Origin of the sequence: Nocardioides sp. GCM10027114 (assembly GCF_042659625.1) — a bacterium.
Classification (GTDB): Bacteria; Actinomycetota; Actinomycetes; order Propionibacteriales; family Nocardioidaceae; genus Nocardioides.
Genome location: NZ_JBHSSS010000029.1, coordinates 55,484 through 111,854, shown reverse-complemented (window position 1 = coordinate 111,854; position 56,371 = coordinate 55,484). Strand labels below are relative to the sequence as shown.

The following is a 56,371-nucleotide window of genomic DNA, read 5'->3' as shown; positions in this document are numbered from 1 at the left end:
GCCACCGCGCAGGAACTCACGGACCATCAGCCCGGTCACCTGGCGCGGATAGGCGGACACGACCCGGTCGGCACTGACGCCGTGGTCACCGGCGAAGACGACGACCGCCACCTCGGCCGGCGGGCGCGGCGAGGCCGTCCCCTGCACCCCGGCCAGCCAGACCATCGCGTCCTCGAGCCGGCCCAGGGCACCGAGTGGCTTGGCCAGCCCGTCCACCCTGGCCCGCGCGGCCTCCGCCGCGTCGCCGTCGATCCTCGCTGCGCTCGTCATGCCCGTTCCCCTTCAAGTCGGAGGACCCGCCCGGCAACCACCAGGCGTACGTCGTCGCTCAGGTCGGCGACCTGCTGGTTGAGCCGACCCAGGGCGTCGCGGAACAACACACCGGAGCGGGTGCCCGGCACCACGCCGAACCCCACCTCGTTGCTGACCGCGACCACGGGGACCGTCGTCGACTGCCACGCGTCCAGCAGACGGCTCACCTCGGTCTCGACGCCGCCCTGCCAGTGCGTGTCTCCGTCCACCGACTGCCACGCACCTGCGGTGTCCATGACCGCGGCGAGCCACGTGGCGAGGCAGTCCACGAGCACCGGGCAGCGGGCAGACGCCAGCGCGGCGGCCACGCCGGTCGTCTCGAGGGTGGTCCAGCCGTCGGGGCGGTCGCTCTGGTGCCGGGCAACCCGGTTGGCCCAGTCGGAGTCGGCGTCGTCGGGGACCGGTCCCGGCGCGACGTACAGCACCTCGGGCTCGCCGGCCAGGAGTCGCTGCGCGTGGCGGGACTTGCCGGACCGGGCCCCGCCCAGCACCAGGGTGCGCGCCGCCGGTGCGCCGCTCATCGCTCCCCCCGCAGCGGCAGCACCGCCGGGCCGGCGGCCCGCTGGAGGACCTCGACGCGTGCGCCGTACACCTCCGCCAGCGCCACCGGTCGCAGCACCTCGTGCGGACTCGCGTCGGCGACGACCCGGCCCTGGTGCAGCAGCACCACCCGCTGGCCGTACTGGCCGGCCAGCGTGAGGTCGTGCATGGCGGCGACGACCGTCAGCTCGTCCTGAAGCCGCATCTGGTTGACCAGGTCGAGCACGCTCTGCTGGTGGCCGATGTCCAGCGCGCTGGTGGGCTCGTCCAGCAGCAGCACCCGCGGCTCCTGGGCGAGGGCGCGACCCAGCACGACCCGTTGCAGCTCGCCGCCGGACAGTCCGAGCGCCGGCCGGTCGGCGAGGTCGCCGAGCTCGAGCCGCTCGAGCGTCCGCTCGACGGCGACACGGTCGGCCGCGCGCTCGGTGCCGAAGCGGCCCCGGTGCGGCGTGCGGCCGAGCGCGACCAGCTCCCGCACCGTGGTGCCCTCGGGCACCACGGGTCGTTGCGGCATCAGGGCGACCACCCGGGCCACCTGGCGGCGCGGGGCGACGCCCGGGTCGATGCCCCCGACGCTCAGCTCCCCGGTTGCAGGGATCAGGCCCGCGACGGCGTGCAGGAGCGACGTCTTGCCCGCGCCGTTCGGTCCGACCACCGCGACCCAGTCACCCGACCCGACCACGAGGTCGACGTCGCGCACCACCCGGTTGGCACCGCGCACCACCGACACTCCGCGGCACTCCAGCGCGGGCGAGCCACCGGCGCCGGGCAGGCTGGAGGTGGTCAGCGGGGTGCTCACAGCGCCCCCCGGTGTCGTCGCAGCACGACCAGGAAGAACGGCGCCCCCACCATGGCGGTGACCACGCCGATCGGTACCTCGGCCGGCGCCAGCGCGGTGCGGGCGACCACGTCTGCGAGGACCAGGAACGCCGCACCCAGCAGCAGCGCGAGCGGCAGCAGGGTGTGGTGCGCGGCGCCGAAGAGCAGCCTCACGGCATGCGGCACCACGATGCCCACGAAGCCGATCAGCCCGCTCACGCTGACCACCGCGGCGGTGCCCAGCGTGGCGGTGACCACCAGCAGCAGCCGGACGCGGGCCGGGTCGACGCCGAGGCTCGCCGCCTCGACGTCGCCCACCGCCATCACGTCGAGCACCCGACGGTGGAGCAGGATCACGGTGCAGGTGAGCACGACGTACGGCAGTGCGATCACGACGTCGGACCAGCCGTCGGTGCTGAGCCGGCCGAGCATCCACGAGTAGACCGAGAGCAGCGAGTCGTCGTACTGCTGCTGGACGAAGTTCTGGATCGCGTTGAAGAAGGACCCCACCGCGACACCGGCCAGCACGATCACCACGGCGCCCCGTCCGCCACCCACCGTGCTGCCGAGCATGTACGTCGCCGCGACGCCGAGCAGCCCCCCGGCGAACGCCAGCAGCGGGATGCCGACCGGTCCGACGCCGCCCCCGGCGACGATCCCGATGGTCGCGCCAAGCGCGGCGCCGCTGGAGACACCCAGCAGGTACGGGTCGGCGAGCGGGTTGCGGAAGACGCCTTGGTACGCCGTCCCGGCCGCGGCGAGCATGGCGCCGACCAGCACGCCGAGCACCACCCGCGGCAGCCGGATCTCCCAGAAGATGGCCTGCTGGGTCAGCGTCATCCCGGAGTCGACCTCCACACCGGGCACGGCGTCGAGCAGCTCGAGGAGCACGCCGGACGCGCTGAGGCCCGCCGGGCCCACGAGGCATGCGACCAGGGCAGCCGCCAGGCAGGCGAGCACGCCGAGGCCGATCTTGGCGCGCCGCAGGCGCGGCCGGGCGGCGGAGCGGCCCGCGGCGCGCTCGCGCCCGGTCGCGCGCTGCGCGCCTCCGGCGAGGTCGACGGTCATGGTCGGTCAGCCCGCCGAGCCGGCCAGTGCGGTCTCACGCTCGTCCAGGATCCGGCTGACCTGCTGCACGAAGTCGAGCATCCGCGGCCCCCACCGGCTGGCCACGTCCTCGTCCACGACGTGGACCTGCCCGTCTGCCACGGCGGACATCTGGGCCCAGCCGGGTCTCTCGCCGACGTCCGTGACGCTGACGTCGCAGCACTGGCCGTCGGCCAGGAACACCAGGTCGGGGTCGGCCTGGACGACGTACTCCTGGGAGAGCTGCGGGTACTCGTCCCGCGACCTGGACTCGTCGGCGATGTTCTCCAGCCCGAACAGCCCGTAGATCTCACCGATGAAGGTGCCGCTCGCCGCCGTGTACAGGTCCGGGGTGAGCTCGTGGAAGTAGGTGACCCCCTCGGCGTCCGGAGCGTCCGCCAGCGCCTGCTCGATCCCGTCCTTCATCTCCGAGACGGCTGCGGCCGCCTCGTCGCTGTTGCCGGTGGCCACGCCGACCCGTTCCATCTGCTCGTAGACGCCCTCGAGGTCGTCGACGGCAGGCAGAAGGAGGGTGGGCACTCGCGCCTTCTCCAGGTTGGCCACGAGGTCGCCGGTGTCGTCGGCCGCGACCACCAGGTCCGGCTCGTACTCCAGGATCGCCTCCACGTTCGGCTCGTAGCCGGACAGCTTCGTCCTGGGGGCGTCCTCCGGGTAGTCCGACTGGTCGTCGACGGCGACCACCTGGTCGCCGGCGTCCACAGCCCACAGCATCTCGGTGGCCGTCGGGCTCAGCGAGACGATGGAGACGGGCTCGGCGTCGAGGGTGATGTCGGTGCCCGCACCCTGGGGGCCGGACTCGACCGTGACCGGGAACTGGTCACCAGCCGGGGAGGCGGTGCCTGTCGCCTCGTCCACGGTGTCGACCCCGCCGCAGCCTGCGAGCACCAGGCCGATCAGCAGGCCCAGCAGCAGGACGCGGGGCGGGGACACGCGCCGCTGGGGGCGCGGGGAGATCTTCGTGTGCACAGCATCCTCCGGACTGCGGAGGACGAGAGTCGTCGGGCCGCACGCGCCACCAAGGGCCGTTGCCGCACGAACTACCTTCGTCCGAGGCCAGTTGCGTGGGACCACGGGTCAGGTGACCTGGCTCGTCCGGCCGCAGGCGGCCGGCTTCACAGTTGCGGGGACAGCGCCGGGATCGACCGGACTTCACTGAGCACCGTGGCACTCCCGTGGGACGGGAGCAGGGGCACTCTACCCCTGCTGCGACGACTGCCCTGCTGCCCCCGATAGGGTCGCTGCGGTGAGGGGCCAGCTGATGGTGCTCGGCACCACCTCGGACGCGGGCAAGACCGTCATCACGACTGGCCTCTGCCGCGCGCTGGCGCGGCGCGGCGTGAGGGTGGCGCCGTTCAAGGCGCAGAACATGTCCAACAACTCGATGGTGACCGCGGATGGCGCCGAGATCGGGCGCGCGCAGTGGATCCAGGCGCTCGCCGCGCGCGCTAGGCCCGAGGCAGCGATGAACCCGGTGCTGCTCAAGCCGGGCAGCGACCTCCGCAGCCACGTCGTGGTGATGGGTGCGCCGGCGCGGAACCTCGAGGCGGGCGAGTTCGCCGGCGGTCGTGCAGACCTCGCGCGGGCGGCGTACGACGCCTTCGACGACCTCGCCGCCCGATACGACGTCGTCGTCTGCGAGGGGGCCGGCAGCCCGGCCGAGATCAACCTGCGGGCCCACGACTTCGTCAACATGGGCCTCGCCCGGCACGCCGGGATGCCGGCGTTGCTGGTCGGGGACATCGACCGTGGCGGCGTGCTGGCGGCGATGCACGGCACCCTCGCGCTGCTCGACGAGGCAGACCAGGCGCTGGTCGCCGGCCTGGTGGTGAACCGGTTCCGCGGGGACCTGGGCCTGTTGCGTCCCGGGCTGGACACCATCACCTCGCTCACCGGCCGCCCGGTGCTCGGAGTGGTGCCGTGGCTGGCGGGGATGTGGCTGGACTCCGAGGACTCGCTGGCGGTGCCGGAGCGTGCGTCAGCCAACGAGCGCCCGGCAGCACGACTACAGGTCGCGGTGGTGCGACTGCCCCGCATCAGCAACTTCACCGACCTCGACGCGTTGTGCATCGAACCGGGTCTCGACGTCACGTTCGTGGCGGACGCACGCTCGCTCGCGTCCGCGGACGTCGTGGTGATCCCCGGAACGCGAGCGACGATCGCCGACCTGACGTGGATGCGGGCGCGAGGGCTGGACCTCGCCGTGCTCGACCACGCGGCCCGCGGCGGCGTCGTCCTCGGCATCTGTGGCGGCTTCCAGATTCTGGGCCGTGAGGTCGCCGACCCCGAGGGAGTGGAGGGCCCAGCAGGTACGCGCGTGCCAGGACTGGGGCTGCTCGACGCCACGACGACCTTCAGCCACGACAAGGTGCTGGCGACGACGGCCGGCCGTTCCCTCGGGGCGGCAGTGTCCGGCTACGAGGTCCACCACGGTCGCGTGAAGGTCGACTCGGGGGACGAGTTCCCCGGCGGGACGCGACAGGGCGGCGTGTTCGGCACCATGTGGCACGGGTGCCTGGAGGCGGACGCCTTCCGCGCCGCCTGGCTCGACGTGGCCGCCGAGCTGGTGGGGCACGGCGGACCCGTGGCCGGCGAGGTGTCGTTCGCCGCCGCCAGGGAGTGCAGGCTCGACGCCATCGCCGACGCACTCGAGGAACACCTCGATCTCGATGCGGTGTGGCGGCTGGTGGAGCACGGCCCGCCACCACTCCCGCGGGTCCGCGGCGGCGTGGTGCCCTGAACCCCGTCGGCCGTCCGTCGAGCCCGGCCAGGGTCGCTCGATCGGGGCCACGCCGTTCTACCGCCGCAGCGGCTCGGGCAGCACGGGGACGACGAGCGCACGCCGGCAGGCCCGGCGCAGGGTGGCGAGCACCGCGGGACCGAGCACGGCGATGGCCACCGCGTTGGTGATCGCGCGGCCGGTGTCCCACGACCCGGTGGACGTCAGCAGGGTGTAGACGAGGAAGCGCTGCAGGTTCTCCGCGAGCGGCCCACCCGGCACGTACGCCAGCGCCCCGTCGTACCCACTGACCTGCACGCCGGCGACGAACGGCCAGCCCCACATGTTCATCAGCAGGCCGTAGGCGTACGCCGCCACCACGCCGTAGACGACGAGCATCGCGATCTCGGCGCGCCCCGTCACGCGGCGCGGCAGCAGGCCGGCGCCCATGCCGACCCAGGCGGCCACCAGCATCTGGAAGGGCAGCCACGGTCCCACCCCGGCGGTCATCAGCGCCGAGGCGAACAGCGACGTGCAGCCGAGGACGAAGCCGAACCCGGCACCGAACACGCGCCCCGCGAGGATCAGCAGGAAGAAGACCAGCTCGATGCCGCCGGTGCCGGCGGACACGCCGCGCAGGATCGCGTTGACCGCGCTGAGCACGCCGAGCACGGCCAGCACCCGCGGGTCGAGCCCGCCCTCGCTGACCTCGGCCAGCACCACCGCGAGGATCACCGGCAGCAGCGCCAGGAAGACGAACGGCGGGTCGACCCTGGTGCCGGCGGCGGGGTCTACCTGGACGAACAGCGGCCACGTCAGCATGAGCAGGCCGGCGGCCGAGGCCAGGCCGAGCACCAGCGCGGACCGGCTGCCCAGGGAGATGGCGCGGGCGGTGCTCACCCGACCCCCAGCCGCTCGGCCACCTCGTCGACCCGCAGCCACGGCGGCCCGAGCACCTTGGTGACCTGCGGGGCGAACGCCGGCGACTGGGCGACGACCGTCCGGGTCTCGCCGGCCGACACGACCTCGCCCTCCGCCAGCACGGTTACGTCGTCGGCGACCTGCGCGACGAACTCCACGTCGTGGGTGGCGACCAGGACCGCACGCCCCTCGCCAGCGAGGTCGCGCAGCACCTGGGCCAGCGCGCGCTTCGCCGTGTAGTCGAGGCCGCGGGTCGGCTCGTCGAGGAGGACGACGCGGGGCTCGGTGGTGAGCACGATCGCGAGGGCCAGCGCGAGGCGCTGCCCCTCGGACAGGTCGCGGGGGTGCCGCGCCGGGTCGAGGCCGGGGACGAGCCGGTCGAGGATCTCCCGGCAGCGGCCGGTGCCGCCGTCGGCGGCCTCGCACTCCTCGGCCACGGTCTCGAGGTAGAGCAGGTCGCCGGCGGTCTGCGGCACCAGGCCGACGACCTCGCGACGGCGCGCCGGCTCCAGCGACGCGGGGTCGTCACCGGTGTCGAGCCCACCGCCGCGTCCGCAGCCGTGCCCGACCAGGACCGAGCCGGAGTCGCGGCGACCGCTCCCCTGGACCGCCCACAGCAGCGAGGACTTGCCCGAGCCGTTGCGGCCCATCAGCGCGGTGACGCGGCCCTCCCGGAGCGTGACGTCGACGTCACGGAGCGCCACCCGACGGCCGTGCACCACTCGCAGCTTGCGGCCGGTCAGCACGTGGGGCGTGTCGAGCACCGCAGCCACGGGCGCGGGGTCGCCGAGCTCGGGCAGCAGGGTCCGCGCCCGGCGCCGGGCGTCACGGACCGTGAGCGGGAGCGGCTGCCACGCGGCCAGCCGGCCGAGCTCGACGATGGGCGGCACGACGGGCGAGTCGGCGAGGAGGTCGGCGGGCTCGCCGACGCGGACCCGGCCGTCGCCGGGCATCAGGCACATCCGGTCCGCGAACGGGACGACGCGCTCGAGCCGGTGCTCGGCCATCAGCACCGAGACGCCGAGGTCGTGGACCAGCCGGGTGAGCGTGGCGAGGACGTCCTCGGCCGCCGTCGGGTCCAGCGCGGAGGTGGGCTCGTCGAGCACGAGCAGCCGCGGGTGCATGGTGAGCACCGACCCGATCGCCACCCGCTGCTGCTGCCCGCCGGACAGGGTGCGCAGGTCGCGGCTGCGCAGGTCGGCGATGCCGAGCAGGTCGAGCGTCTCCTCCACGCGGCGCCGCATGGTGTCCGGGGCGAGCCCGAGCTGCTCCATGCCGTAGGCCAGCTCCTCCTCGACGGTGTCGGTGACGAAGCCTGCGGCCGGGTCCTGGCCGACGTACCCGACGACGTGGGCGCGCTCGCGCGGGGGCGTGTGGACGATGCTGCGGCCGTCGAGCAGCACGTCGCCGGTGAGCTGCCCGCCGCTGAAGCGGGGCACCAGGCCGGTCACCACGCCCAGCAGCGTGGACTTGCCGACGCCGGTGGGTCCGGAGACCACGACGAGCTCGCCCTCGGCGACCGTGAGGTCGACGTCGCGCAGCACCGGGCGGGTGCCGTAGCCGAAGGTCAGTCCACGCAGCTCGATCATGCGGGGACCTCCTGGAGCGTGGACTGGGGGGTGGAGTCTGCCAGCGGCGGCGCGGGGGCGCACAACCCGCCCAGCAGGCCGAGGGCGGCCGGCGCGAGGGCCAGCAGGGTCATCGGCGGCACGGCGTCGAGGGTCGGGTGGACGACGTCGAGGCGGCGGTCGGCGAGCGACCAGGCGGCGACGCCGGCGAGCAGGCCGGAGGCCGCGACGAGGACCTCCTCGACGCGCCACCGGTCGGCGCGGTAGCGGGTACGCCGGACCCGGCGACCGGCGCTGGCGATGCCGACAACGGCGGCCAGGACGCCGAGGAGCAGCATCGGCGCGGCGAGGTAGCGCGGCGCGGTGGTGTCGAGCACCGCGTAGATCCCCACGCAGAGACCGCCGACCCCGGACAGCATGAGGGCGCCGGTACGACGCCGCTCCGCCGGCGTGGCGGCACCCGACCGGCCGTAGCCCCGGGTGTCCATCCCCGCCGCGAGGGCCAGCGACCGCTCCAGCGCGTCCTCGAGCACCGGGACGAGGGTGCGCCGGAACCGCCCGGTGCGGCTGGTCGCGCCGGCTCGGAGCCCCTGCGCGGCTCGCACCCGGCGGACGCTGTCGGCGAACTGCGGGAGCACGGTGACGGCCACCACCAGGGCGGTGCCCACCTCGTAGAGGGCGGGCGGCACCGAGCGCAGCAGCCGCTTCGGGTTGGCCAGGGAGTTGGCGGCGCCGACGCAGATCACGATGGTGGCCAGCCGGAGCCCGTCGTACAGGCCGGCCAGCAGCGCCTGAAGCGTGAGCGGCCCCAGCAGCCGGACCCCGTCCACCCAGCCGGGCAGCGGGATCTCGGGGAGGTCGAGGAGCACGGTGCCGCCCTCGACGCCGAAGACGATCCGGAACGCGACCCGGATGGCGACGATCACGACGCCGACCCAGACGTAGATGCGGAACGATCGCGACCACGGCTGGTCACCGCGGCGCGCCGCCACCACCACCGCGACCGCTCCCAGCACGAGGAGCAGCACCAGCGGGTTGGTGGTGAACGACGCCGCCGCGGCGAGCGCGATCGCCCACACCCACCAGGCCACGGGGTGCAGGTCTCGGCGCAGCCGTGGGCGGACCATCAGGCCGCCTGCCTCCGACGCAGGAGGGCGACGACGCCGGCCACGCCGAAGAGCCCGGCGATGCCGACCGGGGCCACCCAGGTGGGCAGGCCGCCGTCAGCCGAGGGCGGGTCGCCGACCGCGACGGCGTCGTCGTCGGCCGGGGTCAGCTCGGCCGAGGGCGAGGGGTCCTCGTCCTTCGTCCTGGACTCGGCCTTCCGGTCCTTGCGGTCGCCCTTGCCGCGGTCGGTCTTGCCGTCGGACCTGCCGTCGGACCTGCCGTCGGACCTGCCGTCGCCACCGGCCCGCTGCTTCGGGCCCTCGCTCGGCGCAGCGCTCGCCGAGGGCGACGGCGACGCCGAGCTGGGAGCGCCACCGGCCGAGCCCGTCGTGCCGCCGGTGGAGCCGCCGGAGCCTGATCCGCCGGCGGAGCCGCCGCCGGAACCACCGGAGCCGCCGGAGCCGCCGCTGCCGCCGGAGGCGTTGTGCTGCGGCGGGGCGACGCTCGGCTGGTCCTGCGTGCCGCCGTCCTGCCAGACGAGGCCGAGGGAGCCGCCGTCGGGGACCTCGAGACTGTCGATGCCCTCGCTGGAGTAGACCCAGCCGCCCTTGCCGTCGGACCAGAAGATCCCCCAGTAGGCGTCCGCCGGGGGCATGGTGCGGCACTCCGCGTCGGCGGGCAGGCCGTCGACCTTGCAGACGACGCCCGGGTACTGCTGGGTGCGGGTCAGGTCGTGGTGGACCTCGGCGATGGCTGACGCGACGTCGCCGCCGCCCTCGGCCACGCAGTCGGTCTCGGTGCCGCCGCCCGCGCCGTTGAAGTCGACGACCACGGACACGCCCGCACCGGTGGCGCAGGTCGCCGCCGACGCCGGCGGCATCGGGACGAGCACCAGGCTCGCCGCCGCGAGGACCCCCGCGGCGACGAGACGGCTGGCTGCCTGCCGGCCGGCGCTGCGTGCTGCGCGAAGCACGGTCAGCGGTTCCGGCACTGCTCGACGGTCAGGAAGGACAGCGCCGGCGCGGCCTGGGTGGTGGCACGCCGCCACTGGTCCTCGGCCTCGACGGTGATGCCGTCCTGCTTGGCCGTGCGGTAGCCGGCGCGGTCGTAGGCGATGGCGCCCGTCTCGCCCGCGAGCGGCGTGCCCGCCTGGCCACGGCCGACGGTCAGCTTGTCGACCCAGCCGGCCGCCTTGACTGCCGGCCTGCAGGAGCCGCGCTCACCCAGCGCCCAGGCGGCGAGGCCGGTGCTGTTCGTGTTGCTGCCCTCCTCGCTTCCGCCGAAGCTCCCGTTGGTCTTCTGCTGCTGCTTGAGCCACGAGACGGCGTCGTTGACCGCGTTCCGGACGACCTTGCCCTTGCGGCCCGATTCCAGCAGGTTGATGACCGACAGCGCGGTGACGTCGGTGCTCGGTGCCGACGACGCCGCGTCGCCGCCGTCGCACGACTGGTCGGGGGCCGCCTTGGGCGCGAAGGCGAGACGGAAGTAGCCCGCGTCGCACTGCTGCTGGAGCAGGAAGCGGAGGGCGTCGCCGGCGCGGTCGGAGCCGGCGCGGGCCAGACCACGCGCGGCGAAGGCCTGCCCGATGGTGTTGGCGTAGTCGGTGCCGGTGGTCTCGTCCTCGATGCGGCCGACCTGCCCGGGCACGTTGCTGACCAGGCCCTCGAGGCGCTGGACGAGGTCCTTGCCGCCGAGCCGGGTCGGGTCGCCGCCGGTCGCCTGGGCGAGGACGACCGCCTTGGCCACGGAGCCGGCGTACACGTCGGAGGAGCCCCAGTCGGCGCCGGTCGTCCAGCTGTCGACGTGGGGCGCGATGGCGCGACGGATCTTACGTTCGGCCTTGCGCTGACCGCCGATCGCGTCGAGCGCGAGGGCGAGGTCGGCGGTGAGGCCGTAGTCGTCGAAGTCGTACTGGTTGTTGTGCACCAGGCCGCCGGTGAGCTGCTGCTTGAGCCAGCGGCCGCTGCGGTCGTCGGCCGCGGCGGCGGCCGGCCCGGCGAGGGTGGTGGCGAGCATCAGTCCGGCGGCGACAGCCGCGACCGGACGGAGGACGTGACGCATGAAGATCCTTCCCGCTGCACAGCGGGAGGCGACCCGGACCGGGTGTCCACCCGCTGCTTTCCTCGACAGCGATGTGTTCAGGACGCGTCGTCGCGGGTGTTCCGGCTCGCGGCCCCGAAGGACCGCCTACGGTTGCGGGTCAGCGCCGGACTTGGACCGGCTTCCCCCTGCGACGGGCGTGATTGATGTGTGCGAGCGGCACACTACCCCGGTTTCGCGCTCCCCCGCGCCGCGGTCCGTACGAGGTGGCCGGACGTCACCGCGCACGTACTGGCCGATGCCGCCTATCTGCGGCGGTGGAACCGCACGTCGCCGGATGCGTGGAACTCCGTCGTGTACGCCGGGTCGTGGGCGCGGTGGTGGTGCCACGAGCACAGGCTGACCCCGTCGTCGAGGTCGGTCCGGCCGCCCAGGGCCCACTCGTGCTTGTGATGCGCCTCGGACCAGGTCGCGGGGATGGTGCAGCCGGCCGCGCGGCAGGTCTTGTCGCGCACCGCCATCGCGAGGCGTTGGGCGTCGGTGAACAGCCGCTTCGCCCGTCCTTGGTGGAGGATCTCGCCCTTGCCGCCGAGCACCATCGGGACCAGGTCCGCGGTGCAGGCCAGCCGCATCGCCTCCGACGCGGACACGAGATCGCCAGTCCCGAGCCCGGCGGCACCGAGCCGGGCGCGGAGCTGGTCGAGATCGATCGTCACCACCACCGTGGTGGCGCGGCCGCCGTGCCGCGGCAGCCTCGCGGGGTCGAGGTGCTCGAGCAGCGCACCGAACGCCTCCCCGAGCAGCCGGTCGCGCGGGACCTTCTCGTCGCCACTTGCTTGGCGTGGGCTGGAGTACGCGTCCAGGTAGGTCCGGAGCCGCCCCGCCACCGCATCACTCACCCGGGCATGGATCTCGGTCGTGCCGTCGCCCTGTCGCCGGAACGTCAGGCTGGTGCGGCGCCGGGCGTGCGCCTCGGCCCGCTCCAGCGCGTCCCGCTCCGCCGCCTCCGCCACCTCGGGGGCGACGACCTCGAGCACCTTCGCGCCGAGCACCCGCAGCTGTTTCGGCGCGAAGTGGGCGGCCTGACCGACGAGGTACTCCTCCGCCCGCGCCACGACCTCCGGGTCGAGGTCGGCGGGCAGGTCGTCGAGCGCGGCCACCAGCACCCGCGCCTGGGCCGGATTCACCGACCCCTGCGCGAGCCCCTGCCCGACCCGGGACCACCTGCCGGTGATCGCCTCGGCCAGCCGGGCCGCCCCCAGCGCGCGGCCGGCGTCGGTGCGGGTCGCGTTGGCCAGCCACGCCGCCGCCGACCGCGCACCCGAGTCCAGCGCCACCTCGTCGGCGTTCGCGAGCACCCGCAGCTTCAGCTCCTCCACCCGCGCCGCCAGCGCGGACAGCTCCGTCAGCGCCGCGGCCTGGTCCTCGGTCCGCATGTAGGCCGGGTCCACCTCGGCGACCCGGTCGAGCTCCTTGTCGATCGCCTCCGTGCACGCCAGCACCAGGTGCGTGGGATGCAGCGGCCGGATCGACATACCCAGACACTAGGCGCCACCACCGACACGTCTTCGAACGCCAGTTCGACCTGTGGAGACGTCATCGGCCGCCCTCGGTTGTGGACGGAAGCCGGGCCGCAACCCACGCCGGTCGAGCGCGTCGAGACCATCGCCGCACCGACCTCGCCGGGTCTCGACGGGCTCGACCACGGTCGGTCACCGCCCTGGGCCCTCAGCCGGGCCAAGAACGACAGTGCGGCGGATCCGGCGTACGAGGCACGCCGGATCCACCGCACAGGTGTCAGGTGGTCAGGACGTCAGGAGAGCTTCTCCAGGATCAGCTCGCGCACCCGGCCGGCGTCGGCCTGGCCGCGCATCTCCTTCATGACCGCGCCGATGAGGGCGCCGGCCGCGGCGAGCTTGCCGTCGCGGATCTTGTCGGCGACGTCGGGGTTGTCGGCGATGGCCTTGTCGACCGCGGCGCCGAGGGCGCCGTCGTCGGAGACGATGGCGAGGCCGCGGGCGGCCACGATCTCGTCGGGCGTGCCCTCGCCGGCGAGCAGGCCGTCGAAGACCTGGCGGGCCAGCTTGTCGTTGAGCTTGCCCTCGTCGACGAGCGCCTGGACCCGCGCCACGTCCGCCGGCTTCACGGCGAGGTCGGTGAGCTCGACGCCGGCCTCGTTGGCGCGACGCGCCATCTCGCCCAGCCACCACTTGCGGGCGGCCTGCGGGGTGGTGTCGGCGGCGATGGTCTCCTCGACCAGCACCAGGGCGCCCGCGCCGACGGTGTCGCGCATCTCGAGGTCGGAGAAGCCCCACTCCTGCTGGAGCCGGGCGCGCTTCTGGTGGGGCGGCTCGGGGAGGCTGCCGCGCAGCTCCTCGACCCACTCCCGCGACGGGGCGACCGGCACCAGGTCGGGCTCCGGGAAGTACCGGTAGTCCTCGGCGTCGGACTTCTCACGACCGGCTGTGGTGATGCCGGTGTCCTCGTGCCAGTGGCGGGTCTCCTGGACGATCGAGCCGCCGCCGTCGAGGATCGCGGCGTGGCGCTGCATCTCGTGGCGCACGGCGCGCTCGACCGAGCGCAGCGAGTTGACGTTCTTGGTCTCGGTGCGGGTGCCGAGGACGTCGGAGCCCTTCGGCGCCAGCGAGAGGTTCACGTCGCAGCGCAGCGAGCCCTGTTCCATGCGGACGTCGGAGACGCCGAGGCCGAGCAGCAGGTCGCGGAGCTGGGCGACGTACGCCTTGGCGACCAGCGGCGCCTTCTCGCCCGTCCCGAGGATCGGCTTGGTGACGATCTCGATCAGCGGGATGCCGGCGCGGTTGTAGTCGACCAGCGAGTGGCTCGCGCCGTGGATGCGACCGGTGGAGCCGCCGACGTGCAGCGACTTGCCGGTGTCCTCCTCCATGTGGGCGCGCTCGATGCCGATGCGGAACGTCTCGCCGTCGACCTCCACCTCGGTCCAGCCGTCGAACGCGATCGGCTCGTCGTACTGGGAGGTCTGGAAGTTCTTCGGCATGTCCGGATAGAAGTAGTTCTTCCGGGCGAACCGGCACCACTCGGCAATGTGGCAGTTCAGCGCCAGGCCGATGCGGATCGCCGACTCGACGGCCGTGCCGTTGACCACCGGCATCGCGCCCGGCAGGCCGAGGCAGGTGGGGCACACCTGGGTGTTCGGCTCCGCGCCGAACTCGGTCGGGCAGCCGCAGAACATCTTCGAGGCCGTGTTGAGCTCGACGTGGACCTCCAGGCCCATCGCCGGGTCGAACTTCTCGAGCGCCTCCTCGAAGGAGAGCAGCGTGGCGGTCATCAGCGGGCTCCGCTCGTGGTCGAGGCGAGGTCGGGGGCGCGGTCGAGGAGCGTGCCCCAGCGATCGGCCAGCAGGGTCTCCAGCGCGGCGCCGACCCGGTAGACCCGGTCGTCGGCCATGACCGGCGCGAGCACCTGGATGCCGGTGGGCAGGTCGTCCTCGTCGGCGAGGCCGCTCGGCACCGAGATGCCGGGCACCCCCGAGAGGTTGGCGGGGATGGTGGCGAGGTCGTTGAGGTACATCGCCAGCGGGTCGTCGAGCTTCTCGCCCAGCTTGAACGCCGTCGTCGGCGCCGTCGGCGAGACCAGCACGTCGGCCTGCTCGAACGCGGCCTCGAAGTCGCGCGTGATGAGCGTGCGGACCTTCTGCGCCTGGCCGTAGTAGGCGTCGTAGTAGCCGCTGGACAGCGCGTAGGTGCCGAGGATGATGCGGCGCTTGACCTCGTCGCCGAAGCCGGCGTCGCGGGTCGCCTTCATGACCTCCTCGGCCGACGGGCTGTCGATGCCCTCGGGCCAGACGCGCAGGCCGTAGCGCATGGCGTCGAACTTGGCGAGGTTGCTGGACGCCTCGGCCGGCAGGATCAGGTAGTAGGTCGCGAGGGCGTGCACGAAGTTCGGGCAGGACACCTCGACGACCTCGGCGCCGGCCTTGACCATCAGGTCGACCGACTCCTGGAAGCGTGCGAGCACGCCGCTCTGGTAGCCCTCGCCGCCGAGCTCCTTGACGACGCCGACGCGCACGCCGGTCAGGTCGCCGGTGGCGCCCTGGCGCGCGGCCCCGACCAGGTCGGGCAGCGGCCGGTCGATGCTGGTGGAGTCGAGCGGGTCGTGGCCGCCGATGACCTCGTGGAGCAGGGCGGCGTCGAGCACGGTCCGGGTGACCGGGCCGGCCTGGTCGAGCGAGTTGGCCAACGCGACGAGGCCGTAGCGGGAGACCCCGCCGTACGTCGGCTTCACGCCGACCGTGCCGGTCACGGCACCGGGCTGGCGGATCGAGCCGCCGGTGTCGGTGCCGATGGCGAGCGGCGCCTCGAACGCGGCCAGCGCCGCGGCCGACCCGCCGCCGGAGCCGCCGGGGATCCGGTCGAGGTCCCACGGGTTGTGGGTGGGGCCGTAGGCGGAGTGCTCGGTGGACGAGCCCATCGCGAACTCGTCCATGTTCGTCTTGCCGAGGATCGGCAGGCCGGCGTCCTTGAGCCGGCGGACGACGGTGGCGTCGTACGGCGGAACCCAGCCCTCGAGGATCTTCGAGCCGCACGTGGTGGGCAGCCCCTCGGTCGTCAGCACGTCCTTGACGGCGACCGGGACGCCGTCGAGCGGCGAGGTCGGGTCGCCGTCGCGGCGGCGGGCGTCGGCCGCCTCGGCCTGGGCCAGCGCACCGTCGGCGTCGACGTGGAGGAAGGCGTGCACGGCGCCGTCGACGGCTGCGATGCGGTCGAGGTGGGCGCGGGTGATCTCGACCGAGCTGGTCTCGCCGGCGGCGAGCGCGTCGGCGAGCTCCGCGGCGGTCTTGCGAGTCAGGTCCATGGCTCCACTCACTGCTCTTCTCCCAGGATCCTCGGCACGCTGAAACGCTGCTGCTCGGCCTCGGGCGCGCCGGCAAGCGCCTGCTCGGCGGTCAGGCCCGGCGTCACGACGTCCTCCCGGAAGACGTTGGTGAGCGGGAGCGGGTGGGAGGTGGGCTGCACGTCCACGCCGGCGACCTCGCTGATCGAGGCGACCGACTCGAGGATCACGCTCAGCTGCGGGGCGAGGTGGTCGAGCTCGGCGTCGGACAGGTCGATCCGGGCGAGGTCGGCGAGGTGCGCCACCTCCGCCCGGGTGATCTCGACGCGCGCTGCGCCGGGCGATCCAGGGGTTTCGGGCATGGCGATCATCCTAGGTGGGGCACGCGCCCCCACTGCTGCCGGGGAGCGCCCGCCCGGCCCTCACCCCTTCGGGCGAGGCGGCTGCCCCGGGGCCCGGACGGCGGGCCGGTGACCCCCTATAGTCGCGACAGACACGTGAACGCTCCCAGGTCAGCCAGGGCCGGGACACGCGTCCGCGCTGGGGGTCAGTGTGTCTACGTCGGTCCGTGAGAGCCATGCGAGGCTGCTCGCTGACCCTCGCCTGTCCGAACCCCGGGCGCGACTCGCCCAGGCCGTGAGCCGCGCCGAGTTCCTGCTGCGCGCCTCGCGCACCGCTTCCGCGGTGCAGAACCCCGAGCGAACCCTCGAGTCGCTGGTCTCGCTGCTCCAGGAGGAGATGGTCGACGTCGCGCAGGCCGTCGTGCGGACCGGTCCCTGGCAGCTCACCGCCGCGGCCGTGAACGGGCACGAGCCCGTGACGACGTCGACGCGCTGGGTCGACGACCCGGTCGAGGCGTTCGAGCGGACGATGCAGCGCGAGACCGTCGAGGACGTCGTGCTGCCGTCCTCCGGCGCCCGTCGCCGCGAGGCGCTGGCGGCCTTCTTCCCCGAGGACGCGGTCAAGGACGCGGTCGACGCCGTGCGCGGAGAGCAGCTCGTCGTGATCCCGCTGGTCGCCCGCGGCCGCTCGCTCGGCATCCTCGTGCTCGGCCGCCGCCACGGCTTCGGCTTCTCCGGCTCCCACTCGTTCCTCGAGGACCTCGCCGAGCGCATCGCCGTCGGCCTCGACGCCACGCTCGTAGTCGCCGAGAGCCGGTACGTCGCCTCCGTGCTGCGCCGCTCGCTCGCCCCGGTCGAGACCCCCTCGCTGCCCGGCCTCGAGGTCGCGACCTACTACCGCGTCGCCCACCAGTCCGAGGACGTCGGGGGTGACTTCTTCGACGTGTTCGGCACCGGCGAGGACGCCACGGCGCTGTGCGGCGACGTCACGGGCAAGGGCGTCGAGGCAGCGGTCGCGGCCAAGCGGATCCGCAACGCCGTCCGCACCTCGTCGATGGTCGAGCGCGCCCCGGGCTGGGTGCTCGGACTCGTCAACCGCGTCCTGGTCAACGAGTCGGAGGAGCTCTCCGAGCGGCTCGCCACCGCGGTGTGCGCCCGACTGCGCCGTCAGGGCGATCGGGTCCACGTCGAGATCGCCAACGCCGGGCACCCCCCGGCCCTGGTCGTCCGGGCCGACGGCTCGGTCGAGGCGTTCGAGAACTCGGGACTGGCCCTGGCACTCCTCGACGGCAGCGAGTACGCCGAGTCCCAGGTCGCGCTGGAGCCGCGCGACACCCTCCTCCTCTACACCGACGGCGTGACCGAGGCCCGGGGGGCGGAAGAGCTCTTCGGCGACGCCCGGCTGCGGCGCGTCCTGCACGACGTGGCCGGCCTCGCCCCGAAGGCGATGGTCGAGGCCATCGCCGTGGCGGTCCACGACCACCTGGGCGACCGTCGGCACGACGACATCGCGGTCGTCGCGGTCCAGAACCGTCCGGACGTCCCGTGACCGCCGACGCCGGGACGATCGACGAGCGCACCCGGTCGGCGTACTGGCAGGCGGTGAGCGTGGGCGACGACTACGCGGCCCGGCGCGTGGCCGAGGAGGCCCTCGCGGCCGGCGCCCACCCCGGGTCGCTGCTCGACCTCGTCGTCCAGGGACAGGTCTGCGTCGGCGGTCTCTGGGCCCGCAACGAGTGGACCGTCGCTCGCGAGCACGCCGCCACCGCAGCCGGCGAGGCGGTCGTGCGACTGCTGGCGACCCACGTCCCGGAGCCGGTCGGCGGACCGCTGGTCGTGGTCGCCTGCGTCGAGCGGGAGTGGCACGCCATGCCCGCCCTGGTGGTGGCGCAGCGCCTGCGACTGGCAGGGCTCCGCGTCGACCACCTCGGCGCCAGCGTCTCGCGCGACCAGCTGGTCAGCCACATCGTCGACCACGGCCCGCGCGCCGCGCTGCTCAGTGCCTCCCTCAGCTCGTCGCTGCCCCGCGTGCGTCGTCACGTCGAGGCGGTGCGCGGCACGGGAACCCCCGTCGTGCTCGGCGGCCGGGCCTTCGACGCGGCCGGCGTCCGCGCCCGTCGGCTCGGCGCCACCGCTCACGCGGCGGACCCGGCCCGGATCCCGGACCTGCTGGCCTCCCTGCCGCGGCACGTGACGGCGGCACCGCCGCTGCGTCATCCCTCGGCCGTCGAGGCCCGGTCGGTGATCTCGGTCGCGGACGACGTGGCACGCGACGTGGTCGCCACACTCCGCGGGGGTTGGGGCACTGCGCCCGGAAGCCTGGACGACACGCCCGACGACTGGCGTGCCGTGCTGACGACGTTCGTCCCCCATGTCGTCGACAGCCTCGTCGGGGCGCTGCTCACCGAGGACCCGTCCGTGCTGGAGGAGACGCGCGGCTGGCTGGAGGACGTGCTCGCGCAACGGGGTAGCCCCGCCCACACCGTGGCCGGCCTGTGGGCGGCGCTGCACGCGCGACTGCGGGACCACCCCGAGGCGCTCGCCCTGCTCGGTCGCTGAGCTCCCGCGGCACGCGGGACCGGATCAGGGATTCAGCTCGAGGAGGTCGAGCACGCCCTGGGTGACGTCCCCGATGCCGGAGCCGCCACCGTCGCCCGAGCCGCCCTCGTCGCCCGAGCCGTCCTGACCACCCGAGCCATCCTGGCCACCCGAGCCACCGGCACCACCCTGGCCGCCCGACCCGCTGCCGGACGGCGCGGGGGGCTGCTCCTGGGTCCCGGAAGGCTCGTCGTCGGCCGGGGCATCGCCGTCCGTGGGCGCCGACGCGCTGCCGGGGGCCTGCCCGCCTGCCGGGTCGGAGCCGGTCGAGGTGCCCGGTCCGTCGGTCGCCCCGCTCGAAGGGCGGCCGAGCGAGTCGTCACCCCGGGTCGACGCATCGCGTGGGGAGGTGGCGCGCTCCGTGGCGGGGGCCTCAGCACCGCGCGACGTGGGGAAGGAGGTGAGCAGGAACGACACCGCCCGGTCCTGGCCCATCGGCACGGGGACCTGGTCGCCCGCGACCGGCGAGCCGGCGTCGGTGTCCGGGGGCACGGTCCCCAGGGGCGAGGACGCCTCGGGGTCACCAGCGGGTGGGCGGGGGTCGCCGACGGCGAGACCGAGCGCCAGCAGCGCGCCGGCGCCGAGGACGACAGGACCCCGGGGCACGACGACTGCGCGACGGGGCCGACGACTCACATGCTTTCCGGACACCCAGCGGAGTGTGGACCGGCGGGGACCTGCTCAAACCTGCGCCGGTTGCGACGTGCGTCACACCCGGGCCACCTCGGGCCGCCTTGGAGCTCGCGGTGCGCCCGCCTCAGGAGCCGGAGCCGCCGCTGCCCGGGCCGTTGCCCCGGCCGTTGCCCTTGTCGTGGCCGTTGGCTTCACCGGGTGCCTGCTGCCACGGCGACTCCTCCGTGCCGTCCGTCGGGCTCGTGGACGGCTCGTCCGACGGGCTCTCGCCGGCCGGCTCCGGCTCGTCGCTCGGGGTGGGCTCGGACGACGGCCCGGTCGTGGTCCCCGTGTCGGACCCAGTCTCAGGCCCAGTCTCAGGCCCAGTGTCAGATCCCGTGTCGGAGCCCGAGTCGTCCGTGGGCCCGGCGGACCGGCCGCGGGTGGAGTCGTCGGTGCTCGAATCCTCGTCGGTCGGGTCGGCGTCCGACGACGAGCCGCCCTCGATCGCGGCCTCGCCGGTGAGGGTGGGCACCCCGGCGAAGGCTGCGAGCGGGGAGGACTCCGCCCGGTCGGCCGCGTCGTCCGACTCGTCGGGGGCGGAGTCGGGGGCGACCGCCGACGGGCTCGACGGCGCGGACCCGCCGAGCTGCGCCTCGAGGGCGCGCGGGGTGCCCGCGACGAGGACAAGGGCCACCAGCGCCCATGCGCTGAGGCCGAGGAGAACTGGGAGCCAGGGCGTGCCTCCCCCGCGACGCCACGCCCGGATCTTCACGTGCTTTCCGGACATCCCGGGCAGTCTAGACAGGCTCCCCGGGGCGGTCACATCGACGACGCAACGGCGCTCACCCGCGCGCCACACCCGTCCCGGCCTTCACGGGACTGCTCTCAGACCCCATCCGGGCCGTGCTCCAGCAGCCGCTTGAACCCGTCCTCGTCGAGCATCGGCACGCCGAGCTGCTCGGCCTTGTCCGCCTTGGAGCCGGCGTTCTCGCCGACCACGACGAAGTCGGTCTTCTTCGACACCGACCCGGCAGCCTTCCCGCCGCGGGCGAGGATGGCCTCCTTGGCGGAGTCGCGGCTGAAGTCGACCAGCGAGCCGGTCACCACCACGGTGAGGCCCTCGAGCGTGCGGGCCACCGACTCGTCCCGCTCGTCGGCCATGGAGACGCCGGCGGCCGCCCACTTGTCGACGATCGCGCGGTGCCAGTCGACCTCGAACCACTCGATCACCGACTCGGCGATCGTGGGGCCGACCCCCTCGGCGGCGGCGAGCTGCTCCTCGGTCGCGGCGCGGATCGCCTCCATGGAGCCGAACTCCTGGGCCAGCGCGCGTGCCGCCGTGGGTCCGACGTGGCGGATGGAGAGCGCGACGAGCACCCGCCAGAGCGGCACGTCCTTGCGGTCGTGGAGGTGGCCGAGCAGGCGCTGACCGTTGGCGGAGAGGACCCGCCCCTCCCCCTCGGTCTTCTTCGCGGCCCGGGTGAAGAGCTCGGTGCGCCGCAGCGCCTCCTCGTCGAGGGAGAACACGTCGCCCTCGTCCTCGATGACACCGGCCTCGAGCAGCGCGACGGCCGCCTCGTAGCCGAGTCCCTCGATGTCGAAGGCCCCGCGGCCGGCGACGTGGAAGACCCGCTCCCGGACCTGGGCGGGGCACTTCTGGTGGTTGGGGCAGCGCAGGTCCTTGTCGCCCTCCTTCTGCTGCACCAGCGTCGTGCCGCAGGCCGGGCACTCGGTGGGCATCACCCACTCGGCCAGCCCCTCGGGGCGCAGTGGGAGCACGGGCCCGACGATCTCGGGGATCACGTCGCCGGCCTTGCGCAGGATGACGGTGTCGCCGGGGCGGACGTCCTTGCGGCGGACCTCGTGGGCGTTGTGGAGGGTGGCCATCTCGACCGTGGAGCCGGCAACCCGGGTCGGCTCCATCCGGCCGAACGGCGTGACGCGACCGGTGCGGCCGGTGTTGACCTCGATCGCGAGCAGCCTGGCGTTGACCTCCTCCGGCGGGTACTTGAAGGCGATGGCCCAGCGGGGCGCGCGGCTGGTCGAGCCCAGCCGGCGCTGCAGCGAGACGTCGTCGACCTTGACGACCACGCCGTCGATCTCGTGCTCGACGTCGTGGCGGTGCTCGCCGTAGTACTCGATGAACTCGCGGACCTCCACCAACGAGGGCAGCACCCGGACCCGGTCGGAGACCGGCAGGCCCCAGGCGGCCAGCGCGTCGTAGGACTCCGACTGTGCCCGAGGCTCGAAGCCCTCGCGCGCGCCGATGCCGTGGCAGACCAGGCCGAGAGGGCGGGTCGCGGTCACCCGCGGGTCCTTCTGGCGCAGCGAGCCCGCCGCGGCGTTGCGCGGGTTGGCGAACACCGGCTTGCCGGCCTCGGTCATCGCCTCGTTGAGCCGTTCGAAGCCCTCCACGGGCAGGAACACCTCGCCGCGGACCTCCACCAGCCGGGGCACGGGGAACTGCTCGCTCGCCGCCAGCCGGTGGGGCACCGACTCGATGGTCCGGACGTTGGGGGTGACGTCCTCGCCGGTGCGGCCGTCGCCGCGGGTCAGCGCGCGGACGAGCCGGCCGTCCTCGTAGAGCAGGTTGATTGCGAGCCCGTCGACCTTGAGCTCGCACAGCAGCGCCGGGTCGTCGACACCGTCGCGCGACAGGCGGGCGTGCCAGGCGTCGAGCTCGTCGTAGGAGAAGGCGTTGTCGAGGCTCTCCATGCGCTCGAGGTGGTCGACCGCCGTGAACTCCGTGGACACCGCTCCCCCGACCTTCTGGGTCGGCGAGTCGGGCGTGCGCAGCTCGGGGAACTGCTCCTCGAGCTCCTCGAGCCGCCGCATCCGCTGGTCGAAGTCGGCGTCGGAGAGCGTCGGCGCGTCGAGGACGTAGTAGCGCCAACGCGCCTCCTCGACGTCCTCGGCGAGCTGCTGGTGCTCCTCGCGAGCGTCGGCCGGCGCCACGTCGGGACTCGAAGTCATGGCGGTATCTTGCCGGGTGGCGCCGACCGTCCGGCCCGCACCTGCTCCCCCGGCCATCCGGCACGGGCGTCGGCTCCGAACCAGTCCCGTGGAGACCTCCGTGACCGAAGCCCCCCTGCCCTCGCTGCGACGCAACGACCCGGCCGGCAGCCCCCGCGCGCTGGTGCTGGTCCTGCATGGCGGCAAGGCCCGCTCCCGGGCGGTCGTCGACGGCCGCAGCGCCTCCTGGCAGCGCGCGCGAGCGGTGCAGGACGCGATCACGCCCGCGGCCCACGACGCCGGCGCCGCCACCTGGCTGGTGCGCTTCCGGCACCGCGGCTGGAACAACGGCACCGACCCCGTCACCGACGCCCGGTGGGCACTCGACCAGGCGCGGCGCGAGCTGGGCGACGTCCCCGTCGTGCTGCTGGGTCACTCGATGGGGGCCCGCACCGCCGTCCACGTCGCCGACCACGACGGCGTCCTCGGCGTCGTCGGTCTGGCGCCGTGGTTCCCGCCCGGCGAGCCGGTGGCGGCGCTGGCGGGCCGCCACCTGCTCGCCGTCCACGGCCGCCGGGACCGGATCACGTCGTACCGGGCCACGGCGGAGTACGTCGACCGTGCCTCGCGCATCGCCTCCTCCGCCCGCCTGCACGACATGGGTGCGGTCGGGCACTACATGCTGCGGCGGGTCGGCGACTGGAACCGGGTGGCGGCGGAGGGAGTGCTGGACCTGCTCGGCCGCTGAGCGACGACCCCGGTCCAGACCGACGAGGAAACCCGGTGGAGCCGGGAACAACCCCTGCCCTACCGTGGTTGGCGATGGAACGAAACTGTTTCGTTTCATCCAACGCCACCCCGGAGCAGGAGCCGTCATGCCCCCCAGTGCCTCGAGCGAGACCCACACCCGGCCGCGGGTCGAGGGGGATCGCGAGCTCGAGATCCTCGGGGCGACCCTGGAGGTGCTCTCCGACGTCGGCTACGACCGGCTGACGATGGACGCCGTCGCGACCAGGGCACGCGCCTCCAAGGCGACCCTCTACCGGCGGTGGAGCACCAAGGCCTCCCTCGTGATCGACGCCCTCCTCGCCCAGAAGGGCACGCCTCAGGCGCCCGACACCGGCTCCCTGCGCGGCGACCTCCTCGAGGTCTTCTGCGGGGCGGGCGGGATGCTCGACCCGCGCGCCGTGGTGGTCTTCTCCGCGGTCCTCACGGCGATGCACCGCGACGAGGAGCTGGCCGGCGAGTTCCGCAGCCGCGTCATCGAGCCCAAGCTCGCCGTCTCCCGCGCGGTGTACCAGCGCGCGATCGAGCGTGGCGAGGTCCGGCCGGACCTCGACCCCTCCCTCTTCGGCCCGGCCCTCGCCGGGATCCTGCTCCACCGTGCCTTCCTGATGGGCGAGGAGCCCACCCCCGAGCGGGTGGCCCGCGTCGTCGACCAGATCATCCTGCCTGCCGCCACGGCCGGCAGCCACCGCCCCTGACGTCCCGTCCCGAACCCGAAGGACCCGCACCCATGACCGAAACGACCCGAGCCGAGGCGAGGACGCCCGGCCAGCACGTCCACCTCGGGTGGGCCCTCGTGCTGATCTCCGTCGCGCAGCTGATGGTGGTGCTCGACGCCACGATCGCCAACATCGCGTTGCCCTTCATCGGCGCCGACCTCGGCATCGAGCAGTCCGGCCTCTCCTGGATCGTCACCGGCTACGCGCTGGCCTTCGGCGGCCTGCTGCTGCTGGGCGGCCGGCTCGGCGACCTGTACGGCCGCCGACGGATCTTCATGACCGGCCTCGTGGTCTTCGCGGTGGCCTCGCTGCTCGGCGGACTGGCCACCAGCGAGCCCGTCCTCCTGGCGGCCCGGGGGCTGCAGGGCCTCGGGGCGGCCATGGCTTCCCCGGCCGCCCTGGCGCTCATCACGACGACCTTCCCCGCCGGTCCGCAGCGCAACCGCGCGTTCGCGGTGTACGCCGCGATGTCCGGCGCCGGTGCCGCCGTCGGCCTGATCCTCGGTGGCTGGCTGACCGGGCTCGACGGCCTGGCCGGCGTCGACTTCAGCGGCTGGCGGCTGACCTTCCTGATCAACGTCCCGATCGGCCTGGTCGCCGCGCTGCTCGCGCCGCGCCTGCTCGCCGAGTCCGAGTCGCACCACGGCGAGCTGGACATCCCGGGCGCGCTCACCGGCACCCTCGGCCTGCTCGGCATCGTCTACGGCCTCACCCGGGCCGGCGAGGCGGAGCACGGCTGGGGCGACCCCGGCACGCTGGCGGCGCTGGTCGGCGGCGCCCTGCTGCTGGCCGCATTCATGGCCATCGAGGCGCGCGTGGAGCACCCGCTGCTGCCGATCCGGATCTTCCGCAACCGCACGCGCGCCGTCAGCTTCGTGGTGATGATGCTGGTGCCCGCCGCGATGTTCGCGATGTTCTTCTTCCTCAGCCTCTTCATCCAGCAGCTGGTCGGCTACAGCCCGCTGCGCACCGGCTTCGCATTCCTGCCGTTCTCGGTCGGCATCGTCCTCGGGGCCGGGGTGTCCTCCAACCTGGTCGGCCGCATCGCCCCGCGGTTCATCGCCGGCACCGGCACCCTGCTGGCCTCCGCCGCCCTGTTCGGCTTCTCCCGGCTCGACGTCGCCGACTCGCCCTCGGCCGTCGTCCAGGCGCTCGCGACCGGCCAGCCCGTGGGCGCGGACGTCACGTACTGGACCTCCATCCTGCCGTTCATCGTGATGATGTCCTTCGGCATGGGGCTCACGTTCGTGCCGCTCACCCTCACCGCCGTGCACCACGTGCGGGCCGAGGACTCCGGCATCGGCTCCGGCGTGCTCAACACCATGCAGCAGGTCGGCGGCGCCCTCGGGCTGGCCACGCTCAGCACCGTCGCGCTGCACTTCACCAACCAGCGCGTCGACCAGGTCGGCCCGCAGCTCGCCGGCGCGGTGCAGGGCGCCGGGCTCGACCCGGCCGCGACGGTCCCCGGCACGTCGGTCACCTTCCTCGAGGCGGCCGGTTTCCAGGCCAGCTTCACCGACGGCGCGACCAGCGCGTTCCTCGTCGGCTCCGGGATGATCCTGCTTGCCTCCGCGATCATCTGGACCTTCCTCGACGTCAGGCACACCGAGCTGGCCACCGACGGTCCGCAGGGCGGCGCGCACGTCTGACCGCGCCCGCACTTCACGCCGACCCGCCCGGGTCTCGACACGCGCGCTGCGCGCTGCTCGACCACCGACAACGCCGACCCGGCCGAAAGTTTCGGGCGGGTCGGCGTTCGGGTCAGGAGAGGTTGCGGGCCGTCGACCGGAGGGTCGTGAGCGCCGCACGCACCCAGGCCGGCGAGGCTCCCGCGTACCCGCAGGAGGCGGTGACGACCAGCCGGCCCCCGCAGGCCGCGGGGTCGAGCCCCAGCATGTCGAGCCAGCGCAGCACCTGCTCGGTGGTCTCGCGGTCGGACGGCCGGTGGTCCGGGTCGACGCCGGGCAGCACGCCCAGGGCCACGGTCTCCCCCGCCTCCAGGGCCGTCGCCAGCACGTCGTGGTCGGCCGGCGACGCGAGCGCCAGGTCGACCGACAGGCCGCGGGCGCCCGCCCCGCGCAGCAGACCGAGGGGCGTCCCGGCGGCGCACGTGTGCACCCACGGCTCGGCGCCAGCGGCGGTCACGGCGTCGAGCACCCAGGTCAGGGCCGCGGACGCCTCGGGCTGGTCGACCGAACGGTGCCGGTGGAAGCCGGACGCCGTCGGCACACTGCCCGCGAGCACCGCGGCCAGCGTCGGCTCGTCGACCTGCACGACCAGCCGGTCCACCCCCGGCAGCCGCCGGCGCACGTCGGCGAGGTGCCCCTCGAGGCCGGCCGCGAGGGACTGCGCGAGGTCGCGCCGGGCGCCGTGGTCGGCGAGCACGCGGTCCCCACGCGGCCGCTCGACCGTGGCCGCGAGCGTCCACGGCCCGGCGACCTGCACCTTGAACGCGCCGGTCAGCCCCTGCGCCTGCTCCTCGAGCTGGTCGAGGTCGCGCGAGAGCTGGCTGCGGGCACGGCGCTGGTCGACGCCCTCGCGGTCGGTCAGCCGCCAGCCGGCCGGCTGCAGGTCCGCGGCGAGGCCCTCCACCACCGCGAGCGCGCGGCCGGTCATGGTCGACCCGGCACTGCGCGTCGGCAGCTCGGGCAGGTGCGGCAGGCCGTCCGGTGCGGCAAGCTCGCCGAGGACGACCCGCAGCGCCTCGGCGTACGCAGTGTCGTCGTCGCCGGGCATCGACCCGACGCCGGTCGCCACTGCGCGTGCCGGGGCGCCGGTCCCCTCGTCGCCGCTCAACGCTGCGACCCCGTGCGGGTGCGGGCGGTGGCGGTGATGGTCGCGGAGCCGACCACGCGGGTGCCGTCGTAGATGACGACCGCCTGCCCGGGCGCGATGCCGTACGCCGGGTCGAGCAGCTCGACGTCGACCTGCGGGCCGGCGTCGGTGGCGCGGGTTGTCACCACAGCGCGGTGCTCGTCGCCGTGGGCGCGCAGCTGGACGGTCCCCTCGAGCCGGTCGGGCACGGTGCCGCACCAGCGGGGGCGGTCCCCGGTGAGCCGGTCGACCTGGAGCCCCTCACGCGGGCCGACGGTGACCGTGCCGCTGACGGGCTCGATGTCGAGCACGAAGCGGGGCTTGCCGTCGGGCGCCGGCCGGCCGATCCGCAGCCCCTTGCGCTGCCCGATGGTGAAGCCGTAGGTGCCGTCGTGCCGGCCGAGCACCTCCCCCGTCGCGTCGTCGACGATGTCGCCACCGTGGTTGGGGGCCCGGTCACCGAGCTTCTCGCGCAGCCAGCCGGCGTTGTCGCCGTCGGCGACGAAGCAGATGTCGTGGCTGTCGGGCTTGTCGGCGACGAGCAGCCCGCGGCGGGCCGCCTCCTCGCGGACGCGGGCCTTCGTCGAGTCGCCCAGCGGGAACAGCGAGTGGGCGAGCTGCTCCTGGGTGAGCACGCCGAGCACGTAGGACTGGTCCTTGCCTTGGTCGACGGCGCGGTGCATCTCGATGAGCCCGTCGTCGCCGGTGCGCAGCTGGGCGTAGTGGCCGGTGGCGACGGCGTCGAAGCCGAGGCCGAGCGCGCGGTCGAGAACGGCCGCGAACTTGATCTTCTCGTTGCAGCGCAGGCACGGGTTGGGCGTCCGGCCGGCGGCGTACTCGTCCATGAAGTCCTCGACCACGTCCTCGTGGAAGCGGTCGCTGAGGTCCCACACGTAGAAGGGGATGCCGATGACGTCCGCGGCGCGGCGGGCGTCGTTGGCGTCCTCGATCGTGCAGCAGCCCCGGGCGCCGCTGCGGTACGACGCGGGGTTGCGCGAGAGGGCGAGGTGGATCCCGGTGACGTCGTGGCCGGCCTCGGCGGCGCGCGCTGCGGCGACCGCCGAGTCGACGCCACCGGACATGGCGGCGAGGACCTTCATCGTGCCGTCACCGCCTCGCGGCGCGCGCCCGGTCGACGACGGGGCCGATGGCGTCGACGAGCGCGTCGATGTCGGCGGCGGTGGTGGTGTGGCCCAGCGAGAACCGCAGCGAGCTGCGGGCCTCCTCGTCGGTGGCGCCCATCGCGAGCAGCACGTGGGAGGGCTGCGGGACGCCGGCCGAGCACGCCGAGCCGGTGGAGCACTCGATGCCCCGGGCGTCGAGGAGCATCAGCAGCGAGTCCCCCTCGCAGCCGGGGAAGGTCAGGTGGGCGTTGCCGGGGAGCCGGTTCGCCGGGTCCCCGTTGGGGCGGGCGTCGGGGACGACGCCGCACACCCGGCGGACCAGGTCGTCGCGCAGCGCGGAGAGCCGGGCCGCGTGGTCGGCCTGCTCCTTGACGGCCCACTCGACCGCGGCGGCGAAGCCGGCGATCGCGGGGGTGTCGATGGTCCCGGAGCGGATGTCGCGCTCCTGGCCGCCGCCGTGCACCAGCGGCGTGACCTCGACCTCGCGGCGCACGACGAGCGCGCCGACGCCGTACGGGCCGCCGACCTTGTGGCCGGTCAGGGTGAGGGCGTCGACGCCGCAGGCGGCGAAGTCGACCGGGACGCTGCCGACCGCCTGGACTGCGTCGGTGTGGACGGGGATGGCGTGGGAGGTCGCGGCGGCCACGACCGCCTCGATCGGCTGCAGCGTGCCGACCTCGTTGTTGGCCCACATCACCGAGACGAGGGCGACCGACTCCGGGTCCCGCTCGATCGCGGCCTCGAGGGCCGCGACGTCGAGCCGCCCGGCACGGTCGACGGGCAGCAGCTCGACCTCGGCGCCCTCGTGGTCGCCGAGCCAGTGCAGCGGGTCGAGCACGGCGTGGTGCTCGACGGCGGTGGCCAGGATGCGGGTGCGGCGCGCATCGGCGCGCCGGCGCGACCAGAACAGGCCCTTCAGCGCGAGGTTGTCCGACTCGGTCCCGCCGGAGGTGAAGACCACCTCGCCGGGGCGGCAGTTCAGCGCCTGCGCCAGGCGCTCCCGCGACTCCTCGACGACGCGGCGCGCGAGCCTGCCGGAGGCGTGCAGCGACGACGGGTTGCCCGTGGTGGCGAGCTGTGCAGTCACCGCCTCGACGGCCGCCGGCAGCATCGGCGTCGTGGCGGCGTGATCGAGGTAGACGGACATTCCGGGCATCGTGGGCATCGCAACGACCAGCGTACGGCGCGGGCGGTCGCTGCGCCCAACCGACCGTCCGGCCGCCGGTTCAGAGCAGGACGAGGTCGTCGCGGTGCACGACCTCGCGCTCGTACGCCGAGCCGAGCTCGCGCTTGAGGTCGTGCGAGGAGCGGCCGAGCAGGGCCGGGAGCTCCTCGGCGTCGAAGTTCACCAGGCCGCGGGCGACGGAGCGGCCCTCGGGATCGACGAGGTCCACCGGGTCGCCGGCCACGAACGAGCCGGTCACTCCGGTCACGCCCGCCGCGAGCAGCGAGGCCCGACGCTGGGTGACGGCGCTGACCGCGCCGTCGTCGAGCACCAGGCTCCCCCGGGGCTCGGTCGCGTGGGCGAGCCACAGGAGCCGGGTGGGGCGGCGCCGGCCGGTCGAGTGGAACAGCGTGCCGACGGGGCCGCCCGCGAGCGCGGCAGCGGCCTGGTCGGCGGCGGTCAGCACGACCGGGATCCCGGCGCCCGTCGCGATCCGGGCGGCCTCGACCTTGGTCTGCATGCCGCCGGTCCCGACGCCCGCGGCGCCGGCCTTGCCGATGCGGACCCGGGCCAGCTCCTCCTCCGAGGTGACCTCGGGCAGCAGTCTCGTCCCCGGCTCGGACGGGTGGCGGTCGTACAGCCCGTCGACGTCGGAGAGCAGCACGAGCAGGTCAGCGTGCACGAGGTGGGCGACCAGGGCCGCGAGCCGGTCGTTGTCGCCGAACCGGATCTCGCTGGTGGCGACGGTGTCGTTCTCGTTGACGACCGGCAGCACGCCGAGCTCAAGGAGCTTCGCGAAGGTCTGGTAGGCGTTGCGGTAGTGGGAGCGGCGGGTGACGTCGTCGTTGGTGAGCAGCACCTGGCCCGTGACGATGCCGTGCCGGGCGAGCTCCTCGGTGTAGCGGTGGACCAGCAGCCCCTGACCGACCGACGCCGCGGCCTGCTGCGCCGGCAGCGCGCGCGGCCTGCGGGCCAGCCCGAGCGGGGCCAGCCCGGCCGCGATGGCCCCGGAGGAGACCAGCACCAGCTCGGCACCGCGGGCGCGGGTGGCGACGAGCACCTCGACGAGCTGGCGGACCCGGGCAGGGTCGATCCCGCCGGCGGCGGTGGTGAGGGAGGACGAGCCCACCTTGACCACGATCCGCCGGGCGTCGAGGACCTCCCGGCGCTGCCCCACCCCGCTCACGCCCCGGTGTCGTCCGGGTCGTCGGAGTCGGAGCGGAGGTCGCGGTCCGGGTCGTCGGCCGAGCCGATCTCGTACGCCTTCGGGCCGTGGCCGTGGCCGAGGCGCCGGGCGACGTCGGCGCGGGTCTCGCCCTCCTCGCGGCCCTCCATGGCGGCGTCGATCTCACGGCGGCGCCGCGCGGCCGGCCGGGAGTCGTCGAACCGCTGGTCCTCGCCGCGGCGACCGAGCATCTCGGCGCCGGCCTCGATCCCGGGCTTGAAGTCGAAGACGACCGCGTTGTCGGGGTGGCCGATGAGCACGGTGTCGCCCTCGAGGGCGCCGAGCTCGATGAGCCGCTCCTCGACCCCGAGGCGGTTGAGCCGGTCGGCGAGGAAGCCGACGGCCTCGTCGTTGCTGAAGTCGGTCTGCCGCACCCAGCGCTCGGGCTTCTCGCCTCGGACCCGCCAGCCCTCCGGCTCGGCGGTGACGGTGAAGCCCGTGCCGCCGTCGGCGGTCTGCGGCCGGATCACGATGCGGGTCGGCTCGACCACGGGCTTCGCCTCGCGGGCGGCCTCGACGATCCGGGCCATCGCGAAGGTCAGCTCGCGCAGCCCCTCCCCCGAGGCGGCGGAGACGGGGAAGACCTGCAGGCCCCGCTCCTCGAGGTCGTCGACGACCATCTCGCCGATGTCCCGCCCGTCGGGCACGTCGACCTTGTTGAGGGCGACCAGCCGGGGACGGTCCTCGAGGCCGCCGTACCGGGAGAGCTCGTTCTCGATGATGTCGAGGTCGTCGACCGGGTTGCGGCCGGGCTCGATGCTGGCCGTGTCGATGACGTGGACCAGCGCCGCGCAGCGCTCGATGTGGCGCAGGAAGTCGTGACCCAGCCCGCGGCCCTCGCTGGCACCCTCGATGAGGCCGGGGACGTCGGCGACGGTGAACGTCGTGTCGCCCGCCGTGACCACGCCCAGGTTGGGCACCAGGGTGGTGAAGGGGTAGTCGGCGATCTTGGGCTTCGCCCGCGACATCGAGGCGATGAGGCTGGACTTGCCGGCGCTGGGGAAGCCGACGAGGCCGATGTCGGCGACGACCTTCAGCTCGAGGACGATGTCGAGCTCGTCGCCGGGCTCGCCGAGGAGCGCGAAGCCGGGCGCCTTCCGCTTGGTCGAGGCGAGCGCCGCGTTGCCGAGCCCGCCGCGGCCGCCGGTGGCGACCACCATCTCGGTGCCGGGGCCGACCATGTCGGCGAGCACGTTGCCCTTGGTGTCGGAGACGACGGTGCCGTCGGGGACGGGGAGCACCAGGTCGGAGCCGTGGGCGCCGTTCTTGTGGCCGCCCGCGCCGTGACCGCCGTGCTCGGCGCGCCGCTTCGGGCTGTGGTGGTAGTCGAGCAGGGTGGTGACGCCGGGGTCGACCCGCAGGATCACCGAGCCGCCGGGGCCGCCGTTGCCGCCGTCGGGGCCGCCGAGGGGCTTGAACTTCTCGCGGTGGACGGACGCCACGCCGTTGCCCCCACGGCCCGCGGCGACGTGCAGCGTCACGCGGTCGACGAACGTGGGGATGGCCATGACTGTCCTCCGGTGCCTGGGTGTGTGGGTCGAGTCTTGCGGACGCCGCCACCGTGGGGCGGCCGGGGTCCGGAAATGCCGAAGGGCGTCCTGCTGGCAGGACGCCCTTCGAAGGAAGCTGTGACGGTCGTCAGGTCACTCGCCGGGAACGACGTTGACGACCTTGCGGCCCCGACGGGTGCCGAACTCGACCGCGCCGCCCACGAGGGCGAACAGGGTGTCGTCGCCACCGCGGCCCACGCCGGAGCCCGGGTGGAAGTGGGTGCCGCGCTGGCGGACGAGGATCTCGCCAGCGTTGACGACCTGGCCGCCGAAGCGCTTGACGCCGAGCCGCTGCGCGTTCGAGTCGCGACCGTTCTTGGTCGAGGCCGCGCCCTTCTTGTGTGCCATTTCGAGTCCTTCGGTGCGTGTGTCGGGTCTGGGAAGCCGTCCGGGTCAGACGGTCAGACGGTGATGTCGGTGACCTTGACCTGGGTGTACTTCTGGCGGTGACCCTGGCGCTTCTTGTAGCCGGTCTTGTTCTTGTACTTCTGGATGACGATCTTCGGGCCCTTGGTGCCGCCGAGGACCTCGGCGGTCACGGCGGCCTTGTCGAGGCCGGTCGCGGTGACCTTCTCGCCGTCGACGACCATGACCACGGGCAGCGTGACGGTCTCGCCGACCGCCGTCGCGACCTTGTCGATCTCGATGACGTCGCCGACGGCAACCTTCTGCTGAGTGGCGCCTGCGCGCACGATCGCGTACACCGCGGTCTCCTTCGTCAATTCCTTGCGTTCAACGTCTGTGCCTGCCGCACGCCGCAGTCCTCGTGGCAGAGGACGGGATGCCGGGCAGGGAGGGTGCACACGGACGGCGCACCGAGGGTCAATAGTACGGACCCGCCCTCCCCTCCGCAAAACGGCCGTCGGCACCGCCCCGGGGTGGGCGCCCGGCGCGGTGCCGAGCAGCCGCTCAGGGGGTACCGGGCGCCCGTCAGCGCTTGCGCGAGCCCTTGCGCTTGACCGGCACGTGCTCCACGGTCGGGTGGTCCGACGCGTCGTCAGCGGCCCTGTCCGGGGCTCCGCCCGCGGCACTGTCGGCCCTCGCCTCGCCGGACGGCGGACCGGCCGGGCGGCTCGCCGTACGGCGCCGGGTGCGCGTGACGACCTGCGGGCGGGGCGCCTCGGCGGCCGGGGCCTCCTCGCGCGCGGCACCGTCCGCGGCAGCGGGCGCCGGCGTCGCGGCGACCGTCACCGGCTCGAGGACCACCGGCTGGGCCGCGGTGGTCGCCCCGGCCGGACGGCTGGCGCTACGACGGGTGCGGGTCCGGGTCACGACCTGCGGGCGAGCCGGCTCTGCGGGCTGCTCGGGCTGCTCGGCAGGCTCCGGGGAGGCTGCCGCGAGGGCAGGGGCCGGCTCCGGGGCGGCCGCGGGCTGCTCGTCCTCGCGGGGCTTCTCGTCCCGGGGCTGGTCCTCGCGCTGCTGGTCCTCGCGCTGCTTGCCCTCGCGGGGCTGCCCGTCGCGCGGCTTGCGCTCGCGGCGGGCCCGGTCCTCGCGCGGCCTCTCGTCCCGGGACTGCTCGTCCTGGGCCTTCTCCTCGCGAGCCTTCTCCTCGGGGGGCTGCTCGTCGTGCTCGTCGTGGCGGGCCATCGCGGCCACGTCCTTCGGCGAGGGCGCGCCCTTGCCGTTCCCGCCGTCGCCGGACTGCTGGCCCTGCTGCTGGTTGCCGGGCTGGTCGTCGCCGCCCTTGCCGCGGCCGCGACGGCGGCCGCCGCGCCGGGACTCGTCGTCGCCGCCCTTGCGGGGCTCGACCGGCATGTCCTGCACCAGCAGCCCGCGGCCCTGGCAGTGCTCGCAGGACTCGCTGAACGCCTCGAGCAGGCCGGTGCCGATCCGCTTGCGGGTCATCTGCACCAGACCGAGCGAGGTGACCTCGGCGACCTGGTGGCGGGTGCGGTCGCGGCCGAGGCACTCCACCAGCCGGCGCAGCACCAGGTCCCGGTTGGACTCGAGCACCATGTCGATGAAGTCGACGACGATGATGCCGCCGATGTCGCGCAGCCGGAGCTGGCGCACGATCTCCTCGGCCGCCTCGAGGTTGTTCTTGGTGACCGTCTCCTCGAGGTTGCCCCCGGAGCCGGTGAACTTGCCGGTGTTCACGTCGACGACCGTCATCGCCTCGGTGCGGTCGATGATGAGCGAGCCGCCCGACGGGAGCCAGACCTTGCGGTCGAGGCCCTTGGCGATCTGCTCGTCGACGCGGTACGCCGAGAAGATGTCACGGCCATCGTTGGCGTCGTACCGCTCGAGGCGGTCCTCGAGGTCGGGCGCCACGTGGGAGACGTAGCCCTGGACGGTGTCCCAGGCGTCGTCGCCCTGGATCACGAGCTTGCTGAAGTCCTCGGTGAAGAGGTCACGGACGACCTTGAGCGTCAGGTCCGGCTCGCCGTACAGCAGCTGCGGGGCGTTGCCCCTGGCCTTCTTCTCGATGTCCTCCCAGCGCGCCTTGAGCCGCTCGACGTCGCGGGTCAGCTCGTCCTCGCTCGCACCCTCGGCGGCGGTGCGCACGATCACGCCGGCGCTGTCCGGGACGATCTCCTTGAGCAGCGACTTCAGGCGCGCCCGCTCGGTGTCGGGGAGCTTGCGCGAGATGCCCGAGGTGGTGCCGTCGGGGACGTAGACCAGGAACCGGCCGGGGAGACTGATCTGGCTGGTGAGCCGGGCACCCTTGTGCCCGACCGGGTCCTTGGTGACCTGCACCAGCACGGACTGGCCGGAGGACAGCACCGACTCGATCTTGCGGGGCTGGCCCTCCTTGTGGCCCAGCGCCGACCAGTTGACCTCGCCGGCGTACAGCACCGCGTTGCGGCCCTTGCCGATGTCGATGAACGCCGCCTCCATCGAGGGCAGCACGTTCTGCACCCGGCCGAGGTAGACGTTGCCGATCAGCGAGGTCTGCGACTCGCGGGCGACGTAGTGCTCGACGAGCACCTTGTCCTCGAGCACGCCGATCTGGGTGACGTCCTCGCGCTGCCGGATCACCATGACCCGGTCGACGGACTCGCGGCGGGCAAGGAACTCCGCCTCGCTCACGATGGGGGCGCGGCGGCGGCCGGCCTCGCGACCCTCGCGGCGACGCTGCTTCTTGGCCTCGAGGCGGGTCGAGCCGGAGACCGCGGTGATCTGGTCCTCGGCCGAGCGGCCCTTCCGGACCCTGGTGACGGTGTTCTCGGGGTCGTCCCCGGCGTCGTCGGAGTCCTCGCCGGCGCGGCGGCGACGCCGACGGCGGCGCGACGAGCCCTCGCCCTGGGCCCCGTCCTTGTCCGCGTCCTTGTCGGCGGGGCCGGTCCCGGACCCGTCGCCGGACCCGTCGCCCTCGTCCTCGTCCGAGGCGTCCGTCGAGGCCTCGCCGTTGTCGCTCGACCGGCGACGGCGGCGGCCGCCGCGACGACGGCGGCGACGGGTGCCGGTGCCCTCACCGGCGCCCTCCTCGGCCTGCTCGTCGCCCTTCTCCTCGGCCTGGTCCTCGGCCTGGTCCTCGGTGGTCTCGTCACCGACCGCGGCGGCGGTGTCGTCAGCCGAGGCGGCCTTGTCCTCGACCTTCTTGGTCTTGCCGGACTTCCCGGACCTGCCGGACTTCGTGGACTTGCCGGCCTGCTCGGCCTCGCCGGCCTCGTCCCCGGGTGCCTCGGTGTCCGCAGCGGCGGTCCCGCCGGTGTCGGTCGCGGTGTCGGTCGCGGTGTCGGTCGCGGTGTCGGTCGCGGTGTCGGTCGCGGTGTCGGTCGCGGTGTCGGTCGCGGTGTCGGCGGGGCCCGAGCGGCGACGGCGCCGCGGCGCGGCGGCCGACGCGTCGGGGACCTGGAACAGCACCGCGGCGCCTCCGGCACCGGCGGCCTGCTCGGTCGCGGCCGGCTGCTCGGCGGACTCCGCCGTGGCGGCTTCGTCGGCCGGGAGCTCGGTGCCGCGCTCGGTGTCGGGCTCGGTGTCGGGCTCGGTGTCGGGCTCGGCCGCCGGCTTCTTCGCCGTCGACTTCCGGGTGGTGGTCTTCTTCGCGGCCGCCTTCTTCGCGGTCGCCTTCTTCACCGGCTTCTTCGGTGCCTCGTCGGCGGGCTCGGCGGCCTCGCCCTCCTGGGCCACCGGCTGGACGTCAGCGGCCGGAGCCTCGTCGGCCGCGGCCGTGGTCTTCTTGGCGGCCGTCTTCTTGGTCGTCTTCTTCGCCGGGGCCTTCCTCGTGGCCTTCTTCGCCGGCGCGGCCTCCTCGGCCTGCGACTCCTCGGCGGCGACCTCCGCGGTCTCCTGCGGGGCCGTCGTCTCGCCGTCCTGCGGGGCGTCGCCCTCGCTCGGGGCGGCCGCGGTCTTCTTGGTGGTGCGTTTGCGCGTCGTCTTCTTCACCGTCTTCTTCGCGGCCGCGCCGTCCTGGGCGGCTTCCGGGGCCGCCTCGGCGGGAGCGTCGGTGACGTCGGTGGACTGGGAATCCTCGAGCATGCTGCTCTCCTAGGCCCGTGGCGTGAGCGCCCGGGCGTGTCGTACGCCGCGGCCCGTCGTACGGCGCCGCAGGCGTGAAGCCTTCGTGTGGCGGCGACACCCTCCGCGTGGTGCGTCAACGGGTACGCCCCGCTCACCTGCCGCGGTCGCTGGGCCGTAGTCCCCCGGACTGTGGCGGAACCCCTGTCACCGGCTCCGGCCCGGCCGCGTCGCGGTCTGGCGACGAGTCGTGCTCGCTGTGCCGGGCCGAGCGTGCGGTCCGGCGAGAACGTCGTCGGGACGATGCGGGCGGTGACCTCCGGGCCGGGCACCACGCGCCCTGCCGGAGGAGGTCGTCGTCACCTCATCGACCGTGGCGAGTATCGCACACGAGACGCCCTACGGCGTCATGCCGACGCGTCGAGCGGGTCGCCGACCTCGCCGGTGGCCTCGTCGAGGGGCCCCTGGGACCGCCGGGTGAGCAGCAGCGCGGGCCCGAGGTCCGCGCCGGAGGCGGCGGCCACGCCGGAGAGGACGTCGTCGGGCCGCACGGCGGGCACCGCGTGGCGCAGCACCAGGCGGAGCACCGCTCCCCGCTCCCCCTCGTCGACGGTCAGCGAGACCACGGCGGCGCGGCAGTCGAACTCGCGCATCCCCTTCTTGGTCATCCGCTCGACGAGCACCGAATCGGTCGCGAGGAACTTTGCGACGGCCGCCTCGGCGTCCGCCGGGGCGCTGCCGAGCTCGATCTGCCAGCGGCTGGCCTGGAGCAGGTCCGCCAGCGCCCCACCCGGCGACTCGACGACCTGCACCACGTCGAGGCCGTCGGGCATGGCCTCGTCCAGCGCTGACGCGACCGCGGCCGGGTCGACCTTCTCGGCGAGCCCGATCTCGAGGTACTCCGCCTCGCTCGCCGAGCCGGTCGGCGCGGCATTGGCGTACGAGATCCGCGGGTGCGGGTTGAAGCCGGACGAGTAGGCCATCGGGATCCGGGCACGGAACACGGCGCGCTCGAAGGCGCGGCTGAAGTCACGGTGGCTGGTGAAACGGAGCCGGCCGCGCTTGGTGTAGCGGATCCGGAGCCGCTGCACCGGCGGGGCCTGCTGCTCTGGCTGGTTCCGCTTGACCTGGTCGGGCATCCGCACAGGTTAAGCCGTCAGCGGCGCGCGGCCTTCATCGCCGGGGACGAGTACACGGTGACGACCTTGTCGCCGCCCAGCCACCCGGTCAGCCGCGCCGCCTCTGCGTCGAGGGCGCGGCGGGCGTCGGCGGCCAGGTCCTCCACGGGCACCACCCGCACGGTGCCGTCGTCGTCCTGCACCCAGCAGCCGACGACCCGGCCGTCCCGCCACGCCGTGGTCCCGGCGTTGCCGTTGCTGTCGAACAGCGCACCGGCGTGGGGCCCGAGGTAGAAGTCGCGCTGCTTCCACCCCATCACCGTGGGGTCGAGGACCGGCAGCAGCGCGGCCCAGGGCTCCGGCTCCGGCATGTCGTCGAGGTCGTCGGGCAGGAGCCAGCCGTCCTCGCTCCGGTCGCCGTGAGCGTCGAGACGGACGGGGACCGCGCCGACGTCCGCGAGCGCCCGCCGGGCCGCGCCGGCGGTGCTGCCGAGCCACCAGCGCAGGTCGGTCTCGGTGCCGGGGCCGAAGGTCCACAGCCAGCGCCGCACCAGCTCGGCGTACCCCTCGCGCTCCGGGAGCGGTGACACCGGCTCGCCGAGCCAGTCCTCCATGAGGCAGTAGCGGGGCCGGGAGGTGCGCCAGTGCCCGCCGTTCCGGGCGCGGACCACCGCACCCTCGGCGCCGAGCTGGCCGATCACCCGCGGGGCGACGGAGATCGTCCCGCCCCACGACTTGCCGGTACCGTAGGTGAGCTGGCCGGCCAGCTCGGGGACCTGCTCGCGGAGCTCGGTCGCGGTCAGCTCCTCGCCGCCTCGGAGCCGGTCGAGGGCGGCCTTCCGCGCCGTCTCGACCCATGCCTCGCCGTCGGCGGTCAGCCCGCCCTTCTCGATCTCCCGGGCGAGCCGCCCCGCCTCGGCGGTGGCGACCCGGGCCGAGGCGCTGCCCCAGGCGGCGGGGAGCAGGTCGCGCGGGAAGGCGAACAGCGTGCGGCGCATCGCCAGCTGCTTCACCAGCGTCCGGTCCTCGTAGAGCGCGCGCTCCACGTCGGCCACGGCCACGTCGGCGACGCGGGCCCACAGGGCGAGGTGGACGCTGGCCGGCTCGGTGGCGTGCAGCACCGTCATCGCCCGGGTCGCCGCCAGCACGTCGGCTGCGCGGCTGTCCGGTGCCAGGCAGTGCCGGTGGGCCAGACGGGCCCGTCGCTGCCGGTCGGTGACGTGGCGCATGCGCCTATCCTGCCCAAGCGATGCCACGATCTCTCCCCTCCCGCCGCACCGTCGTCCTGCTGGTCGGCCTGCTGCTGCTCTCGCTCAACCTCCGGCCGGCGGCCGTCTCGGTCGGGCCGGTGCTGGCCGAGGTGCGCGCGGGCCTGGACATGGGGGCCGTGGAGGCGGGTCTGCTCACCTCCCTGCCGGTGCTCGCGTTCGCCGTCTTCGGCGCGATGGCACCCGCGCTCGCCTCGCGGGCCGGGGTCCACCGGGTCACGCTCGCCGCCCTGCTCGCCCTGGTCGCGGGGCTCGCGGGCCGGGCGGCGGCGCCCGACGCCGTCGTCTTCCTGGTGCTGTCGCTGCTCGCGCTGGCCGGCATGGCGATGGCCAACGTGCTGCTGCCGTCGCTGGTGAAGCTCCACTTCCCCGACCGGGTGGGCCGGGTGACCGCGCTCTACACCGGCGCGCTGTCGGTCGGGCTGACCGCCTCCCTGATGGCGACCGTGCCCGTCTCGGAGGCCGCCGGCTCGTGGCGGTGGGGCCTGGGCGGGTGGGCGGCGCTCGCCCTGCTGGCCGCGCTGCCCTGGCTGCACCTGGCCGGCCACGACCGGACGCTCGAGCGGGCGCCGCGCGCCGTACGGCTGGGCGACGTGGCGCGCACCCCGCTCGGTCTGGGCATGGGCCTCGCCTTCGGCCTGCAGTCGATGCAGGCCTACATGATCTTCGGCTGGTTCGCCCAGCTGTGGCGCGACGCCGGCTTCTCGCCGACGCAGGCCGGCCTGCTCGTGGGACTGCTGGCCGGCACCAGCATCCCGCTGTCGCTGTGGCTGCCCGCGGTGCTGGCGCGCAGCCACCGTCCCGGGCTGCTGCTGGCCACGGTGGTGTCCGGCTACCCGGTGGCCTACGTGGGCCTGATGGTCGCGCCCCAGTCGCTGGCCGTGCTCTGGGCGGTGTTGACCGGCGCCGCCACGACGACGTTCCCGCTGGTGCTGACCCTGATCGGGCTGCGCGCGAGGACCCCCGACGGCACCGCGGCACTGTCCGGCTTCACCCAGTCGGCGGGCTACCTGATGGCCGCGGTCGGACCGTTCACCATCGGCGTGCTCCACGACGCCACCGGCGGGTGGACGGCACCGCTGGCGCTGATGACGGCGCTGGTCGCCCCGCTGCTGGCGATCTGCCTCTACGTCGCCCGCCCGGTCTACGTCGAGGACCAGCTGCGCTACCCGGCGACCGTCAGACCACGCTGAGCGGCAGCAGCTTCTTGCCCGTGGGACCGATCTGGATCTCGGTGTTCATCTCCGGGCACACCCCGCAGTCGTAGCAGGGAGTCCATCGGCAGTCCTCGACCTCGACGTCGGCGGAGCCGTCGGCGACCGCGAGGGCGTCCTCCCAGTCGGCCCACAGCCAGTCCTTGTCGAGGCCCGAGTCGAGGTGGTCCCAGGGCAGGACCTCGTCGTACTCCCGCTCACGGGTGGTGTACCAGTCGAGGTCGACGCCGGTGCCGGCGAGCGCCTTCCCGGCCGACTCGACCCAGCGGTCGAAGGAGAAGTACTCGCTCCAACCGTCGAAGCGCCCGCCGTCGCGCCAGACCTGCTCGATCACGGCGCCGACCCGGCGGTCGCCGCGCGAGAGCAGTCCCTCGATCATGCCGGGCTTGCCGTCGTGGTAGCGGAAGCCGATGGCGCGGCCGTAGCGCTTGTCCTCGCGGACCGTGTCGCGCAGCTTCTTGAGCCGCTCGTCGGTGGTCTCGTGGTCGAGCTGCGCCGCCCACTGGAACGGCGTGTGCGGCTTGGGCACGAAGCCGCCGATGGAGACCGTGCAGCGGATGTCGTTGCGGCCGGAGACCTCGCGGCCCTTGGCGATGACGCGCTTGGCGAGGTCGGCGATCGCGAGCACGTCCTCGTCGGTCTCGGTCGGCAGGCCGCACATGAAGTAGAGCTTCACCTGCCGCCAGCCGTGGGAGTACGCCGTCGCGACGGTGCGGATCAGGTCCTCCTCGGTGACCATCTTGTTGATCACCTTGCGCATCCGCTCGCTGCCGCCCTCGGGGGCGAAGGTCAGGCCGGAGCGGCGGCCGTTGCGGGAGAACTCGTTGGCCAGCGTGATGTTGAAGGCGTCGACGCGGGTGCTCGGCAGGCTCAGGCTGACGTTGGAGCCGTCGTACCGGTCGGCGAGGCCCTTGGCGACGTCGCCGATCTCGGTGTGGTCGGCGCTCGACAGCGAGAGCAGCCCGACCTCCTCGAAGCCGGTCTTGCGGATGCCGTTCTCGACCATGTTGCCGATGGTCTCGATGGACCGCTCGCGGACCGGGCGGGTGATCATGCCGGCCTGGCAGAAGCGGCAGCCGCGGGTGCAGCCGCGGAAGATCTCGACCGAGAAGCGCTCGTGGACGGTCTCGGCCAGCGGCACCAGCGGCTTGGCGGGGTAGGGCCAGGCGTCGAGGTCCATGAGGGTGTGCTTGCGGACCCGGAAGGGGATGCCCGGCCGGTTCGGCACGACCGCCTCGATGGTGCCGTCCTCGGCGTAGGCGACGTCGTAGAAGCGCGGCACGTAGACCGAGCCGCTGACCGCGAGCCGGCGCAGCAGCTCGTCGCGCCCACCAGGGCGGTCCTCGAGCTTCCACTCGCGGACGACGTCGGAGATCGCCAGCACGACCTCCTCGCCGTCGCCGAGCACGGCGGCGTCGAGGAAGTCGGCGATCGGCTCGGGGTTGAACGCCGCGTGGCCGCCGGCGAGCACGATCGGGTCGTCGACGGAGCGGTCCGCGCTGTGCAGCGGGATGCCGGCCAGGTCGAGCGCCGTGAGCATGTTGGTGTATCCCAGCTCGGTGGAGAAGCTGAGGCCGAGGACGTCGAACGCGCCGACCGGACGGTGGCTGTCGACGGTGAACTGCGGGATCGGGCCGTGCTCGTCGCCCTCGCGCATGACGCGCTCCATGTCCGGCCACACGGCGTACGTCCGCTCGGCGACGATCCAGTCGCGCTCGTTCAGGACCTCGTAGAGGATCTGGACGCCCTGGTTGGGCAGGCCCACCTCGTAGGCGTCGGGGTACATCAGCGCCCAGCGGACGGTCGGACCCTCCGGCGCGCAGTCCCAGTCCTTGACGGTCGAGTTGAGCTCACCACCGACGTACTGGATCGGCTTCTGCACCAGCGGGAGCTTGGGCTCCAGGCGCGGGAAGACGCTGCGGTGGTCGGGACCGACGGACACGACGAGAACACCTCTGCTGCAGATGGGGATCGGGGCGACTTCCAAGGGTACGACGGACCGGGCGGCCGCGTGGATTCCTCGACGCCGCTCCCGAGCGGGGCGCGGGCGCCTTGCCCGGTTCCCTAGGGTTCGGGGCATGGTGGCGGCGCGGGTGGCACGGTCGGTGGGGCAGCTCCGGTGGACGACGGTGGTGCCGGTGGTCGCGGTGCTGGTGCTCGCCGCCTCGTGGAACGCCAAGCCCGACGGTGCCGCCGAGGTTGCGCTGATGCTGGTCGTGGGCGCCCTGCTGATCGGGGCCGTGCTCGCGGCGGTCCACCACGCCGAGGTGGTCGCGCACCGCGTCGGCGAGCCGTTCGGCTCGCTGGTCCTCGCGGTCGCGGTCACGGTGATCGAGGTCGCCCTCATCGTGACGCTGATGATCTCGGGCGGCGACGCCACCTCGACCCTCGCGCGCGACACCGTCTTCGCGGCGCTGATGATCACGCTGAACGGCATCGTCGGCCTGTCGCTGCTGGTGGCCTCGCTGCGGCACCGCTTCGCCGTCTTCAACCCCGAGGGCACGGGCGCAGCGCTGGCGACGGTGGTCGCCCTGGCGTCCCTGTGCCTCGTGCTCCCCCGGTTCACCACCTCGGCGTCCGGCGCCCAGTACTCCGGCTCGCAGCTGGCCTTCGCGGCGGTGGCGTCGCTCGCGCTCTACGTGCTGTTCCTCTTCACCCAGACCGTCCGGCACCGCGACTTCTTCCTGCCCGTCCACGGTGAGCACTCCCCCGAGCCCCGGGAGCCGGTGGACGAGGACGGGGACGGGCACGCCGACCCGCCGACGACGCGGGCGGCCCTGCAGAGCCTCGGTCTGCTGCTGGTCGCGCTCGTCGCCGTCGTGGGGCTGGCCAAGGTGGCCTCTCCGGCGATCGAGGCCGGTGTGGACGGGCTCGGCTTCCCGCGCGCCGTGGTCGGCGTCGTGATCGCGCTGCTCGTCCTGGCGCCCGAGTCGATCGCCGCGGTCCGCGCCGCGGCGCTCGCCCGCACCCAGATCAGCCTCAACCTCGGGCTCGGGTCGGCGATGGCCTCGATCGGCCTCACCATCCCGACGCTGGCCGTCGCCTCGATCTGGCTCGACGGCCCGCTCGACCTCGGCCTCGAGCCGGTGCAGATCGTGCTGCTCCTGACGACGGTCGCGGTGGCCGTGCTCACCGTCGTGCCCGGGCGGGCGAAGCCGCTGCAGGGCGGCGTGCACCTCGCCCTGCTCGCGGCGTTCGTCTTCCTGACGATCCAGCCCTGACCCCGCGGGTCAGGCGTCGGGCCCGCCGAGCTCCTCGAGGGCCCGCTGCGCCTCGGCGAGCTTCTCCCGGGCGGCGGCGATGAGGTCCTCCAGGCCGGGCGCCCCGAAGCGGTTGGCGACCTGGTCGACGTACTCGGCGATGATCGGGTCGGGGGTGCTCATGCCTCCCAATGACACCAGCCTCCCCCGCGTCGCGCCCTCGCGGGTGGCAACTGGTGGCAGCTCGGGCCGTCTCCCGGGGCAACTGGTGGCAGCTCGGCGACGTCCCGGGGGGAACTGGTGGCAGGTCAGCCCTTGACGTAGGACAGCTTCTCGCAGACCTTTCCGTCGCGGAGCCGGAGCACGTCGACGCCGCGGACGTGGCCGGGAGCGCCGTCCGGCTCCGTCCAGTCGAACCGCCAGCGCAGCACCGCGCGGTCACCGCAGACCATCGACTCCTCCTCCGTGAAGGAGGCGTCCCGGGTGGTGGCGAACAGCTCCTCCCAGACCGCGCGCACGGCCTCCGCGCCCTCGTGGCGCTGCCCGTCGGGGGCCGGCGTGGTCGCCTCGAACACGCAGTCGTCGGTCGTCAGTGCCATCACCGCGTCGACGTCGCCGCGGCCGAACGCCGCGGAGAAGCGGGTCAGGCCGGCATGGGTCGGCCCCCACGACGGGTCGCGGCCGAAGGCGCTGAGCAGCGCCGCCTGCGGGTCGTGGGGGTCGACGCCCGTCGATGCCCGCGGCCCGATCACCCCGGCGCCCCGGAAGCGCTCCTCGTAGGCGGCGAACCAGGCTGCCACCTCGGCGACCAGCGCCGGGTCCAGCCGGGGGTCGCCCCCGGTGGCGACCGCGAGGTCCCAACCGTGCACCAGGTGGTCGGCGGCGAGCTGACGGACGTACTCGTCGATGCTCTCGTCGCCCCACGACAGGTGCACCTGGCCGTGCTGCGGCAGGGTGCGGGCGACGTCGCGGGTGGCCTCGCCGGCGGCGGTCAGAGCGGTCCGGATCGGGTCGTCGCCGAGGACGTCGCCGTCGAAGCGGTCGCCCACCTCCGCGATCGTGGCGCCGTTGACCAGCGGCGACGTCCACAGGTCCTCGCCGGTCACGTGGTTGGTGAGCTGGCGGACGCTCCACTCGCGGCAGGGCGTGGGGTCGTCCCACTGGTCCGCCTTCACGGCGTTCACGCGGTCGGCCCAGCTCTCCACCGTGCGGTGGTAGAGGGTGTTGAGGTCCATGTCGGTCCCTCCTTCGGGTGTCGTCTCCAGTTGTCCGAGAGGGGCTCCGCGCCGGTCAGAACGACTCGGCGTCGAGCGTCTTGCGCGCCCGGGCGACCCACCAGTCGAGGTCGGCCCGCTCGCGGGCACGGACCTCGGGGTCGGGGTTGTCGGCTGCGTCGAGCGCCTTGTTCCAGCCCAGCCACATCAGGGCGGCGAGCACCGCGAGCCGGGCCGACCGCGGGTCGTAGGCCGGGCCGGCCCTGCCGGCGTACGTCGCGAGCAGCTCCTCGCGGCTCGGCGACAACACGGAGGCGCACTGCGCCAGGAAGCGCGCCATGTCCAGCGCTCCCGGCGCCGCGGTCGCCAGGGCCCAGTCCAGCAGGACGAGGTCGTCGCCGCGGACAGCCATGTTCACCGTGGCGAGGTCGCCGTGCACCAGCGTCACCGGGCCCTGCGCCAGGGCGCCGGCCAGCGGATGGGCGTCGTCGAGCAGCGCCAGCACCCGCCCCGCGACGTCGGCGTCGACGAGGTCCTCGAAGTGCTCCCAGCCGTGCAGCGCCAGCTGCATCAGCTCGTCGCCCTCGGCGGCGGCGTCGCGGACCCGGCGTGGCGCGAAGACGGTCAGCACCCGGTCCAGGGGCACGAGGTCGTTGGGCGCCGTGCCGAGGAAGGCCCGGTGCAGCCGGGCGACGCGATCGACGACGAGCAACGAGGTCTCCCGGTCGAGGTGGTCCCGCCAAGTCATCACCTCGCCCGTCAGGTCCTGCATCACCACCACCGTGGTGCCGTCCTCGACCCAGGAGTCGACCACCGCGTGCGCCACCCCGGACGGCAGGCGGTCCAGGACGCCGGCGGTCCGCAGCACGTGGTCGCGGGCCAGCGTCGCGCCCGTGAGCCGCAGCGTGAGGTCGGTGTCGGGGTCGACCCGCTTGACCACGAGGACGCGCCCGTCCTCGAGCCGGACGCGCTCGAGGCCTGCGCCCGACTTCCCTTCGTGTCCTGACAGGACGGTTCGTTCGACGGCGCCCTGCAGCAGCTCGGCGGGGGCCACTCCTCCACCGTGTCAAAGGCGGGGGTGGTGCGCCATGACCCGCCCGGGCCGTTCGGAGGGCGCAGTGATGGGCCGGCACCCGGTCCGTCGAGCCCCGCCGGCGGCCGTCAGCGGACGGTGACGCGCGGTGTGGCGAGGAGCCGGGTGGGCAGCGAGGCCGTGGAGCGGAGGTGGATGTTCTGGAGCAGGCCGACGGCGAGGAGGCCGGCGAACATCGAGCTTCCGCCGTAGGAGACGAACGGTAGCGGCACGCCCGTCACCGGCATGATGCCGAGGCACATCCCGACGTTCTGGAAGGCCTGAAAGCCGAACCAGCAGGCGATCCCCGCCGCGGCGATGCGACCGAAGACGTCGTCGCTGTGGAAGGCGACCGCCAGGGCGCGCCAGATCACGAGCCCCAGGAGCGCGATGAGCAGCCCGGCCCCGAGGAGGCCGAGCTCCTCGCCGGCCACCGTGAAGATGAAGTCGGTGTGCTGCTCGGGCACGAAGCCGGCCCGCGTCTGGGACCCGTTGAAGAGCCCCTCGCCGAGCAGCCCGCCGTTGCCGACCGCGATCCGGGCCTGCTCGGTGTTGTAGCCGGCGCCGCGCGGGTCGAGGTCGGGGTTGGTGAACGCCATGAAGCGGTCGACCTGGTAGTCCTCGAGCAGCCCCTGCGTCACGGCGACGGTGGCCACCGCGACCGCGCCCGACACCAGCAGCACCAGCCAGCGGCGGCCGGCCCCGGAGGCTGAGACGACACCGAAGACGGTCGCGGAGAGCACGAGCATGGTGCCGAGGTCGGGCTGCGCGAGAATCAGTGCCGCGGGGACCGCGGCGATGGCGAGCATGCCCGTGACGTCGACCCAGGTGACGTCGTCGCGCCGACGGCCCTCCGCTCGCTCGGCCACCAGCAGCGCCATGCCGATCACGACGGCGAGCTTGGCGAACTCGGCCGGCTGGATGGACATGCCGCCCAGCTGGATCCAGGACCGGGAGCCGTTGATCGTGGCGCCGTTGGTCAGCACCAGCACCAGGCCGGCCAGCGAGGCGACGTAGACCAGCGGCGCGAGGATCCGCACCCAGCGGTGGTCGGTGGCGAGCACCATCACCATCAGCACGACGCCGATCGCGACGTTGACCAGCTGCTTGCGGAGGAAGACCGACGGGTCGCCGCCGGTGAGCTCGTCGCGGGTGGAGGTCGCCGACCACACCAGCAGCGTGCCGAGCACGAGCAGGGCGGCGACCGCGGCCATGAGGACCCAGTCGAGGCCGGGGGCGCGCAGGCTGCGGGTCGGCTGGCTGCCTCGCCCGACGACGCGGCTCATCGCCGGCTCCCGGAGCGGCTGGGCGGCAGGATCGAGCCGTCGTCGAGGAAGGTGGGCAGCCCCTGCGGCGGCGTCGTGCCGGGGATCGCGGCACGCGCGGGGACGACCTGCTCCTCCTCGACGCCGTAGAGCGCCTCCCAGATCGCGCGGATCGCGGGGCCCGAGGTGCCGGAGCCCGTGCCGCCCTGGGAGACCATCATCACCACGACGTAGTCGTCGGAGTACGACGCGACCCACGACGTCGACTGCTTGCCGTAGACCTCGGCCGAGCCGGTCTTGGAGCGGACGACGACGCGGTCGAGCGGGAAGCCGCCCATCCGCCACGCCATCGTCCCCTGCCGGGTGACGCCCAGGAGCGCCCGGTCGATGTAGTCGATGACCTGCCGGGGCACGTCGACCTTGCCGGCGACCTTGGGCTTGATGCGGCGCAGCACCGTCCCCTGCGGGTCGACGATCGCCTTGCCCACGCGGGGCTCGTAGAGGGTGCCGCCGTTGGCCAGTGCTCCGTAGGCCCGGGCCAGCTGCAGCGGCGTGACGATGGTGTCGCCCTGGCCGATGGCGAAGTTGACGGCGTCGCCGGCGCGGTAGGCGTAACCCTCGATGCAGAACTCGCGCGCGAACTTGTAGACGAAGTCGCTGGTCTTGGCGTCCTGCGGCTTGCCGGCGATGCCGCAGTAGAAGTCCTTCATCGACTCGTAGTATGCGAGCTTCCACTTGCGGTCGGCGATCCGGCCGGCGGCCTCCCCCGGCAGGTCGATGCCGGTGCGGGAGCCGAAGCCCCAGTCCTTGGCCTCCTGGACCAGCGGGTCGCGGGCGTCGACGTCGTCGACGTCGGAACCGAGCCGGCGCCAGTAGTCGTAGCCGATCCGGTAGAAGAAGGTGTTGCAGGACACCTCGAGGGCCCGGTCGAAGCCGATGTAGCCGTAGGCACCGGACTCGTAGTTCTTGAAGACGCGGTTGCCGACCGGGAAGCCCGAGGAGCAGTTGAGCCGCGCCCCGGTCGAGTAGCCGTTGGTCAGCGCGCCGGCGGTCATGAACGGCTTCCACGTCGAGCCCGGCGCGAACTGGCCCTGCGTGGCCCGGCTCAGCAGCGGGGTCCCGGCGTCCTCGGAGTAGAGCCGGGCAAGCTGGGACTCGGTGATGCCGCCGACCCAGAGGCCTGGGTCGTACGTCGGCCGGCTGGCCATGGCGACGACCCGGCCGGTGTCGGCCTCGAGCACGACCGCTGCGCCGGAGTCGGCGACGTAGTTGCGGCCCGTGACGGTGTCGCGGGTCTGGCGGGCGGTGCGGATGGTGAGGTCGAGCTGCTTCTCGACCACTCCCTGGACCCGGGCGTCGATCGAGGTGACCAGGGTGTCGCCGGGCTGACCCGCGATCTCGCTGTCGTCGCCGATCACCCGGCCCATCGAGTCGACGGCGACGTTGCGGTAGCCGGGCATGCCGCGCAACCAGGCGTCGTACTGCTTCTCGACGCCGGCCCGGCCGACCGACGAGGCGCCGTTGACCGAGCGGTCGCCGTCGGCGACGGCCTTGTCGAGCTCGCCCTCCGTGATCGGGCTGAGGTAGCCGAGGACGTGGGCGAGGTTGACGCCGAACGGGCGGGGATAGGAGCGCACGGTCTGCTGCTCCACCACGATGGCGGGATGGTCCTCGGGCTGCTCGAGGATCCGCAGCGCCACCGACTGGCGCACGTCGGTCGCGACCGGCACCGGCTGGTACGGCGAGCCGTTCCAGCACTCGCCGGCGACGCTGCCCTCGGCGCCGCAGGTGACGAGGCTGCGGCGGATCTTCGGCGTCGGGATCCCGACCGCGGTGCCGAGCCGGTCGAGCAGGGTGCGCTGCTGACGGTCGGAGAGCTTGCCGAGAAGGGTCCGGTCGACCGAGACCACCCACGAGGGCCGGTTGGTGACCAGCGGTCGGCCCATGTCGTCGACGATGAGGCCGCGCTGGGGCTGCACGACGATCTCGCGCACCGACTGGTTGGCGGCCTGGGCGGTGTACTGGGCGCCGCTGACGACCTGGAGGTAGTAGAGCCGCGCGAACAGCGTGGCGAAGAGCGAGAAGACCAGCACCTGGATCACGAGGATGCGCAGCCGGCTGCGGCGGTTGCCGCCCGACCGCCCCTGGGCGGCGGCCATCAGGCGGGCACCCGCTCCGGCTCGAGCCGCTGGAACAGGCCCATCACGGGCGGCAGCACGAACGGGGTCAGCAGCACGTCCCACGCCACGGCGACCGCGATGACCTGCAGCAGCGCGACGATGCCGGTGACCGGGTCGCCGAGCAGCAGCCCGCTCAGCGCGTAGACCGAGGTCCCGACGAAGGACGAGGCGGCCACGGTGGCGACCACGGCGGTGGCCGAGGGTCGCACGTCCTGGCGGACCCGGCCGGCGACGTAGCCGACGACCACCAGCGCCAGCGCCCAGCGCCCGGCGACGTGGTCGGCCGGCGGCGCGAGATCGACCAGCAGGCCCGCGAGCAGGCCGAGCGTGGCGGCGAACTGGGCGCCTCGGGTCAGGGCCGCGCCGACGACCACCAGCAGCACCAGGTTGGGCACGATGCCCTGCCAGGCGAGGTGCGGGAAGAACGAGACCTGCAGCACCAGCGCCACGCACACCGCGGCCAGCGCCGCCAACGTCCTCACGAAGGTCATCGCAGGCTCCCGTCGGCCTCGACCACCGAGCGGTCACTGGTGGAGCCGGACGGCACGACGACGCCGACCAGGTCGAGCGACCCGAAGTCGACGAACGGCTCGATCTCGGCGCGCTGCGAGGTCTGGCGCAGGTCGCTGTAGACCGAGGTGACCCGGCCGACCGGGACGCCGGAGACGTACGGCGCTCCGCCCTCGCTGCCCCAGGTCACGACGGTGGCGTGCTTGGCGGGGACCTCGGCGTTGTCGACCAGCTCGAGGTCGAGCCGGCCGGCGTCGCCGAGGGCGCCGCGGCCGCGCAGGAAGCCCATCTCCATGCTGTCGGCGACCCGGCCGCCCACCACGGAGCCGGCGTCGACGACCAGCAGCACCGTGGCGGTCGTGCTGGTCACCCGGAGCACCCGGCCGACGAGGCCGTCGTTGTTGAGCACGGTCATGTCGGGACGGATGCCGGCCTCGGAGCCGGCGTCGATGGTCACCGTGTGGGAGAACGACTGGGCGGGGCCCAGCCCGACCACCCGGGCCGGCACGAGCGCGTAGCCGAGCTCGGCGGCGGTCGACGTGAGGCCGTCGTACTGCTCGAGCCGCTGGCGGTCGTAGCCGCTGGTGCGGGTCTCGGCGAGCAGCCGGGAGTTCTCCGCCTCGAGGTCGGCGATCCGCTCCTGCAGCGCGCCCTTCGAGCGGAACCAGTCGGGCACGGCCGTGAACGGGCGGACGACGGCGGCCACGCCGGTCTCGGCCGGGCCCAGCGTCTCGCCCACGACCCGTCGGGCGGGCTCCAGCGGGGAGTCGGCGCCCCCGCGGTAGTCGAGCGTGATGACGCTGAGGCAGGCGAGGACGAGCGCGACGAGCAGGGCGCGCGACGGCCGGTGGCGGGCGTCGAGCCGGTCGAGGCTCCCCCAGCGGCGCTCGCGCCCTCCGCCGGGGCCCCTACCGCCGGAGCTGCCGAACCCCATCAGAACCGCCTCGGCTCCGAGACCAGCACCTGCTGCAGCGCCTCGAACTCCTCGACGCAGCGGCCCGCGCCCAGCGCGACGCTGGTGAGCGGGTCCTCGGCGACGTGGACGGGCATGCCGGTCTCGTGGCGAAGCCGCTCGTCGAGGCCGCGCAGCAGGCCGCCGCCGCCCGTGAGCACGATGCCGCGGTCCATGATGTCGCCGGCCAGCTCGGGCGGGGTCTGGTCGAGGGTGGCGCGGACCGCGTCGACGATGGCGTGGAGCGGCTCCTCGAGGGCCTGGCGGACCTCGGCGCTCGACACGACGACCGTGCGCGGCAGCCCGGAGACCATGTCGCGGCCGCGGATCTCGGCCTCCGGCTCGTCGGGCAGCGGGAACGCCGACCCGAGTGTCATCTTGACCTCCTCGGCGGTGCGGTCGCCGAGCATGAGGGAGTACTCCTTCTTCATCCAGGCGACGATCGCCTGGTCGAGGTCGTCGCCGGCGGTCCGGATGGACAGGCTGGTGACGATGCCGCCGAGCGAGATGACCGCGACCTCGGTGGTGCCGCCGCCGACGTCGACGACCATGTTGCCGGTGGCCTGGTGGACCGGCAGGCCGGCGCCGATCGCGGCGGCCATCGGCTCCTCCACGATGTAGACCCGGCGGGCGCCCGCCTGGTAGCCGGCCTCCTTGACCGCGCGCTGCTCGACCGCGGTGATGCCGCTCGGCACGCAGATGACCATGCGGGGCTTCGCGAAGTAGCGCCGCCGGTGGACCTGCTGGATGAAGAACCGCAGCATCTGCTCGGTCGCCTCGAAGTCGGCGATGACGCCGTCCTTGAGCGGCCGGATGGCGGTGATGTTGTCGGGCGTGCGGCCCAGCATGCGCTTGGCCTCGTGGCCCACGGCGAGGATCTCGCCGGTGGACGAGTTGAGGGCGACCACGCTGGGCTCGTCGAGCAGGACCCCCTTGCCGCGGACGTACACCAGCGTGTTGGCGGTGCCGAGGTCCACGGCCATGTCGCGGCCGATGAAGCTGTTCGCCATGCCGGTGCCTCGCGGGTCGTCGCCCCCGGAGGGACGGGTCGGCCGGACGCACGGGTCGTCCGGTTGGGGAAGGTGGGGCGCGTGGTGCGTCCTGGGACGAGGGTATGAGCGCAGGACGCCCGCTCCCGGCAGGACACGCGAGCGTGGCGCGTGGTCTGCGTCAGCGACCGCGGGCCGGGACGGGCAGGTCCGGGGTCGGCTCCTCGCGGACGAGCCACGCGTCCCGCTCCCCCGCCGGCACCTCGACGCAGGGGGCGGTCACCTCGACCAAGGCCTCGTGGCCGTCGGGGGCGGTGCGCACCAGCGCGCCGGTGTCGCCGGCACCCTCCGCCGGGTCGCCGAGCAGCTCGGCCAGCACCTCCGCACGCTGCCGGGGCGGCACCTCCCAGCCGGCCAGCGAGAGCCGGACCGTGGCGGCGTACCGCACCCCGGCGAACCGGTCTGCGAAGGCGGGTTCGCAGCCGTCCCAGTCGCCGGTGGCGCTTTGGACCTCGCCGCCGGTGGCGCCGGACAGGTCGGTCGCCAGCGCGACCGCGGTGGCACGGACCTCGGCACGCTGCCGCTCGAGCACGGCCGCGCCGGTGTGGTCGACCCGGTCCCCGCCCCCGCCGCAGGCGGTCGCGGTCACCGCGAGCACGGCGAGGGCCGCCGCCGCAGAGGCCGTGCTCCGGATCTCGGTCACGGACGGCCGTCCGTGTCGGGCGCCTCCGGTGGGCGGTGCCACTCCGGGTCGTGCGGCGGGCCCCACCAGGGATCGGTCACGGGGCCAGCCAGGGTGACCGCGTCGTGGTCGCCGGTGACGACCAGACTGATGTTGCGCAGCGCTTCGGTGTCGTGGTCGAAGTAGCGGGCGTGGTCGGCGAGCCCGGGAAGGGCGGCACGGTCAGTCGACTCGGCGCGCACGCGCCGGGCGCCGAAGTCGTCCTCCGCCGGGTCGTCGCCGAGACCGCCTCCGGCGAGGCTCTCGAGGTGGAACGCGCCGTGGTTGGCGAGGTCGGCGACGGCGTCGCGGCTGTTGGCGACCGCCCACACGTGGGACGGGTCGAGGCCGGTGTCGGCGGCGTGGTCGGTGTCGCCGCCGGCGCCGGGGCTGCCGACGAGGACGAGGTCGTCGACCGGCAGGCCGTGGTCGTGGGCCGCGTGGCCGGCGGTCGTCGAGCCGTAGCTGTGGCCGACGACGGTCACGTGGGCGGGCTCGCCGTCCCGCCCGGCACGCAGCCCGTCGACGGCGTCGGCCAGCCGTTCGCCGCCGCGCGCGGCGTGATCCTCGCGCACGACGCCGGCCCCGTCCCAGCCCGCGTCCGGCCCGCCGTCCCACGGGACGTTGTCGGGAGCGTCGTAGCCGACCCAGGCCAGCACCGCCGGGGTCGCCGAGGCGTCGAGCACCCGGCAGGACTCGTAGAGCGTCACCGCGCGGGCGGCCTGGTAGGGGGCGCTGCCCGCGTCGGACCCGAGGCCCGGCACGACGACCGCGACGTCGTCGGCCACGTCCAGGTCGCCGACGGCGACCGCCACCGCCCCGTCGCCGTCGAAGGCTCGGGGGTCGTAGAGGTGGAGCTGCGCCGGCACCGGCTGCAGCGTGACCGGGTCGACGCCGGCCTGGGCAGTGGCCACGGCCTCGTGGGCCGCGCGGGCGTTGACCAGCCAGCGAGCCTCGTCGTCGCCGAGCCGGCCGAGGTCGGCAAGGAGCTCCCAGGCGGCGAGGTCGCGGTCGAGGGCGACGCGGTTGGCGGCGTCGCGCCACCGGGCGGGGATGCCGTCGAGGTTGCCGACGGCTCCCGGCGCGGCCGCGACGACCGCCCGCCGCTGGGCGGCGTCGAGGCCGTCCCACCAGGCCTTGACCACGCCCGGCGGGGCACCGTGGCCGGGCAGGCGGGAGAGCGCGGCGTCCGCGGGATCGGCCGCGTCGCCGAACCGGCGGAGCGCCCCGTCCAACCGGTCGAACCTCGTGAGGACGGCGCGCATCCCGGCCTCCTCGGCGGCGAGGTCGGCCGACCACCCGGCCACATCGGCGGCGAACCGGCGCACGGCGGCCGTCGCACCCGTGGCCGTGGCGGTGGGCACGTCGGCGAGCTCGGCGGCCAGGCGGGCGCGCTCGTCGAGCAGCACGTCGCGGCGTACCCGGAGCGACTCGAGCGCGTCGGCGTGGGCGTCCACCCGTCGTGCGACGTGGCGCAGCGCCAGGGACACGGCGTCGCCGCGACGGCCTGTGGGGCGGCTCGCCGCGTGGTAGGCGTCGGCGGCCAGCCCGGTCCAGCCGGCCACCTGCGCCGACCCGGCCGCGAACGAGCCGAGGTCGTCGACCTGCGCCGACGCGGCCAGCAGCACCGCGGCGCAGTCGCGGACGGCGGCCGGGTCCGCGTCGTACGACGGGACGGGCGGCAGGCTCATGCCGCGTCCCGCAGCAGGCCGCGGAGCGCGAGCACCCGGAGGGACACCTGGTGGTCGGTGGCGAGCAGGTCGGCGACCGTGTCGCGCAGCGCAGCGGCGTGCGCGGCCGCCTCCGCGGCGAGGTCGCCGACCCCGCGGGCCCAGCCGGCGGCGAACCGGGCGGCGTCGCCGCGCAGGGTCGGGGTGAACCCGCCTGTGGGCGCGACCGCGAGCCGACGGGCGGCCGACCACAGGTCGAGGTGCTGGCCGTCCCACCCCCGGGCCACCCGCACGACGTCGACCGGGACGAGCTCGAGCGCCGCGGCGGGACCAGTGGGGCCGGGGGCGGTCACGAGGCGACCAGGGCTCGGGCCCGGTCGTCGCCGACCAGCAACGGGGACGCCTCGACCTCGCAGAGCCAGGCGCCGGTGGCGGGTGCCCAGCCGGCACGGACGGTCAGCCGCCCGGCCCGGGCCACGACGCGGGCCGGCTGGTCGTCGTGGGCCTCGGAGAGCTGCACCGACCAGCCGTCGCAGGCGAGCACGCGGGCGACCCGCTGGAGGCCCTCGTCGCCGTCGGCGCGGGCCGCGGAGGTGCGGGCCCGCACGACCACGGACCCCGGCTGCGGGCCGAGGCCCAGTCCGACGTCGGCGGGGTCGCCGGGCGTCGGGTCGGCGTCGGCGAGGAGCCGGGCGACCTCGGCGACGCGGCGGACGGTGCCGGTCACCCGGACCTCGTCGACGACCTCGTCGTCCGGCGTGTCCGGCTGCCGCAGCAGCACGACGTCGACGTCGCGGTGGCGGCGCCGCAGCGCCCCCACCATCCCGGCGAGGAACGGCGGCAGTGCGGGTCTGGTCTGCTCCATGCCGGCAGACTGCCCGACCGGGAGACCGCCGAAACTGCCCGGAGGGCCGGGCTGTGGAGCACCCCGCCCGCGGCCGTCACGGTGGACGGCCGGTGGGCCGGTCCGGGCCCCGGTGGGCCGTTCAGCCGGGGCTCAGCCCGGGGTCAGCCGCGAGCCGACCGGGGGCCAGCCGGTGCTCAGGCCGTGGGGAACCAGATCCCGATCTCGCGCTCGGCGGACTCCGGGGAGTCGGAGCCGTGGATGAGGTTCTGCTGGACCGCGAGGCCCCAGTCGCGACCGAGATCGCCGCGGATGGTGCCCGGCAGCGCGGCCGTCGGGTCGGTGGCGCCGGCGAGCGCCCGGACGCCCTCGATGCAGCGGTGGCCCTCGACGACCATCGCGACGACGGGTCCGGAGAGCATGAACTCGACCAGCGGCTCGTAGAACGGCTTGCCCTGGTGCTCGGCGTAGTGCTCGGCGAGCAGCTCCGGGGTGGCCGAGCGCAGCTCCAGCCGCTCGAGCACGTAGCCCTTCGCCTCGATCCGGCGGATCACCTCGCCGGTGAGGCCGCGGCGGACCGCGTCGGGCTTGAGGAGGACGAGGGTGCGCTGCGTCATGGGCGGCACCCTATCCGCGGCCCGCCTCCCAGCCGAAGGCGGCCGCCCGTGCCGTGACGTCGGCCGGTGCGGGACCCACGGCGTCCTCGTCGGGGACCGGTGCGGAGGCGACCCGGCGCAGCGGGACGTGGCCGCCCCAGGAGCCGGCCGCGATGTCCTCGGGCTCGTCGCCGGGGCCGCCGGCCCTGACCTTGAGCGACGCCTCGCGCAGCGGCAGGGCGAGGACGGCGGTCGCGGCGAGCTCCTTGCGCGTGGCGGGCCGCAAGGTGGCCGACCTGCCGGGGACCATGTGGTCGACGATCAGGTCGAGCGCCCTCAGCCGCTCCGCGTGGTCCTCCACGGCCCGCACCCGGCCGATCACCACGGCGGAGCGGTAGTTCATCGAGTGGTGGAAGCCGGACCGACCCAGCACCAGGCCGTCGAGCTCCGTGACGGTCACGCAGACGGTCGCACCGGTGGCCGCGCCGAGCCAGCCCGCGGCGACCGAGCCGTGCAGGTAGAGGGTGCCGCCCTCGTCGGGCCCGTCGGGGTCGACGGCGTAGGCGGTGGGCAGCACGACCGGGTGCTCCCCGCGGACCAGACCGAGGTGCGCGACGAGGCCGTCGCGGAGCACGGCGTGCAGCTCCGCAGGGTCGGTGCGGGCGCGGTGGCGGCCCCGGCGCACGGTCGTGCGGTCGGTCGGGGACAGCACCGCGGTCGGGCTGGCGGTCGGGCTGGCGGTCGGGCTGGCGGTCGGGCTGGTCACGTGCCTATGCTGCCGCGTAAGTGGCCTGTCTCCACGGGCCACTTATCATCCACTTCAACAGGCCACTTGGGGAGACGCGATGCAGGCCACGCTCCCGGTCCGGCTCGACCGCGGCCACGCCGACCCGCTGGCCCGCCAGCTCTCCGGCCAGGTGCGCGACCTGGTCGCCAACGGGACCCTGGCCGTCGGCGACCGGCTGCCGAGCACCCGTCGGCTCGCCGCGGAGCTGGGCGTCTCGCGGTCGGTGGTGGAGCAGGCCTACGACCAGCTGCTCGCCGAGGGCTGGCTCGAGGGTCGCCACGGGGCCGGCACGTTCGTCTCCTCCAGCGGCGGCGCCCGCCCCGAGGTGCGGCCGGCCGCCGGTCCGCCCCGCACCGACGAGCGGGTGCGGCTCGACACCGGCACCCCGTGGATCGACCCCGCGCACGCCGCCGGCTGGCGGCGTGCCTGGCGCGACGTGTCCGCAGCCCGGCCGCCGCGGGGGTACGACGACTCCCGCGGCCTTCCCGAGCTGCGCCGGGCCCTCGCCGACCGCCTGGGACGGACCCGCGGTCTCGTGT

General features: G+C 74.3%; 51 protein-coding genes and 1 riboswitch (2 of these 52 cut by a window edge). Of the genes, 9 read left to right on the top strand and 42 right to left on the bottom strand.

The window, feature by feature from the left end; all coding sequences use genetic code 11:
* The 5 genes in view from cobT to ACFP2E_RS17295 are tightly spaced (at most 6 nt apart) and all read right to left on the bottom strand, a layout consistent with a single transcriptional unit that may run on beyond the window.
* Positions 1 to 270, bottom strand: the 5' end (the start) of a protein-coding gene (gene cobT, locus ACFP2E_RS17315) for a nicotinate-nucleotide--dimethylbenzimidazole phosphoribosyltransferase (RefSeq protein WP_378524410.1). 780 nt of this gene lie to the left of the window's left edge; the window shows 270 of its 1,050 coding nt (coding positions 1-270); the start codon lies at positions 268 to 270; its stop codon lies off the left edge, out of view.
* Complete coding sequence (locus tag ACFP2E_RS17310) at positions 267 to 833, bottom strand: bifunctional adenosylcobinamide kinase/adenosylcobinamide-phosphate guanylyltransferase (RefSeq protein WP_378524411.1); 567 nt, start codon at positions 831 to 833, stop codon at positions 267 to 269. Before ACFP2E_RS17310 ends, cobT begins: the two co-directional genes overlap by 4 nt.
* Positions 830 to 1,651, bottom strand: coding sequence for an ABC transporter ATP-binding protein (locus ACFP2E_RS17305; protein ID WP_378524412.1), 822 nt, complete (start codon positions 1,649 to 1,651; stop codon positions 830 to 832). Before ACFP2E_RS17305 ends, ACFP2E_RS17310 begins: the two co-directional genes overlap by 4 nt.
* Positions 1,648 to 2,739: a FecCD family ABC transporter permease gene (locus ACFP2E_RS17300; protein WP_378524413.1), complete on the bottom strand. Its 1,092-nt coding sequence runs from the start codon at positions 2,737 to 2,739 to the stop codon at positions 1,648 to 1,650. Before ACFP2E_RS17300 ends, ACFP2E_RS17305 begins: the two co-directional genes overlap by 4 nt.
* 6 nt (positions 2,740 to 2,745) lie before the next feature.
* Complete coding sequence (locus ACFP2E_RS17295; protein ID WP_378524414.1) at positions 2,746 to 3,744, bottom strand: ABC transporter substrate-binding protein; 999 nt, start codon at positions 3,742 to 3,744, stop codon at positions 2,746 to 2,748.
* Between the two features lie 292 nt (positions 3,745 to 4,036).
* Between ACFP2E_RS17295 and ACFP2E_RS17290 the strand changes: the two genes are divergently transcribed.
* Positions 4,037 to 5,515, top strand: coding sequence for a cobyric acid synthase (locus ACFP2E_RS17290; protein ID WP_378524470.1), 1,479 nt, complete (start codon positions 4,037 to 4,039; stop codon positions 5,513 to 5,515).
* A 57-nt stretch (positions 5,516 to 5,572) separates the two neighbouring features.
* Here the strand turns inward: ACFP2E_RS17290 and ACFP2E_RS17285 are convergent, their stop codons facing one another.
* From ACFP2E_RS17285 to gatC, 9 genes are all read right to left on the bottom strand, one after another.
* On the bottom strand, positions 5,573 to 6,394 hold the full coding sequence (locus ACFP2E_RS17285; protein ID WP_378524415.1) for an ECF transporter S component: 822 nt from the start codon (positions 6,392 to 6,394) through the stop codon (positions 5,573 to 5,575).
* Positions 6,391 to 8,004, bottom strand: a complete 1,614-nt coding sequence (locus ACFP2E_RS17280; RefSeq protein ID WP_378524416.1) for an ABC transporter ATP-binding protein — start codon at positions 8,002 to 8,004, stop codon at positions 6,391 to 6,393. The genes ACFP2E_RS17285 and ACFP2E_RS17280 overlap by 4 nt, the downstream gene beginning before the upstream one ends.
* On the bottom strand, positions 8,001 to 9,110 hold the full coding sequence (locus ACFP2E_RS17275; protein ID WP_378524417.1) for an energy-coupling factor transporter transmembrane component T: 1,110 nt from the start codon (positions 9,108 to 9,110) through the stop codon (positions 8,001 to 8,003). The genes ACFP2E_RS17280 and ACFP2E_RS17275 overlap by 4 nt, the downstream gene beginning before the upstream one ends.
* Complete coding sequence (locus ACFP2E_RS17270; protein WP_378524418.1) at positions 9,110 to 10,081, bottom strand: hypothetical protein; 972 nt, start codon at positions 10,079 to 10,081, stop codon at positions 9,110 to 9,112. Before ACFP2E_RS17270 ends, ACFP2E_RS17275 begins: the two co-directional genes overlap by 1 nt.
* Complete coding sequence (locus ACFP2E_RS17265) at positions 10,066 to 11,151, bottom strand: hypothetical protein (protein ID WP_378524419.1); 1,086 nt, start codon at positions 11,149 to 11,151, stop codon at positions 10,066 to 10,068. Before ACFP2E_RS17265 ends, ACFP2E_RS17270 begins: the two co-directional genes overlap by 16 nt.
* 73 nt (positions 11,152 to 11,224) lie before the next feature.
* Positions 11,225 to 11,367, bottom strand: a riboswitch (cobalamin riboswitch).
* Positions 11,368 to 11,435: 68 nt separating this feature from the next.
* A complete protein-coding gene (locus ACFP2E_RS17260; protein WP_378524420.1) occupies positions 11,436 to 12,665 on the bottom strand; it encodes a DUF222 domain-containing protein in 1,230 nt (409 codons plus the stop codon).
* A 278-nt stretch (positions 12,666 to 12,943) separates the two neighbouring features.
* The gene (gene gatB, locus ACFP2E_RS17255) at positions 12,944 to 14,437 is read right to left on the bottom strand and encodes an Asp-tRNA(Asn)/Glu-tRNA(Gln) amidotransferase subunit GatB (protein WP_378524421.1); all 1,494 of its coding nucleotides are present in this window, start codon (positions 14,435 to 14,437) and stop codon (positions 12,944 to 12,946) included.
* Complete coding sequence (gatA, locus tag ACFP2E_RS17250) at positions 14,437 to 15,963, bottom strand: Asp-tRNA(Asn)/Glu-tRNA(Gln) amidotransferase subunit GatA (RefSeq protein ID WP_378524422.1); 1,527 nt, start codon at positions 15,961 to 15,963, stop codon at positions 14,437 to 14,439. The genes gatB and gatA overlap by 1 nt, the downstream gene beginning before the upstream one ends.
* A gap of 8 nt (positions 15,964 to 15,971) precedes the next feature.
* Complete coding sequence (gene gatC, locus ACFP2E_RS17245) at positions 15,972 to 16,304, bottom strand: Asp-tRNA(Asn)/Glu-tRNA(Gln) amidotransferase subunit GatC (protein ID WP_378524423.1); 333 nt, start codon at positions 16,302 to 16,304, stop codon at positions 15,972 to 15,974.
* 274 nt (positions 16,305 to 16,578) lie between these two features.
* Here gatC and ACFP2E_RS17240 point away from each other — a divergent pair, with 274 nt between their 5' ends.
* Both ACFP2E_RS17240 and ACFP2E_RS17235 read left to right on the top strand, forming a co-directional pair.
* Complete coding sequence (locus tag ACFP2E_RS17240; RefSeq protein WP_378524424.1) at positions 16,579 to 17,832, top strand: PP2C family protein-serine/threonine phosphatase; 1,254 nt, start codon at positions 16,579 to 16,581, stop codon at positions 17,830 to 17,832.
* Positions 17,829 to 18,842 (top strand): B12-binding domain-containing protein, encoded by a 1,014-nt coding sequence (locus tag ACFP2E_RS17235; protein ID WP_378524425.1) that lies wholly within the window; start codon positions 17,829 to 17,831, stop codon positions 18,840 to 18,842. The genes ACFP2E_RS17240 and ACFP2E_RS17235 overlap by 4 nt, the downstream gene beginning before the upstream one ends.
* Before the next feature lie 24 nt (positions 18,843 to 18,866).
* On the opposite strand, the gene ACFP2E_RS17230 is transcribed toward ACFP2E_RS17235, so the two are convergent.
* The 3 genes from ACFP2E_RS17230 to ligA form a co-directional block, all read right to left on the bottom strand.
* Positions 18,867 to 19,487, bottom strand: coding sequence for a hypothetical protein (locus ACFP2E_RS17230; protein ID WP_378524426.1), 621 nt, complete (start codon positions 19,485 to 19,487; stop codon positions 18,867 to 18,869).
* Between the two features lie 151 nt (positions 19,488 to 19,638).
* Positions 19,639 to 20,283, bottom strand: a complete 645-nt coding sequence (locus ACFP2E_RS17225) for a hypothetical protein (protein WP_378524427.1) — start codon at positions 20,281 to 20,283, stop codon at positions 19,639 to 19,641.
* Between the two features lie 98 nt (positions 20,284 to 20,381).
* Complete coding sequence (gene ligA, locus ACFP2E_RS17220) at positions 20,382 to 22,469, bottom strand: NAD-dependent DNA ligase LigA (protein ID WP_378524428.1); 2,088 nt, start codon at positions 22,467 to 22,469, stop codon at positions 20,382 to 20,384.
* A 100-nt stretch (positions 22,470 to 22,569) separates the two neighbouring features.
* On the opposite strand from ligA, the gene ACFP2E_RS17215 reads away from it, so the two are divergent.
* The 3 genes from ACFP2E_RS17215 to ACFP2E_RS17205 all read left to right on the top strand — a co-directional run bounded on the left by ACFP2E_RS17215 (position 22,570) and on the right by ACFP2E_RS17205 (position 25,602).
* The gene (locus ACFP2E_RS17215) at positions 22,570 to 23,196 is read left to right on the top strand and encodes an alpha/beta hydrolase (RefSeq protein ID WP_378524429.1); all 627 of its coding nucleotides are present in this window, start codon (positions 22,570 to 22,572) and stop codon (positions 23,194 to 23,196) included.
* A 127-nt stretch (positions 23,197 to 23,323) separates the two neighbouring features.
* A complete protein-coding gene (locus tag ACFP2E_RS17210; protein WP_378524430.1) occupies positions 23,324 to 23,932 on the top strand; it encodes a TetR/AcrR family transcriptional regulator in 609 nt (202 codons plus the stop codon).
* 32 nt (positions 23,933 to 23,964) lie between these two features.
* Positions 23,965 to 25,602 (top strand): MFS transporter, encoded by a 1,638-nt coding sequence (locus tag ACFP2E_RS17205; protein ID WP_378524431.1) that lies wholly within the window; start codon positions 23,965 to 23,967, stop codon positions 25,600 to 25,602.
* Positions 25,603 to 25,714: 112 nt separating this feature from the next.
* On the opposite strand, the gene ACFP2E_RS17200 is transcribed toward ACFP2E_RS17205, so the two are convergent.
* From ACFP2E_RS17200 to ACFP2E_RS17155, 10 genes are all read right to left on the bottom strand, one after another.
* Positions 25,715 to 26,749: a methionine synthase gene (locus tag ACFP2E_RS17200; protein ID WP_378524432.1), complete on the bottom strand. Its 1,035-nt coding sequence runs from the start codon at positions 26,747 to 26,749 to the stop codon at positions 25,715 to 25,717.
* On the bottom strand, positions 26,746 to 27,867 hold the full coding sequence (gene mnmA / locus ACFP2E_RS17195) for a tRNA 2-thiouridine(34) synthase MnmA (protein WP_378524433.1): 1,122 nt from the start codon (positions 27,865 to 27,867) through the stop codon (positions 26,746 to 26,748). The genes ACFP2E_RS17200 and mnmA overlap by 4 nt, the downstream gene beginning before the upstream one ends.
* Before the next feature lie 7 nt (positions 27,868 to 27,874).
* Positions 27,875 to 29,047, bottom strand: coding sequence for a cysteine desulfurase family protein (locus ACFP2E_RS17190; RefSeq protein ID WP_378524434.1), 1,173 nt, complete (start codon positions 29,045 to 29,047; stop codon positions 27,875 to 27,877).
* A 70-nt stretch (positions 29,048 to 29,117) separates the two neighbouring features.
* Positions 29,118 to 30,233 (bottom strand): glutamate 5-kinase, encoded by a 1,116-nt coding sequence (gene proB / locus ACFP2E_RS17185; protein WP_378524471.1) that lies wholly within the window; start codon positions 30,231 to 30,233, stop codon positions 29,118 to 29,120.
* A 5-nt stretch (positions 30,234 to 30,238) separates the two neighbouring features.
* Positions 30,239 to 31,789, bottom strand: coding sequence for a GTPase ObgE (obgE, locus tag ACFP2E_RS17180; protein WP_378524435.1), 1,551 nt, complete (start codon positions 31,787 to 31,789; stop codon positions 30,239 to 30,241).
* A 135-nt stretch (positions 31,790 to 31,924) separates the two neighbouring features.
* A complete protein-coding gene (gene rpmA / locus ACFP2E_RS17175; RefSeq protein ID WP_378524436.1) occupies positions 31,925 to 32,179 on the bottom strand; it encodes a 50S ribosomal protein L27 in 255 nt (84 codons plus the stop codon).
* 53 nt (positions 32,180 to 32,232) lie between these two features.
* On the bottom strand, positions 32,233 to 32,535 hold the full coding sequence (rplU, locus tag ACFP2E_RS17170; RefSeq protein WP_378524437.1) for a 50S ribosomal protein L21: 303 nt from the start codon (positions 32,533 to 32,535) through the stop codon (positions 32,233 to 32,235).
* 226 nt (positions 32,536 to 32,761) lie between these two features.
* A complete protein-coding gene (locus ACFP2E_RS17165) occupies positions 32,762 to 36,253 on the bottom strand; it encodes an Rne/Rng family ribonuclease (protein WP_378539361.1) in 3,492 nt (1,163 codons plus the stop codon).
* A gap of 386 nt (positions 36,254 to 36,639) precedes the next feature.
* Positions 36,640 to 37,371, bottom strand: coding sequence for a TIGR03936 family radical SAM-associated protein (locus ACFP2E_RS17160; RefSeq protein WP_378524439.1), 732 nt, complete (start codon positions 37,369 to 37,371; stop codon positions 36,640 to 36,642).
* 17 nt (positions 37,372 to 37,388) lie between these two features.
* Entirely contained in the window at positions 37,389 to 38,579 is a 1,191-nt protein-coding gene (locus ACFP2E_RS17155; protein WP_378524440.1) for a winged helix DNA-binding domain-containing protein, read from the bottom strand.
* 20 nt (positions 38,580 to 38,599) lie between these two features.
* Between ACFP2E_RS17155 and ACFP2E_RS17150 the strand changes: the two genes are divergently transcribed.
* Complete coding sequence (locus tag ACFP2E_RS17150) at positions 38,600 to 39,811, top strand: MFS transporter (RefSeq protein WP_378524441.1); 1,212 nt, start codon at positions 38,600 to 38,602, stop codon at positions 39,809 to 39,811.
* On the opposite strand, the gene ACFP2E_RS17145 is transcribed toward ACFP2E_RS17150, so the two are convergent.
* Entirely contained in the window at positions 39,798 to 41,774 is a 1,977-nt protein-coding gene (locus ACFP2E_RS17145; protein ID WP_378524442.1) for a TIGR03960 family B12-binding radical SAM protein, read from the bottom strand. The genes ACFP2E_RS17150 and ACFP2E_RS17145 overlap by 14 nt on opposite strands.
* A 136-nt stretch (positions 41,775 to 41,910) precedes the next feature.
* Between ACFP2E_RS17145 and ACFP2E_RS17140 the strand changes: the two genes are divergently transcribed.
* Complete coding sequence (locus tag ACFP2E_RS17140; RefSeq protein ID WP_378524443.1) at positions 41,911 to 43,053, top strand: calcium:proton antiporter; 1,143 nt, start codon at positions 41,911 to 41,913, stop codon at positions 43,051 to 43,053.
* Between the two features lie 9 nt (positions 43,054 to 43,062).
* On the opposite strand, the gene ACFP2E_RS17135 is transcribed toward ACFP2E_RS17140, so the two are convergent.
* From ACFP2E_RS17135 to ACFP2E_RS17070, 14 genes are all read right to left on the bottom strand, one after another.
* On the bottom strand, positions 43,063 to 43,215 hold the full coding sequence (locus ACFP2E_RS17135) for a hypothetical protein (RefSeq protein ID WP_378524444.1): 153 nt from the start codon (positions 43,213 to 43,215) through the stop codon (positions 43,063 to 43,065).
* Positions 43,216 to 43,340: 125 nt separating this feature from the next.
* Positions 43,341 to 44,267, bottom strand: coding sequence for a TIGR03086 family metal-binding protein (locus tag ACFP2E_RS17130; protein WP_378524445.1), 927 nt, complete (start codon positions 44,265 to 44,267; stop codon positions 43,341 to 43,343).
* 55 nt (positions 44,268 to 44,322) lie between these two features.
* Positions 44,323 to 45,300 (bottom strand): phosphotransferase family protein, encoded by a 978-nt coding sequence (locus ACFP2E_RS17125; RefSeq protein ID WP_378524446.1) that lies wholly within the window; start codon positions 45,298 to 45,300, stop codon positions 44,323 to 44,325.
* Positions 45,301 to 45,407: 107 nt separating this feature from the next.
* Positions 45,408 to 46,604, bottom strand: a complete 1,197-nt coding sequence (gene rodA, locus ACFP2E_RS17120) for a rod shape-determining protein RodA (protein ID WP_378524447.1) — start codon at positions 46,602 to 46,604, stop codon at positions 45,408 to 45,410.
* Positions 46,601 to 48,742: a penicillin-binding protein 2 gene (gene mrdA / locus ACFP2E_RS17115; RefSeq protein ID WP_378524448.1), complete on the bottom strand. Its 2,142-nt coding sequence runs from the start codon at positions 48,740 to 48,742 to the stop codon at positions 46,601 to 46,603. Before mrdA ends, rodA begins: the two co-directional genes overlap by 4 nt.
* Positions 48,742 to 49,254 (bottom strand): rod shape-determining protein MreD, encoded by a 513-nt coding sequence (mreD, locus tag ACFP2E_RS17110; protein ID WP_378524449.1) that lies wholly within the window; start codon positions 49,252 to 49,254, stop codon positions 48,742 to 48,744. The genes mrdA and mreD overlap by 1 nt, the downstream gene beginning before the upstream one ends.
* Complete coding sequence (gene mreC / locus ACFP2E_RS17105) at positions 49,251 to 50,207, bottom strand: rod shape-determining protein MreC (RefSeq protein WP_378524450.1); 957 nt, start codon at positions 50,205 to 50,207, stop codon at positions 49,251 to 49,253. The genes mreD and mreC overlap by 4 nt, the downstream gene beginning before the upstream one ends.
* On the bottom strand, positions 50,207 to 51,235 hold the full coding sequence (locus ACFP2E_RS17100; protein WP_378524451.1) for a rod shape-determining protein: 1,029 nt from the start codon (positions 51,233 to 51,235) through the stop codon (positions 50,207 to 50,209). The genes mreC and ACFP2E_RS17100 overlap by 1 nt, the downstream gene beginning before the upstream one ends.
* A 160-nt stretch (positions 51,236 to 51,395) precedes the next feature.
* Positions 51,396 to 51,917: a hypothetical protein gene (locus ACFP2E_RS17095; RefSeq protein WP_378524452.1), complete on the bottom strand. Its 522-nt coding sequence runs from the start codon at positions 51,915 to 51,917 to the stop codon at positions 51,396 to 51,398.
* Complete coding sequence (locus ACFP2E_RS17090) at positions 51,914 to 53,626, bottom strand: alpha/beta hydrolase (protein WP_378524453.1); 1,713 nt, start codon at positions 53,624 to 53,626, stop codon at positions 51,914 to 51,916. The genes ACFP2E_RS17095 and ACFP2E_RS17090 overlap by 4 nt, the downstream gene beginning before the upstream one ends.
* Positions 53,623 to 53,958 carry a hypothetical protein gene (locus ACFP2E_RS17085; RefSeq protein WP_378524454.1) on the bottom strand — a complete coding sequence of 112 codons (336 nt, stop codon included), beginning with the start codon at positions 53,956 to 53,958 and terminating at the stop codon, positions 53,623 to 53,625. Before ACFP2E_RS17085 ends, ACFP2E_RS17090 begins: the two co-directional genes overlap by 4 nt.
* Complete coding sequence (locus tag ACFP2E_RS17080) at positions 53,955 to 54,470, bottom strand: hypothetical protein (protein ID WP_378524455.1); 516 nt, start codon at positions 54,468 to 54,470, stop codon at positions 53,955 to 53,957. Before ACFP2E_RS17080 ends, ACFP2E_RS17085 begins: the two co-directional genes overlap by 4 nt.
* Positions 54,471 to 54,646: 176 nt before the next feature.
* The gene (ndk, locus tag ACFP2E_RS17075; RefSeq protein ID WP_378524456.1) at positions 54,647 to 55,066 is read right to left on the bottom strand and encodes a nucleoside-diphosphate kinase; all 420 of its coding nucleotides are present in this window, start codon (positions 55,064 to 55,066) and stop codon (positions 54,647 to 54,649) included.
* A gap of 10 nt (positions 55,067 to 55,076) precedes the next feature.
* On the bottom strand, positions 55,077 to 55,811 hold the full coding sequence (locus ACFP2E_RS17070; protein WP_378524457.1) for a pyridoxamine 5'-phosphate oxidase family protein: 735 nt from the start codon (positions 55,809 to 55,811) through the stop codon (positions 55,077 to 55,079).
* Between the two features lie 79 nt (positions 55,812 to 55,890).
* Between ACFP2E_RS17070 and ACFP2E_RS17065 the strand changes: the two genes are divergently transcribed.
* Positions 55,891 to 56,371, top strand: partial view of a PLP-dependent aminotransferase family protein gene (locus ACFP2E_RS17065; protein ID WP_378524458.1) — the 5' portion only. It continues 899 nt past the right edge of the window; only the first 481 of its 1,380 coding nucleotides appear in the window; the start codon lies at positions 55,891 to 55,893; its stop codon lies beyond the right edge, outside the window.

Coding starts and splice junctions, on each gene's coding strand:
- mreD (WP_378524449.1), bottom strand. CDS start 49,254: ATGACCTTCGTGAGGACGTTGGCGGCGCTGGCCGCGGTGTGCGTGGCG.
- ACFP2E_RS17225 (WP_378524427.1), bottom strand. CDS start 20,283: ATGTCCGGAAAGCACGTGAAGATCCGGGCGTGGCGTCGCGGGGGAGGC.
- ACFP2E_RS17150 (WP_378524441.1), top strand. CDS start 38,600: ATGCCACGATCTCTCCCCTCCCGCCGCACCGTCGTCCTGCTGGTCGGC.
- rodA (WP_378524447.1), bottom strand. CDS start 46,604: ATGAGCCGCGTCGTCGGGCGAGGCAGCCAGCCGACCCGCAGCCTGCGC.
- obgE (WP_378524435.1), bottom strand. CDS start 31,789: ATGGCCATCCCCACGTTCGTCGACCGCGTGACGCTGCACGTCGCCGCG.
- ACFP2E_RS17090 (WP_378524453.1), bottom strand. CDS start 53,626: ATGAGCCTGCCGCCCGTCCCGTCGTACGACGCGGACCCGGCCGCCGTC.
- ACFP2E_RS17160 (WP_378524439.1), bottom strand. CDS start 37,371: ATGCCCGACCAGGTCAAGCGGAACCAGCCAGAGCAGCAGGCCCCGCCG.
- mrdA (WP_378524448.1), bottom strand. CDS start 48,742: ATGGCCGCCGCCCAGGGGCGGTCGGGCGGCAACCGCCGCAGCCGGCTG.
- ACFP2E_RS17265 (WP_378524419.1), bottom strand. CDS start 11,151: ATGCGTCACGTCCTCCGTCCGGTCGCGGCTGTCGCCGCCGGACTGATG.
- ACFP2E_RS17205 (WP_378524431.1), top strand. CDS start 23,965: ATGACCGAAACGACCCGAGCCGAGGCGAGGACGCCCGGCCAGCACGTC.
- mnmA (WP_378524433.1), bottom strand. CDS start 27,867: ATGAAGGTCCTCGCCGCCATGTCCGGTGGCGTCGACTCGGCGGTCGCC.
- gatB (WP_378524421.1), bottom strand. CDS start 14,437: ATGACCGCCACGCTGCTCTCCTTCGAGGAGGCGCTCGAGAAGTTCGAC.
- gatA (WP_378524422.1), bottom strand. CDS start 15,963: ATGGACCTGACTCGCAAGACCGCCGCGGAGCTCGCCGACGCGCTCGCC.
- ACFP2E_RS17130 (WP_378524445.1), bottom strand. CDS start 44,267: ATGGACCTCAACACCCTCTACCACCGCACGGTGGAGAGCTGGGCCGAC.
- ACFP2E_RS17290 (WP_378524470.1), top strand. CDS start 4,037: ATGGTGCTCGGCACCACCTCGGACGCGGGCAAGACCGTCATCACGACT.
- ACFP2E_RS17100 (WP_378524451.1), bottom strand. CDS start 51,235: ATGGCGAACAGCTTCATCGGCCGCGACATGGCCGTGGACCTCGGCACC.
- ACFP2E_RS17275 (WP_378524417.1), bottom strand. CDS start 9,110: ATGGTCCGCCCACGGCTGCGCCGAGACCTGCACCCCGTGGCCTGGTGG.
- ACFP2E_RS17135 (WP_378524444.1), bottom strand. CDS start 43,215: ATGAGCACCCCCGACCCGATCATCGCCGAGTACGTCGACCAGGTCGCC.
- ACFP2E_RS17310 (WP_378524411.1), bottom strand. CDS start 833: ATGAGCGGCGCACCGGCGGCGCGCACCCTGGTGCTGGGCGGGGCCCGG.
- ACFP2E_RS17260 (WP_378524420.1), bottom strand. CDS start 12,665: ATGTCGATCCGGCCGCTGCATCCCACGCACCTGGTGCTGGCGTGCACG.
- ACFP2E_RS17190 (WP_378524434.1), bottom strand. CDS start 29,047: ATGCCCGGAATGTCCGTCTACCTCGATCACGCCGCCACGACGCCGATG.
- ACFP2E_RS17210 (WP_378524430.1), top strand. CDS start 23,324: ATGCCCCCCAGTGCCTCGAGCGAGACCCACACCCGGCCGCGGGTCGAG.
- ndk (WP_378524456.1), bottom strand. CDS start 55,066: ATGACGCAGCGCACCCTCGTCCTCCTCAAGCCCGACGCGGTCCGCCGC.
- ACFP2E_RS17300 (WP_378524413.1), bottom strand. CDS start 2,739: ATGACCGTCGACCTCGCCGGAGGCGCGCAGCGCGCGACCGGGCGCGAG.
- rpmA (WP_378524436.1), bottom strand. CDS start 32,179: ATGGCACACAAGAAGGGCGCGGCCTCGACCAAGAACGGTCGCGACTCG.
- ACFP2E_RS17280 (WP_378524416.1), bottom strand. CDS start 8,004: ATGATCGAGCTGCGTGGACTGACCTTCGGCTACGGCACCCGCCCGGTG.
- mreC (WP_378524450.1), bottom strand. CDS start 50,207: ATGGGGTTCGGCAGCTCCGGCGGTAGGGGCCCCGGCGGAGGGCGCGAG.
- ACFP2E_RS17165 (WP_378539361.1), bottom strand. CDS start 36,253: ATGCTCGAGGATTCCCAGTCCACCGACGTCACCGACGCTCCCGCCGAG.
- ACFP2E_RS17080 (WP_378524455.1), bottom strand. CDS start 54,470: ATGGAGCAGACCAGACCCGCACTGCCGCCGTTCCTCGCCGGGATGGTG.
- gatC (WP_378524423.1), bottom strand. CDS start 16,304: ATGCCCGAAACCCCTGGATCGCCCGGCGCAGCGCGCGTCGAGATCACC.
- ACFP2E_RS17140 (WP_378524443.1), top strand. CDS start 41,911: ATGGTGGCGGCGCGGGTGGCACGGTCGGTGGGGCAGCTCCGGTGGACG.
- ACFP2E_RS17155 (WP_378524440.1), bottom strand. CDS start 38,579: ATGCGCCACGTCACCGACCGGCAGCGACGGGCCCGTCTGGCCCACCGG.
- ligA (WP_378524428.1), bottom strand. CDS start 22,469: ATGACTTCGAGTCCCGACGTGGCGCCGGCCGACGCTCGCGAGGAGCAC.